We start from the raw sequence: 57517 nt of genomic DNA, 5'->3' as shown, positions 1-57517 counted from the left end.
TGGTCCTGGTCGTCCTGCGGAAGGTCGTCGGCAGGATCGTGCTGCCCGGTGGCGACCGGTGGACGCCCGTGCTCGAGTCCGACGCGGACTCCGTCCGGCTGCCGATCACCGACGACACCGTGCGGCCGGGGGAGTACGGGCTGTGGCACGACGGCCCGGGGCACACCACCGTCGGGCCGGTGCTCGAGGTCGACGAAGCCGCCGGGTTCGTGCGCCGGGCCGTGGTCCGGACGACCGGCGCGGTGTCGTCGCGGGTGCGGTGGAGCGGGCACGTGCACCCGGACCCGGCGGCGATGGAGGTCGACTGGTCCGAGGTGTCGCTGCCGACGCCGGTGGGGCCGGCGCCCGCGTGGGTGGTGCGGCCGGGGCCCGGCGGCGCTGGGCGCCCCGACCCCGCGGCCGCCCGCACCTGGGCCGTCCACGTCCACGGGATCCGGACGACCCGGGTCACCGCGCTCCGGACCGTCCCCGCGGCGCTCGAACTCGGCTGGACCTCGATCGTCCCGTCGTTCCGCGGCGACGGCGAGGCGCCGTGGGAGGGCCGGGCCTCACACCTCGGAGCCCGCGAGTGGGCGGACGTCGAAGTGGCGCTCGACCACGCCGTCGCGAACGGCGCCGAACGGCTCGTCATCGTGGGGTGGTCGATGGGCGCGACGATCACGCACGAGCTCCTCGCCCGCTCGGCGCACCGCGACCGCCTGGCCGGGATCGTGCTCGTCGCCCCGGCACTGGACTGGGCCGTCACCGTCCGGTCCCAGGCTCGCCGGGCGGGGCTGCCGGGCTTGGTGGTGACTGCTGCCCTCGGGGCGATGGCGACGCCGGTCCTCTGCCGGACGGTGGGGCTGCGGTCGCCGGTCGACGTGCGCGCGCTGTCCTGGTTGCGCGCACCCCGGCCGCTGCCACCGACTCTGCTCATCCACTCCACCGGCGACACCACGGTGCCGTTCTCGGCCAGTCAGGAGTTCGCCGATGCCCACCCCGGCACGGTGACCCTGGCGGTCAGCGAGCCGGCCGAGCACGCCTGGGAGCGCAACGTCGACGCGGTCTGGTTCGACCGCACCATCACGAACTGGGCGTCCGGCCTCGCGCACACCGGAGCGCAGGAGTAGAAGGAGCCATGGGGCAGCTCATCTACGACGGCCGACCGCTCGACCTGCGGATCGACGACCGCGCGCTCACGCACCTGCAGATCGTCATCGTCAACATGCTCCGGCGTGACCACCGCTTCGCGTTCTCGTGGAAGGACGACGTCGTCCACGGCAACGGTCGCAGCACGATCTGGCTGCACCCCAACGTGAGCCTGCACTTCAAGTTCACCGGCAGCCGGGTGCCGTCGATCAACCGCAGCTGGCTCGAGGACCTCTACGCCTCGGCCACCTCGGGGTCGGGGCTCGTGCTGACGCCGGAGCCGGCGGACACCAGCACGGCGGCCGACTCGGCGTGGTCGCGGGCGGTGGCACCCGGCGACGCGGACGACGCCTCGGGGACACCGAGCGGGAGCACCGCGCGCTGAGCCCGGCGCGGTAGCACAGCGGGCTGATCCGGGTCAACGGGTTCCGCCCGAACTCCACACCTCGTACGGTTTCCGTACCGCGGTTCGCTGTCGTCCCCCCGCACCAGCCTGCTAGGGCGCCGGTGCTGGCAGTGTCCGCGGCAGGAGGGGAACCCGAACAGCCCGTGACGCACAGCGAGTCCGGTGCCGACCAACCACCGGTGACCGAGACGAGCGAGGGACGTGAGTCCCGGATCAGGGGACTCCCTGCTCGGGTCACCGACGCCACGCGTCGGTGATGCGTGCGTCACGCTGCAGGGCCCGCCGGTCCGCCCCCATCGACCGGCGCTCCTCCGGGACCGCCCCGGCCATCGGATTCGGGTTCCGTGGCCGGGGCGGACTCATCAGATCTGCACGCGGCTCAGTAGACGTCGCGCACGTACCGCTTCGTGCGACGCATGTCGGCCAGGTACGCCTGCGCGTCGTCCTCGCCGCGCGCGCGTCCGGTCCGGATGACCTGGAGCAGCGCGGCCTCGACGTCCTTCGCCATGCGTGAGGCGTCCCCGCACACGTACACGTGGCCGCCGTCCTCGAGCCAGGCGAACAGCTCCGCCGATCGCTCGAGCATCCGCGTCTGCACGTAGACCTTCTCGGCCTGGTCGCGCGAGAACGCCAGGTCGAGGCGGTCGAGCACGCCCTGTTCCTGCAGCTCGGTGAGCTCGTCCTGGTACACGAAGTCGGTGTCCCGGTGCTGGTCGCCGAAGAACAGCCAGTTGCGCCCCGTCGCCCCGGACACCGCGCGCTCGTGCAGGAACCCGCGGAACGGCGCGACTCCGGTGCCCGGTCCGATCATGATCATCGGGGCCGACTCGTCCGCCGGTACCCCGAACGACGCGTTCGGCTGCAGGTAGACGTCGACGGTGCCGTCCGGGTCGACCCGGTCGGCCAGGAACGTCGACGCGACTCCCGCGTACATCCGGTGCGGGTCGCCGTAGCGCACCGACGCGATGGTCAGGTGGATGCGGTCCGGGTGCGCCAGCGGGCTCGAGGAGATCGAGTACTGCCGCGCCTGCAGCGGCCGCAGGTTCGGCAGCAGCTCGTCGAGTCCCGGGGCGGCCGGTCCGGCGTCGCGGAGCAGGTCGAGGACGTCGCGTCCCCAGAGCCAGCGGTCCAGCTCGTGCTTGTCGCCGTGCGCCACGACGGCCGCGAGCTCGCTCGACGGAGCGCGCTGCACCAGGTCGGCGATGAGGTCCTTCGAGGGCGTCCGGATCTCACGGTCGGTCCGCAGGACCTCGGTGATCGGCCGGCCGTCGAACGACTCGCCGCCGTTCGCGCCGACCTGCTCGAGCAGGTCCGCCACGAAGACCTCGTCGTTCACGGGAACGACCGCCAGGGCGTCGCCGGCCGCGTACTCGATGCCCGAGTCGCCGAGGTCGAACTCGTAGTGCCGGATCTCCTTCGCGCTGCGCGGCGAGGAGAGCAGCCGGTTCTCGACCAGGCGTGACGGGTACGGGTTGCGCTTGTTCCACTGCGACCCCGGCCGGGAGGCACGGCTCGCGCCCGCCCCGCCGGTCGCGGCGGCACCGTCGCCGGCACCACCGCCCGTGGTCGCGCCGGGTGCAGCCGTCGCGCCGGCCTCGGCGGCGAGGCGGTCGAGGACCGCCGCGGTCCACAGCGCGGCCGGGTCCTCGAAGTCGACGTCGCAGTCGACGCGGTCGTGGATCCGGGTCGCGCCGAGCTGCTCGAACCGGGTGTCGAGGAGCTTGCCGGCCTGGCAGAACTCGTCGTAGCTCGTGTCGCCGAGGCCCAGGACGGCGTACTGCAGCCCCTCGAGCCGTGGCACCGTGCTCGCCTGGATCGCGTCCCAGAACAGCCCGGCGTTGTCGGGCATCTCGCCCTCGCCGTAGGTCGAGGTGACGACGAGCACGTGCGACATCTCGGCGAGCTGCTCGGGGGTGACGGCGTCGAGCGCACTGGCACGACCGCCGAGTCCGCGGGCCTTCGCGCCGGCGACGAGCTCGTCGGCCAGGAACTCGGCGTTGCCGGTCTGGGTGCCGAAGAGCACGTCGATCGTCGTCGTGGGCGCGCTGGCCGCGACCTTCTTGCCGGCGGCGGCGATGCCCGCGATGAACCCGGCGAGCCAGGACTCCTGGGCGGCCGAGAACGGTGCGTCGACGGGGATCAGCGAACCGGTCGGGGGGAGCAGGCTCACGCGGTCACCGCCTCGGTCGGCGCCTGCGGTGCACGGCGGGCGATGTCCTCGAGCGCCGCGGTGGCGAGCAGCTCGTCGAAGCGGGCCTCGCGGACGCGGCCGTCGTTCTTGGCGTTCTGGTGCATGATCCACCCCGTGGTGACCGGCGCGTCCATGCTGCGGTTGTTCCGCTGCGTGAGCGCGCGCTTGTAGTCGTCGAGCCGCTTGATCGCGATGAGCGTGGCGAGCTGGTCGTCGGCGAACCGGTCGAGCGTGCCGCGCAGGTACTTCACGACGCGCTGCTTGACGGAGAAGTCCTCGGTGAGCACGAGGTTCTTGACGGCCTCGCCGACCCGCGGGTCGGCGCTGCCGAGCGCACCCGGGACGCGCTCGAGGGCGACGTCCTGGGCGACCCCGAGCACCGTGTACGACGACAGCAGCGAGAACATGTCCTCGCCCTGGTCGCCGAGTGCCGGGGCACGGCCGTCGAGCACCGTGCGCTGGTCGCGGTAGTCGAGCTTGAACGCGCGGAGCTTGTCGGTGGCGATCGAGGTCGCGAGCTCGTCGAGGAGCTCGGGCCGGGTCGCCGCCGCGAGGATCTCGCCGGCGTCCTGCGTGAGCAGCAGGGCACGCGGCATGCCGACGTACACGTGCGCGCGGGCGGTGTCCCACTCGGCGAGCAGCCGCTCGGCCAGGGCCGAACCCGTCGCCTCGAGGTGCCACTCGAGCAGCAGGCGGGCGGCGGCCTCGTGGAACGCACCGCGCTCGGTGTCGGTGATCGGGAACACCAGCAGCGAGTCCGTGCTGGCACGCTCGGCGACCTGGCCGGAGGGGTCGTACTGGTACAGGAACCCGCCGGACATGCCGTTGCCGAGGCCCTTGCCGAACGCGCCGAGGTTGAACACGGCGCCGCCGGTCATGTACTCGCAGCCGAAGTCGCCCACGCCCTCGACGACGGCGGTCGCGCCGGAGTTGCGGACGGCGAACCGGTCGCCGGCCTCGCCCTCGACGAAGGTGCGGCCGCCGGTGGCCCCGAACAGCGCGAAGTTGCCGACCAGCACGTTGCCGCCCTGTTCGGCGCTGCCGCCACCGGGGGCGCGGACGATGATCCGTCCGCCGCTCTGGCTCTTGCCGACGCCGTCGTTCGCGGTGCCGGTGTGCTCGAGCACGACACCGTCGTTGTTGAAGACGCCGTAGGACTGCCCGGCCGAGCCTTGCGTGCGGATCGTGACCGCGCCGTCCACCAGCCGGCGGCGTCCGCGGTCGTCCGTCGTCACGGCGGGCAGGCCCTGCACGTCCTCGGCGCGGAGCTCGTGGTTGAGCAGACGCTCGAGGTCGATGCCGAGCTGGCCGCCGACCGACTTGTCGGCGTTGCCGAGCAGCACGCCGTGCACGAGCACGTGCTCCTGCGCGTGGTCGACGAGGGCGGTGCGGACGCGCTCGAGCAGGGCGTCGTCGGTGTGGAAGTCCTTCTCCAGGTACTCCGGGTCCGCCACGACCTTCTCGGGCACCTGGGCGAGCAGGGCGCGGGCGTCGAGCCGGCCCACGCTCGCCGGGTGGTCCAGGAGCTGCAGCAGGTCGGTCCGGCCGCGGGCCTCGCGCAGGGAGCGCAGGCCGAGCCGGGCCAGGATCTGCCGCACGTCGTGGGCGATGTTGAGCAGGTACTGCGCGAGCGCGCGGGGGTCGCCCTCGAACGCCTCGGCGTTCGTGGTCAGGCCCGCCGGGCACTTCACGTTGCAGTTCTTCGCCATCACGCAGCCGAGCATCATGAGCGCGGTCGTGCCGAACTCGAAGCTGTCGCCGCCGAGCAGGGCGCTCGTGACGACGTCGCTGCCGGTCTGGTGCGCACCCGAGCAGCGGAGCGTGACCTTCTGGCGCAGGCCGTTCGCGACCAGGGCCTGGTGCACCTCGGCGACGCCGATCTCCGCGGAGCGGCCGGCGTACTTCAGGCTGGTGACGGCCGCGGCGCCGGTGCCGCCGGTGTTGCCCGCGACGTTGATCACGTCGGCACCGGCCTTCGCGACGCCGACCGCGATGGTGCCGATGCCCTCGGACGAGACGAGCTTCACGATCACCCGGACGCGGGCGGCCTTGCAGTCGTGGATGAGCTGCGCGAGGTCCTCGATCGAGTACGTGTCGTGGTGCGGCGGCGGCGAGATCAGCTCGACGCCGGGCGTGCCACCACGGGCCGCGGCGATGTCCACCGTGACCTTGGGGGCGGGCAGCTGGCCACCCTCGCCGGGCTTCGCCCCCTGGCCGATCTTGATCTCGAGCTCCTCGAGCATGGGGTCGGCGAGGTAGCCGGCCCAGATGCCGAACCGGCCCGAGGCGAACTGCTTGATGCGGGAGCCGCGGATGGTGCCGTAGCGGGAGTGGTGCTCGCCGCCCTCACCGCTGTTCGACATGCCGCCGACCATGTTCGTGCCGTGTGCGACGGCCTCGTGGGCGGTGGCGACGAGCGCGCCGTGGCTCATCGCACCGGACGCCAGGGTCCGGGTGATCTCGTGGGCCGGCTGCACCTCGTCGAGCTCGACGCTCGCCGGGGCGCTCTGCAGCAGCGCGAGCAGGGCGACGGCCGCACCGGTGGCGCGGAGCGTCACCCCGGTGTCGTCGACGGCGTCGACGTCGATCTGTCCGGGGTGGAGCAGCGCGAGGCCGTCCGCCAGGGCCGCGTGGCGCAGTGCACCCGTGGTCCCCGTCGACGTGAGCTCCAGGCGGAACCGCTCAGTGCCTCCCGGCAGGTCCTGGTCGTCCGACGGACGCGAGCCGGAGAGCCCGCGCACGGTGACGCTGGCGTTGCCGCTCGTCGAGAAGCGGCCGAGCTCGCGGGCGAAGTCCTCGGCCGTGTCGATGCCGGTGACGTCGGCGGGCAGCGCGAGCACGTCGCGGAGCGCGGCGGGGCGGCGGGATCGCTCGTCGTGGGTCGTCTGCAGGAACGTGACGTAGCCCGGCGTGATGCGGTGCGCGTCGATCTCGGCGTCGCTCAGCCGGTCGTACCCGGTGTTCCGGTACGCGGCGTCGGTGATGCCGAACGAGTCGTCGAGCTGGCCGAGCGTGAGCAGGCGCAGCGCGTCGGAGTCGCCGGAGCGTTCGAAGGCCGGGCGCTCCTCGGTCATGCCGCCGAACCCGCGGACGCTCGCGACGCCGAAGGAGTGGCCGGCACCGTCGGAGCGTTCCTTGAACAGCCCGAGCAGCGGGACCTGGCCCTCGGACGCCACCGAGCGGGCACGCTCGTGCCAGTCCGTCGCCGCCTGTGCGATGCGCGCGAAGCCGACGCCGCCGACCGGTGCCTGCATGTGCGGGAAGATCCGCGCGAGCACGTCATCGCCGGTGTCGAGGTAGTTCGGCTCGAAGAACTCGCCACCGATGTAGCTCTCGGCGGTGCACAGGCCGACGCGGCCCATGGTCTTCGCCAGGGCCTTCTCGGCGGCCTTGCGGAACTGCTTGAGCGCCAGGTCGGTCGCGGTCAGCTCACCGGCGGGTGCGGGTGCGGCGGGGTACTTCTCCTCCGCACGCAGTCGCGCGCTCAAGCTGTACACAGCGGCGGCACCGAAGCCCAGCGCGGTCGCGACGTGGTGTGACGATGGCAGCTGACCGCTCTCCGCGACGACGGACACCCGCAGGCGCAGACCGGTCTCGATGAGCCGCTGGTTGACGGCGGCAACGGCCAGGATCACGGGGAGGGGCGCATGGGTCGACGACACCTCGCGGTCGGTCACGACCGCGATCCCGCCACCGCGCGCCGCGAACGCCTCGATCGCGTCGCACAGGGCGTCCAGCGCGCCGCGCATCGCGTCGGCGTTGGCCTGCTCGTCGGCGGGCACCGGCACGTAGAGCATGTCGAAGCGCTCGAGCGGCACGATGTCCTGCTCGCGCAGGCGCACCATGTCGAGGTGCCCCAGGATCGGGGACTGCACGACGAGCTGACGGCCCGTGGTGCCCGTGCCGTCCGGCTTCGCGCCGAGTGCCACGCGCATCGACATCCCGTCGGCCTCGCGGATCGAGTCGAGCGGCGGGTTCGTCACCTGGGCGAAGCGCTGCGAGAAGTACTTCGCCATGCCGCCCTCGGTGTCGCTCAGGGCGTTGATCGCGTTGCCGTAGCCCATCGCCGAGATGCGCTCCGACCCGTTCTGCAGCATCGGGTCGAGCATGAACCGGAAACTCTCCTGGTTCAGCGAGTACGCCACGTACCGGCCCGCGAGCGACAGGTCGCCGTCGTAGCCCAGGGTGGATGTCGTGCGCTCGTAGTCCGGAGCGGGCACGTCGTCCAGGTTCACGCGGGCGGCGTCGAGCAGGGAGCCGTAGTCACGGCGGGCCGCGAGCATGTGCAGCACCTCGCCCGTGCGCATGCGGGTGCCGGTGCGGTGGTCGACGACGAGCATGCCGCCGGCCTCGATGCGGCCGCGGTGCACGACCTCGTCGGCGTCGAACTCGACCTGGCCGGCCTCGGACGACACCATCAGGTACTCGGCCGTCTCGACGGTGCGCAGCGGGCGCAGGCCCAGGCGGTCCAGGCGGGCGCCGACGACGTCGCCGTCGCTGAAGATCACGGCGGCGGGACCGTCGTTCTTCTCCTCGTACAGCGAGAAGTACTCGAGCATGTCCCGGACGTCCGCAGTCAGGGTGCGGTCGTTCTCCCACGCCGGCGGCATGAGCGAGACCACGGCCTCGACGATCTCGAGCCCGTCGTCGAACACGCGGCTCTGCAGTGTCTGGTCGAGTCGGCTCGAGTCCGACTGCCCGGGCGGACGCACGATGCTCCGGGTGCGGGCCCGCGCGAGCGCCTCGTCCGACAGCCGGTTCTTGCGGTCGGTGTTCAGCTCACCGTTGTGCGCCATCAGGCGGAACGGCTGCGCCATCGTCGGGTGCGGCTCGGTGTTCGTGGAGAACCGGGTGTGGAAGTACAGCGTCCGCACCGAGTGCCGGGGGTCGCGCAGGTCGGTGAAGTACCCGATCACCTCGCCGGAGTTCAGCCGGCCCTTCAGGATCTGGGTCCGGGCGCTGAGCGACAGCGGGTACAGGGCGGCGTGCTCGGCGCGCTCGGCGGCTGCCTGGGCGTAGGAGACCGCCTCGATGGCGAGCAGGGCGCGGTTCGCGGCGGCGTCGACCTCGGTGCGGTCCCAGTCGGACGGAGCACGGAAGACCCACTGCACGATCGGCAGCTGGTACTGCTCGGCCTCGGGGCGCGCGACGGAGTGGTCCACCGGGACGTCACGGACCAGCAGCAGCTCGAAGCCCTCGGCCGTGATGGCGTCCGTGACGGTCTGCTCGGCGCGGGCGCGCTCGTCGGTGCCGTCCGCTCCGTCGCTGCTCGGCACGAAGCAGTTCGCGACGCCGAAGTGCCCGGCGCGCAGCTCCTCGCCGGTGATGGCGCTGAAGAACTCCACCGACAGGTCGATGCTGACGCCTGCGCCGTCACCGACACCCTCGGCGGACTTGCCGCCGCGGTGCGGGATGGAGCACAGCGCTTCGTCGCCCTTGCGGATGACGTCGTGGCTCGGCGTCCCGTCGAGACGGGTCATGAAACCGACGCCGCAATCGCTCGATTCGCGGGCAGGGTCGTAGAGACCGAAAGAGGTGGGGTTCACGTGCGGGTCCAGTGGGGCGTTGCCGGCAGCGGACGGCGCGGGCTGCATCGATGGAGCGCTCGCCGCGGGCAGACCGATGGTGGCAGTCGGGCCCTGTGGGGTGGTGGTGCGGTAGGGCGATGCTACGGCTTGGTATACCGACCGTGCAACACGGGTGGCGTGGGGTGTGTCGGTGTCGCACAGTGCGGGTCTGTTCGGCTGGTGCGAGGTTGGTCACCCAGTGCGAGGTTGCACGCTCGGTGCGAGTTCGTAGCGCTGCACGGAGCGTGCAACCTCGCACGGGATGGCCGACGCCACACGGTGCGGCGTGCCGCGGGCGCCGTGCAACCCCGCACCGGGTGTGTGACCCGGCACAGTGTCAGGCTGCTCGCTCGCCGGTGCGCTCGCCGGTGCGCTCGGGGGTCGCGATCGGTTCGGTGACCGCCGTGCTGGCGTCGGACGCCGGGGTGGTGCCGGGGCGGATGAGCTCCGGGCGTCGGCGGCCTCGGAACACCCACGCCTTGAACAACACGAACCGCACGCCGGTCGCAACCAGGTTGGCTGCCGTCAGCACCGCGATCTCCGCACCGTGCGAGGCTCCCGGCACCGACGCGTGCAGCACCACGAGCGACCCCGACGTGATGGCCCAGGCGATGCCGAACACGACCAGGCCCTGCACGTGGTGACGACCCGCTCCCGCACGGCCCCGCACCCCGAACGTGAACCGCCGGTTCAGTGCGGTGTTGCCGATCGCCGTGACCAGCAGCGCGAGGAAGTCCGCGGTCTGGGCGCCGATCGCCGGCCGGAACAGGGCGTACAGGGCAGCGAACGCCAGGGTCGAGAGCACCCCGATCGCCCCGAACCGCAGGACCTGCCCCAGGAACCCCACGCTCGGTGGGGTGAACGGCTGCCGACCGATCGCCGCGTAGACCGTGCTGATCGGCACCCGCCCGGTGGCGATGTTCCTCGACACCCGCCACATGCCCTTCAGGTCCTCGGTCGCGGTCGACGCGATGTGCACCGAGGAGTTGACGTCGTCGATCCAGTCGACGGGGACCTCGTGGATGCGGAGTCCCGCGTGCTCGGCCAGCACGAGCAGCTCGGTGTCGAAGAACCAGGCATCGTCCTCGCACAACGGCAGCAGGTGGTCGGCGGCGGCCTTCGTGACCGCCTTGAACCCGCACTGCGCGTCCGAGAACGACACCCCCATCGTCGTGCGGAGCAGCAGGTTGTACGAGCGTGAGATGAACTCTCGCTTGCTGCCGCGCACCACGCGCGACGAAGCGGCCAGCCGGGTGCCGATCGCCAGGTCCGAGTGCCCCGACAGCAGGGGTGCCACGAGGGGTTCGAGCGCGGCGAGGTCGGTGGACAGGTCCTCGTCCACGTAGACGAGCACGGCCGCCGGCGATGCCGCCCAGACCTCCTTGAGCGCGCGGCCCCGGCCCTTCTCGCGCAGGTGCACCGCATGCACGCCGGGGAGCATCGCAGCGAGGTCGTCGGCGATCCGGGCGGTGTCGTCGCTCGAGGCGTTGTCCGCGATCGTGATGCGCCACGAGTGGTGCAACGTCCGGCAGAAGGCGTGGAGCCGTCGCACGTGGGCGGCGAGCGTGTCCTGCTCGTCGTAGCAGGGAACGACGATGTCGATGTCGAGGGGCTGGTTCGTCTCCGTCATGGCGCTCATGCTCGGCAGCGGGGCTACGGGGCCCGAGGCAGGGCGCTGTGGCCCGGGTAAGAACGAACACCACGTGAACGCAGCGGACACGACACCTGTTGTCCGGATACGTTCGACGCACGATGACGACCGAGCGCGACGACGCACGACGGACGGCCGTGCTGCTCCCCGGGGAGCGGCTGGGGCTGGCGCTCGACGAGCGGTGCCCGGAGTTCACGGAGCTGCTGCTCGCGCCACCGTTGCACGGCATCCGACCCGACGGGCACGACTGGCTCCGGCGTCGGTACGAGCAGATCGTCCCGCTCGTGCTCCCCGCGGCGCTGCGCGCGGTCGAGCGCGGGGAGCCACTCGACCCCGAGTGCCTGGTCCGACTCCGCCAGGTCGCAGCCGCCAGTGCCGGCGACCCGCAGGTCGACGTCTCGGTCGTGCTCCGCGGCGCCCTGCCCGCGATCCGTGTCTTCGCCCTCGTCATGCACACGGCCACCCGCGAGCACGCGACGACGATCGACCACGCCGGCCGGACGATGCTCGCGATGAGCCGGGCATCGCTCGTGGCACACGAACTCGGCTCGTGCTGGGCGGAAGCCTGGGCGCAGCACCGGGGAGGGGCGTCGGCGGACGCGACGACAGCGCTCGGCACCGACGACATCGACCTGGTGGCATCGGCGCCCGGATTGGACGAGACCGAGGAGCGGATGCTGGCGCTCGCCGCCCGTGGGCTGTCGAACGACGCCATCGCCAAGGAGACCGCCTACAGCCGGCAGGCCGTCGCCTGGCACCTCGGCCGGTTGATGAAGTCCTGGAACGCGCCGAACCGGACGGCGCTGGTGTCGGTCGCCTTCGTCCGGGGCTGGATCCGGTCTCGGCGGGACTTCATGCTGGCTGCACGCAACCGGCCGTCGGCGATCGAAGCGGCGCGGTCGGACGGCGACGCCCCCTGAGACCGAGGTCCCAGGGGGCGTCGCCGACGAACGGAGGAGTCAGCCGCCGTTGACGTGGATCACGTTGTCGATGCGCTCGATGTTGCCGAACACACCCCAGTTCAGCCAGCCGCCGTCACCGTTGTTGGTGACCTTGCCGGGGCCCTTGAACCAGTAGATGACGTAGTTGCCACCCTTGATGTCGATCGACTGGGCGTCCGCGACGTCGCCCTCGACGGTGATGTCCTGGTTCTTGTTGACCACCGCGACGGTGAGGCGGTCGGGGTTGCCGGCGTTCCAGTAGCCGACGTCGAGCGCCGCCTGCACGGCACCGCCGCGGTCGCTCTGGTCGTTGACCGCGTCCTTGATCGCGTTGACGATCGCGACCGGGTCGAGGTTGACGTTGACGCTGCCGCCGACGGACGACGAGGAGCTGGGCGGCGCGGGCTCGGCGGCCTGCGCGGGGGCTGCGACGAACGCCCCCGCGATGACGGCGCCACCGAGGGCGGTGCCGGCGAGGAGCTTCACGGACTTGCGCTTGAACGAGTTCATGATCGTGTTTCCCATCTCTGCAGTGGTGACCCGTTCGGGTCGTCTTGCTCGGACAGGACCCAGCCTGCGTGCGCTCCGACGCGGATGCACGCGACGGGGCTCGACGTTGGTCGATCGTCTGACGATCCGGACGACGCTCGGGTTTCGTGCTCAGAGACACCTCACGCCGTCGTCTGTGCGTGAGGTGTCGCTGAGCGCGTGAGAACGCGTCCGAGCGGCCCACACAGCCGCGCTCTCGGTCAGTGGGGCAGCAGGATCTGCACGATCGCGACGACCACGAGCGCCGCGATCGGGACGCCCGCGATCCAGGCACCCGCCCGCATCTGTGTCCGGCGGATCGTGGGCGGTGCGTGCGAGGAGCGCGCGAACTCGGTCGCGGCCACGAGCTCCGGCGCCGCGGCCGGCGGAGCGGGTTCGGGCTGGGGGCGGTCGTCCTCGAACGCCGGGACCTCGACCACCAGGTCGGCGGGTTCCGGGCGGCCCGGGAGCTTGTCGTACGCGTTCGTCACGGGGCCTCCTCGTCCGGCGTTCTCCGACCAGTATGCGACCCGGACGGCACTCGGTGAGCAGGAGATGTCGAGTGCGGTCGCGGCACCCGACGTCTTCTGCTCACGAAGCGCCCGAGGCCGGCAGGTCCACGGTGAACGCGGTCCGGCCGGGCTCGGACGCGACCCGCACGCTGCCGCCGTGCGCCATGACGACGGCCCGCACGATCGCGAGCCCGAGGCCGCTCGTGCCGTGCTCCCGTGAGCGCGAGGCCTCACCCCGGGTGAACCGGTCGAACAGCGTCGGCAGGGACTCGGCGGGGATCGGCGGCCCGTCGTTCGCCACGACGAAGCGGACGACGGCACCGTCCGACGCAGACGCAGACGCAGACCCCGACCCGGGCACCGACTGCAACGACACCACGACGGCAGTCCCCGGCGGCGTGTGCGTCCGGGCGTTGGTCAACAGGTTCGTGACTACCCGTCGGAGCTGCACCTCGTCACCGGCCACGAGCACCGGCTGGTCGTCCACGATCTGCAGCGTCCACCGGTGGTCCGGCGCCGTCGCGCGGGCGTCCATGGTGGCCTCGACCACCAGCGACGTCAGGTCGACCGGCTCGCGGACGATCTGCGACGCCGGCGCCCCCGACACCAGGGCCGAGGCGTCGAGCCGTGCGAGCAGCAGCAGCTCGTCGACGAGGTCGCCCATCCGGACGGCCTCGCGTCCGATCCGTTCGACGTTGCGGTGCACGGCGTCCAGTTCGGAGGTCCGCTCCGACAGCTCGGCGTACGCCCGGACGGTGGCGATCGGGGTCCGCAGCTCGTGCGAGGCATCGGCGACGAACGTCCGCATGCCGGCCTCGGCGTCACGACGGACGGTGAGCGCCCGGGCGACGTGACCGAGCAGCCGGTTCAGCGCACCGCCGACCTGCTCGACCTCGCGGTTGGCGCGCAGGTCGGCGTCGGAGACGCGCACGGGGATGTCCGGGTCGCCGCGTTCCAGGTCGAGTGCGGTCACGCCGGACGCCACCGCGGCGACGCGTTCGAGTGGACGGAGCGATCGACGGACGAGCACGGTGAGGGCCCACGCGGCGACGGCGAGTCCGAGCACCGTGACGACCCCGATGACGAGCAGCAGTCGAGCGATCGCGGCGTCGAGGTCGCCGAGGGGGAGCGCGGTGACGAACACGTCGCCGTCGTCGCTGACCGCCTGCACCCGGTAGTCGCCGAGTGCGCCGAGTTCGACCGTCACGGGGCCACGGCCGGTCTGGACCGCTGCGAGCGTCCGCTGCTGCGCCGCGGTCAGGCGGCGCTGGTCACCGTCCCCGTCGGTGTAGCCGCCGAGCACCACGTCGCCGTCGCGGACGATGGCGATGACCGTGCCCGCAGACTGCCCCGGCGCACCGATGAAGGCGTTGTCGGGATCCGGCAGATCATCCGAGTCCGACGACGACGACGAGGACGACGACGACGACGACGAGGACGACGACGACGACCCCGGCGGCGGCCCGGACGCCCCCGGCGGCGGTTCGGCCCCGTCCCGTCCGCCGACGGTCCGCATCGCCGCCGTCGACAGCTCCGCGTCGAGCCGGTCGACCAGGTACCCCCGGAACGCGACGACGGTCACCGCCCCCACGACGACGTTCGTCGCGACGAGCAGCAGGGCCACGGCCGCCACGATCCGCCAGCGCAACGACGGCACACGCCCGGTGCGCCCGGAACGGCTCACGTGGCCGGCCGGAGCACGTACCCCGCCCCACGGACGGTCTGCAGCATCGGCTCACGTCCGGCGTCGAGCTTCTTCCGCAGGTACGACACGTACATGTCCACCAGGTTCGACGACGTGCCGAAGTCCATGCCCCAGACGCTCGCCAGCAGCTGCTCGCGGGACAGGACCCGGTTGGCGTTGCGGGCCAGGTGTCGCAGCAGCTCGTACTCGGTCGGGGTGAGCTCGATCGGGTCACCGGCACGGCTGACCGAGCGGGCGTCCTCGTCGAACCGGAGGTCCCCGACCACGACCTCGGCGCTCGCCCCGGCCGCGGCGACCCGGGCCGAGGTGCGCGCCAGGATCCGCGCACGGACGAGCAGCTCCTCGATGCCGAAGGGCTTGGTCAGGTAGTCGTCGCCGCCGCCGGTCAGCCCGGCGAGCCGGTCCTCGGGGGCGTCGCGTGCGGTGAGGAACAGCACCCGGACGCCGTCGCGGGCGTCGCGGAGCCGTTCGAGCACCTCGAACCCGTCGATGTCCGGCAGCATCACGTCGAGCACGATCACGTCGGGCTGGAACTCCCGGGCCGCGAACAGCACGTCGCGCCCGCGGTGCACCGACCGCACGGCCCATCCGTCGCCCGCGAACGCCAGGGCGACGGCCTCGGCCAGCGCGTGCTCGTCGTCGACGACGAGGGCGCGGACGGGGGAGCCGTCGGTGCGCTGCAGCGGGGTGCCGGGCATGTCCCGGAGCCTATCCACCGCGCCCTCGTCGCCGGTCACTCCGTGCTGCTCAGGTCGTAGACGGTCTGGCCGCCGACGGTCGTCGACTCGTAGTTCGCTGCGACCCACTCCTGGATCGCCGACGCGGTCGACGAGCCGCCGCCCATGCCGCCGCCGGAGCCGGACGACACGTAGTACCCGATGTCGCCGTCGGCGACGTACGCCTTGAACTGCGCGAGCGTCGGTGCCGGGTCGCTCGACCAGCCGCCGATCGCCATCACGGCGGTGTCGGTGTCGAGTTCGAGCTGCGCGGCCGACTGCGATCCGTTGACCGCGGCCGCCCACTTCGCGTCGGATGCCTCGAGCAGCTCCTGCAGGGCGGACGAGGTCGACGCACCCTCGCCACCACCCCCGGCCTGGAGGCTCGTCCCCGACCCACCCTCGGAGGTCGCGTCGTCCGTGCCGTCCTGCCCACTGCCCGGTGCCGTGCCGGACGTGCCGTCCGGCATCTCCGGCGCCTCGCCGGAGGCGCCCTCCGGCGGGGTCCCGCCGGGACCCTGCTGGGAGTCCGACGTGCTGTCGGAGCCGCCGTCGTCGGAGCCGGAGGTCGACCCACCCGGTCCGCCCGTGCCTCCCGGGAAGCCGCCGGTGCCGCCGCCCATCCCACCGGAGCTGCTGCCCGCCGGACCGACGCTCGGGATCGAACCGGAGTGCGCGACGGTCGTCGTGGCGAGGGCGTAGGCGGTGGTGCCGGACAGGCCGAACAGGGTGCCGGCGAGGACGCCGATCGTGACGAGCCGGCGCAGCGACGGCACGCTGCCGATGACGATCAGTGCTGCGGACAGCAGCCCACCGGCGAGCATCACCCAGCGCAGCCAGGGCAGCCAGGTCGGGTTCTCGTTGAGCAGGCACCAGCCCCAGAACGCCGTGACACCGATCATCGCAGCGAGGCCGAGGCGGCCGACGAAGCGGGCTCGTGCGTGCCAGAGCAGGGCGCCGCCGGTGCCGACGAGTCCGGCGATCGCCGGAGCGAGGGCGACCGTGTAGTACGGGTGGATCGTGCCCGACATGTACGAGAACACGAGTCCGGTGACCAGGAGCCAGCCACCCCACAGGACCAGCCCGGCGCGTGCGGGATCGGCCAGGTGCCGACGGCCGACGACGACCAGCCCGACGACCAGGGCGATGAGCGCCGCGGGCAGGAGCCACGAGATCTCGAGCCCCATCTCGGACGAGAACAGGCGGTTCAGGCCCGTCGAGCCGCCGAACGAGCCTCCGGCGGTGCCGCCGGTCGTGCCGCCGCCTCCGCCGCCGTTGCCCGAGCCGCCGAAGATCCGGCCGAGGCCGTTGTAGCCGAACACCAGGTCGAGGACGGTGTTGTTCGTCGAGCCGCCGATGTAGGGGCGGGACTCGGCGGGCCAGAGCCACACGGCGACGACCCACCAGCCCGCGGCCACCACGAGGGAACCGGCGGCGACGAGCAGACCGATCACCCGTCGGCCCCAGCCGGTGCGGGCGGCGAACAGGTAGACGAGGCCGAAGGCGGGAAGGACGAGCAGGCCCTGCAGCATCTTCGTCAGGAACGCGAACCCGAGGGCGACCCCGGCGAGCGCGATCCACTTCCAGCTGCCCTTCGGCAGCGCCCGCACCGTGCAGTACGCCCCGGCGGTCATCAGCAGGACGAGCAGGGCGTCCGGGTTGTCGAAGCGGAACATCAGCGCCGCCGCCGGGGTCGCTGCCACGACGAAGCCCGCGAGCAGCGCGCCGACGTTCGCGGTGGTGGCGCCGAGTCGGGCCAGGGTGCGGCGGACCGTGCCCCAGACCAGGGCGACGGAACCGACGGCCATCAGCGCCTGGGGGAGCAGCAGGCTGGTGCTCGAGAAGCCGAACAGCCGGGCCGACAGCACCATCACCCACAGCGAGGCGGGTGGTTTGTCGACCGTGATGAAGTTCGACGAGTCAAGGGAGCCGAAGAAGAACGCCTCCCACGACTTCGTGCCGGCCTGCACGGCGGCGGCGTAGAAGCTGTTGGCGTACCCGGAGACGCTGAGGTCCCACAGGTACACCACGGCGGTCACGGCCAGGAGCGCCCAGAACGCCGGCCGGAGCCAGCGGGCGTCTTCGCGCTCGCCGAGGAACAGCCGGGCGAGGGGCGGGCGGCGCCGATCCCGGGCGGCACTGCGCGCGGGGTCGCGTCGGTCGGTCACGGGTATCGGGTACGTGGTCATGTCGATGAGCATCCGGGGCGTTCCCCGACTGCTGCACTGCGCCGGCTATGTGCGGGCTAAGGACGCACGGTGCGCGGTTGGCCGGCGGGCGGTGGCGCGGCGCACGGTGCGCTGTTGTTCGGTCCGTGCGGGGTCGCCTGCTCGGTGCGCGGTTGTAGCGCTGCACGGGGCGGGCAACCCCGCACGGGTTGAGCGAGGCCGCACGGTGCGGCGTCGGCACCGGGGTGGGCAACCTCGCACGTGGTGAGCGAAGCCGCACGGTGCGAGGGGTCAGGCGTACCGCTGCGCTGCCCGGAGTGCTGCCCCGGTGTACGAGCCGCCGAACAGGAACACGTGCAGCAGCAGCGGCGCGAGCTGGTGGAGTTCGACGCGCTCCTGCCAGCCGTCGGCCAGCCGTGACTCCCGGTCGTAGGCGGCGAGCACCGTCTCGAGCCGGGGCAGCCCGAACAGTCCGAGCAGTGCCAGGTCGGTCTCCGCGTGCCCGCCGTGGGCGATCGGGTCGATGAGCACGGCGCCGGTCGGTTCGGACGAGTCCGTCGGCCAGAGGACGTTGCCGGCCCACAGGTCGCCGTGCAGGCGTGCGGGTCGGTCCCCGACGAGCGCGGGCTGGGGCGACCCGAGCGTGCCGTCCTGCACGCGTGCGGCGACCCGCTCGAACACGGCCGCCTCGGCGTGGTCGAACCCGCCGGCGTCGACGATGCGGCGGACGAAGTCGCGGATGCGGTACTCGGCGAAGAACTCACCCCAGGTCGCCGGCGCCCGATGGGCCGCGACGAACGGCGTGCGCGAGCGGCCCATCCGCAGCGCCGCACCGCGGGTCCAGCCGGCGGGCGGTGCACCCCAGTGGTCGGCGCCGGCGGCGTGCGTGTGCGCGAGGGAGCGGCCGAACCGCTCCGCCTGGGCGGCGGTGGGGGAGCCGTCGGAGATCAGCTCGAGGTTGAGCACGGTCGGGCCCGGACGCCCGAGCACGCGGGCGATGCGGGTGCCGCCGGTGTCCTCGGCCTCGGCGAGCCAGGCGAGCCCGGCGGCTTCGGCTGCCGCTTCGTCCGCGGTGGTGAACGTCTTCACGTGCGTCTCGGCCATCGGTCCATCCTGCCGAGGGGGGCACCGTCGACCGTTCAGCCGACGATCACCCGGCGACCCGGCGACCCGGCGACCCGGCGACCCGGCGACCCGGCGACCCGGCGACCCGGCGACCCGGCGACCCGGCGACCCGGTCACCCGGTCACGCGGTCGGCTCTCCCCGCCGGGCCGCGTGCACGACGAGTGCGAGCTGCACCCGGTTCTCGACGCCGAACTTCTCGTACACGTGCCCGACGTGCGTCTTCACGGTGGCCAGTCCCACGTACAGGTCGGCCGCGATCTGCGCGTTGGACGCCCCGTTCGCCACGGCGAGCGCGACCTCCCGCTCCCGCTCGGTCAGCAGGGCGAGCATCCGGCGCGCCTCGGTGTCGTCCGCAGCGGCATCGACCGGTGGCCCGGCCGGTGCGCCGCCCGGGCCACCGGCCGCCTGGCCCGAGCGGGATCCGGCCGCGAACGCGATGACCCGGTCGAGCACGGACGGGGACAGGATCGAGCGTCCGGCCGCCACGGTCCGCACGGCCTGCACGAGTTCGTGCGGTGGGGTGTCCTTGAGCAGGAACCCGCGGGCGCCGGCCTGCAGCGCCCCGAGCACGAGGTCGTCGCCCTCGAAGGTCGTCAGCACCAGGACGGCCAGGTCGGGTCGGCGGCGCAGTTCGCGTTCGGTGGCGACGAGTCCGTCGCACCGGGGCATCCGGATGTCCATAAGCACGACGTCGGGAGAGGTCGACGCGATGACGCCCTCGGCTTCGAGCCCGTCGCCCGCCTCGCCCACGACCACTACGTCGTCGTCGCCGCTGAGCAGCATCCGGAGCCCGACGCGCACGAGCTGGTCGTCGTCGACCAGGACGACGCGGACGGGAGCGGTCACGGAGTCCACGGCAGCACCGCCTCGACCACGTGCACACGTCCGTCGTCGCTGCCGGCGCGGAAGCTCCCGCCGACGAGCCGGGCGCGTTCGGCGAGCCCGCGCAGGCCGTGCCCGGCGGTCTTCCCGGACGCGTCCGCGTGCGCAGGTCCGTCGGTCAGCGTGTTCGACACCACCACCCGGACCCCGGGACCGGGGACGGTCTCGACCACCACGTCGACGGGTTGTCCGGGGGCGTGCCGACGGGCGTTCGTCAGCGACTCCTGCACGATCCGGTAGGCGTGCCGGCCGACTGCCGTCGGCACTGCTGCGCCGTCGGTGTCGACCCGCGCCCGGACGGTCGCACCGCCGGCACGCGCCTGGTCGAGCAGGTCGGGCAGGTCGACGAGCGTCGGCTGCGGAGGCGCGGTGCCGGTCACCTCGTCGCCGCCGGTCGCCGCGGGGTCGCGCAACACCCCGAGGACGTCGCGCAGGTCGGTCAGTGCGGAGTGCGCCTCGCCCCGTACGACCCCGGCCGCCGCGGCGGTCTCGTCGGGGGTGAGCCCCGGGCCGCGGTACTCGAGCGCACCGGCGTGCAGCGCGACCAGGGACAGCCGGTGGCCCAGGACGTCGTGCATCTCGCGGGCGATGTGGGCGCGCTCCTGCTCGCGGGCACGGTCCTCGCGCAGCTGCTGGTCGCGTTCGAGCAGGGCCGCGCGCTCGCGCAGGGACAGCAGGAGCGCCCGGCGCTGCCCGATCGCGATGCCGATGACCACGAGCAAGGCGATGCCGACGATGCCCGCGACCAAGATCTGCCAGAGCGGCATGTCGTCGGCCGCGGGCGCCAGGACGACGTCGTAGAGCACCGTGGCACCGAGCAGCACCGCACCGGCGGCGGCGAGCTCGACAGCCCGGCGCCCGGTGGCGAGCGACACCGTGGCGATCGCGGCCGCCCCGACCGCCAGGGTCGAGACCGAGCTGAGGGCAGCGATGACGACCGTGATCAACAGCGGTGCCCGGTGCCGGAACGGCAGGAGGACGAGGGCGGCCAGACCGGCAGCCACATCGCCGAGGATCAGTGCGCCGACGTGCAGGTCGCTCCACCCACGGGTGTCCATCGTCGGCCACACGAGCCCCGCGGTGAGCAGCCCGGTCAGGGCCGCGACGGCGACACGCCAGGTCTGGGACCACACACGCTGCCCGAGCGGCACGGCGGGGAGCGTGGTCGAGGTCATGCCCCGAGCCTAGGGAGCCGGGTCGACGAGCGGATCCGCCGAAGGTCGGAGGTCGGCGGTCGGAGGTGCCCCGTGTCTCAGACCGCGTCCACCAGGGCCCGCGCCAACGGGTGCCACGCACGGGACGACGGCCCGCTCAGCACCAGGGTCCGTTCGAGCCGCCGGGCCATCGGGATCATCACGAGGTCGGGCGGCAGCATCCCGCGGCCCAGGGTCGGCACGATCGACACGCCCTCGCCCCGCTGGATCATCCCGAACATCGTGCTCATCTCCCGCACCCGGTGGGCGTACCGGAACGGCCGGCCGTCGAGTTCGTGGAGCTTCTGGATCTGGTACTCGCAGCCACCGCCGCCCGCCACCAGGCCGTCCTCGTGCAGGTCGTCGAGGGTGAGCGCGGGCAGTTCGGCGAGGGGGTGGTCGCGGCGGATCACGGCGGCCATCTCGTCCCGCGCCACGACCACACCACCGTCGGGCACCGGCGACGGGTCGACGAGCACGGCGGCGTCGACGGTGCCGGCCTCGAGCCACTCCGGCATCTCGTCGTCGTCCCCCTCGTAGACCTGCACGTCGACATCGGGCAGGGTCACCGCCCACAGCTCGCGGAGCCGCGGCAGCAGGCCCTGGCAGACGGTGGGGACGGCGGCGAGGCGCACGGTGCCGCGCGCCGTGGCGGGCCGGACCACCGCCTCCAGGGCTTCGACCGAGGCGAGCACGCTGCGGGCGTGGGCCAGCAGGCGGTCGCCCAGCGGTGTGGCGGCGGCGACCGCGCCGCGGCGCACCACGGGGCCGCCGACCTCGCGTTCGAGCCCGGCGACGGCGTGGGACACCGCGGACTGCCCGACGCCCAGCGCTGCGGCCGCTGCGGTGAAGGACCCGGCGTCGAGCGTGGCGACGAACGCGCGCAGTTGCTGGACCGAGACGGTCATGCGTCCTCCTCATGGCGGCATGAGTGACATGCGTTTGCCGCATGTCACCCGGTGGTCCGACACTAGGCCACGTGAACGCCCTCCTCTACGCCCTCGTCGCACTGACCTGGGGATCGAGCTTCCTCTTCGCGAAGATCGGCCTCGACGGTCTCGCCCCGCAGCAGGTCGCCACCGTGCGGACCGTGCTCGGTGGGGTCACGCTGGTCGTGGTGCTCCTGGCCACCCGTCGCCGGTGGCCCCGGGAGCCGCGGACCTGGGCGCACCTGGCGGTCGTCGCGGTGTTCCTCAACGCGGTGCCGTCGTCACTGATGGCGTGGGCCGAGCAGACGGTGCCGTCCGGGCTCGCGAGCATCTACAACGCGACGACGCCGATCATGACGCTGGCCGCGCTCGCGGTGCTCGTGCCGTCCGAACGGCTGCGCGGACGGCAGGTGCTCGGGATCGTGCTCGGCATCGTCGGGGTGCTCGTGCTGGTCGGCCCGTGGGACGTGCTGACCGACCCGGAGGTCCTGGCGAGCGTGCCGGGGCAGGTCGCGCTGCTCGGCATGACCGCGTCCTACGGCATCGGGCTCGCCTACCTGCGCCGGGTGGCCGTGGCGAGCGCGTACGACCCGGTCACGCTGGCGACGGTCCAGCTGACGCTGGCCTCCGGGATGCTCCTGCTGGTCGCGCCCGTCATCGCGACCGGTCCGGTGCAGCTGGACGGGAGGATCGTGGCCGCGATGATCGCGCTCGGTTGCGTCGGCACGGGGCTGGCCTACGCCTGGAACACCCGGCTCGTGCAGGCGTGGGGCGCCGGTCGCGCCTCCACCGTCACGTACCTGACGCCGGTGGTCGGGGTGGCGCTCGGTGTGCTCGTGCTGGGGGAGCGGGTGCGGTGGAACGAGCCCGTCGGCGGACTCGTCGTCCTGCTCGGGATCGCCCTGGCGTCCGGGGTGCTCCTCCGTCGGCGGGAACCTGCGGCGTCCGCCGCCTGACCGGTCCGCCGGGTCGAGCCGTAGGATCGGCGGTGACGACGACGAGGTCGTCGACGAAGACGGAGACCGGCATGCACGACACCCACACCACCCGCGCGACCGCGTCGGTCGCAGCGATCCTCGCCGAGTCGGCGGCACGCTACCCGGACGACGTCGCCGTCATCGTGGGCGACGTCCGCACCACCTACGCCGAGCTGTGGGCGCAGACCCTGGCCTACGCCGGGGCACTCCGCGCGCGGGGCGTGACCGAGGGGTCGAAGGTGGCGATGCTCGTGCCGAACGTCGCGGACTTCCCCCGCGTCTACTACGCCACGCTGGCCCTCGGCGCGGTGGCCGTGCCCGTGCACGCGCTGCTGAAGCGCCGCGAGATCGAGTACGTCCTGCGCGACAGCGGCGCGACGCTGCTCGTCTGTGCTGCACCCTTGCTCGGCGAGGGCGCCGCCGGTGCCGAGCTCGCCGGGGTCGACGTCGTGACCGTGCTCGCGCCCGCGACGACCGACGACGGGTCCGCGGCCGGCCCCGACCGGCTCGAGGCCCTGGCCGCGCAGAGCGAACCGCTCGACACCTACGTGCCGCGGCACCCGTTCGACACCGCCACGATCCTGTACACGAGCGGCACCACCGGCCAGCCCAAGGGTGCGGAGGGCTCGCACTTCGCGCTGCTCGAACAGGTCAACACCAACCTGATGACGACGTTCGACATGCACCGCGGGGACGTCCTGCTCGGCGCCCTGCCGCTGTTCCACACGTTCGGGCAGACCTGCACGATGAACACCGGGTTCCGGACCGGCGCGACGCTCGTCATGCTGCCGAAGTTCGACGGTGACACGGCGCTCGCCGCGATGGTCGAGCACGGCTGCGGCATCTTCATGGGCGTCCCGACGATGTACATGGCGCTGCTCGACGCCGCGACCCGGTCCGAGGCCCGTCCGACGCTCCGGTACGCGATCTCCGGCGGGGCCTCGCTCCCGCTGGCGGTGCTCGAGCGGTTCCAGCAGGTCTTCGACGCGCCGATCCACGAGGGGTACGGGCTGACCGAGACCTCGCCGGTCGCCACCTTCAACCACGTCGGGCAACCGCCGCGGCCCGGCACCATCGGCACGGCGGTGTGGGGCATCGACGTGGAGATCGCCGACCCCGAGGTCCGCGACGCGATCGTCATGCTGCCGCACGGCGAGATCGGGGAACTCGTGATCCGCGGCCACAACCTGATGAACGGGTACCTCGACCGGCCCGAGGACACCGCCGAGGCCATCGTCGACGGGTGGTTCCGCACCGGTGACCTGGGCACGAAGGACGACGACGGGTACCTGACGATCGTCGACCGCACGAAGGACATGATCATCCGCAACGGCTACAACGTGTACCCGCGGCAGGTCGAGGAGGTCCTCGCCACCCACCCCGACGTCGCGATGGCCGCGGTGTTCGGGGTGCCGCACGCGGTGCACGGGCAGGAGGTCGAGGCCGCGGTGGTCCTGCACGCCGGCGCGTCCGTCGAGCCGCAGGTCCTGGTCGACTTCGTCGCCGCCGAGATCGCCGCGTACAAGTACCCGCGGGTGGTGCACGTCCTCGAGGCGCTGCCGCTCGGCCCGAGCGGCAAGGTGCTCAAGCGTGAGCTCGTCGACCGGTTCAGCGTCGAGGTGACGGCGGTTCCGTGATCCGCCCCACGACCGCGCAGGGGCGATCCGTACGCTGACCGGGTGACCGCCAGCCGCACCCCGTCGACCGCGCGTCTGCTGTTCGCGTCGTCGCACCCCGGACCCACGGTCACCGTGACCGTCCTCGCCGCGGTGATCACCGCCGCCGTGGGGCACCCCGTGTGGCTCGTGGTGCTGGTGGCGCTGACGGTCGTCGCGGGGCAGCTGTCCATCGGGCTGGCGAACGACTGGATCGACGCGGACCGCGACCGGGCCGTCGGGCGGAGCGACAAGCCCGTCGCCCGCGGCCTCATCGCCGTCGGTACCGTCCGCACCGCCGCCTACGTCACGGCCGGGATCGCCGTGGTGCTCTCGCTGTTCCTCGGGCCGGTCGCCGCGGTCGCGCACCTCGTGCTGGTCGCCGCCGGGTGGGCCTACGACGCCGGGCTGAAGCGTTCGGTGTGGTCGGTGGCGCCGTTCGTGGTCGCCTTCGGGCTGCTGCCCGTCGTGGCCGTCGCTGCCGGGCCCGAGGGACAGTGGCCGGCATGGTGGGCGATCGCCACGGGGGCCGTCTTCGGGATCGCGATCCACTGCACCAACGTGCTGCCCGACCTGGTCGACGACGCCGCCACCGGGGTGCGGGGCTTCCCGCATCGCCTCGGGCTCCGCGGCGCGGGGATCGTCGCGTTCGCCTCGCTCGTCGTCGCTGCAGCGCTGGTGCTCGGCGGACAGATCCTCGGCGACGACCCGGTGCGGGGCCTCGGCGTCGTGCTCGCGGTCCTCGGTGCCCTCGTGGTGGCCGTGCTCGCCGTCGTCGGCGTCCGGTTGGTGCTCGCGGGGCGCGCATCACGCACCCTGTTCCGGCTGGTCATCGCGTCGTCGCTCGTGCTCGTCGTCGAGCTCGGCTTCGCGGGCGCGCGACTCGTCGCCTGACGACGCGGAACAGACTGCGCGACTGCGCGACTGCGCGACTGCGCCGGTGCGCCGGACGCGAGCCGTCAGGCCCAGCGCATCGCGTAGAGCCGGGCCAGGCCGTGCGCGGTCGGCAGGGACAGGGCGGTTCGGAGCAGCGCCTCCCGGCCGGTTGCCGTGACGGGGCCGAGCGGACGGCCCAGTGCCATGTTCGCCTCGGCCTGCCGAGCCGCGCGGCGGGCGGCTGCCTGGCGGCGGGCGGCGTAGCCCGGCCACGGCCCGGCCGTGCCGGTGCGGACCGCTCCGGCGAGCAGCGGCGCGAGCTCGGCGGCGTCGAGCCACCCCAGGTTCATGCCCTGCCCGCCGATCGGACTGATCTCGTGGGCGGCGTCCCCGACGAGCACGGCTCGGCCGACGCCCACGCGGTCGGCGGTGCGGCGGCGCACCCGGAAGCCGCTGGTCATCGAGCAGGTCGCGGGGTCGGGGACGACACCGGTGCGCTCGGCGACGAGTGCGGCCAGGCGTGCGACGACCGCGGGGTCCGGCGTGCCCGTCCAGCTGCCCTCGGCCGAGGCGAAGGCGTCGTCGTCCGGCACCAGGGCGACGTACCGGCGACGCGCACCCGGCAGCGGGAAGGACTCGACGACGCCGTCCGGGCCGACGTCGACCAGCGCGGCCGAGCGGGCCGACGGCGCCTCGGGATCGGCGAAGTCGCCCATCACGTAGCGGTCGGGGTACTCGCGCCCGGTCGTGCCGATGCCGAGCAGGTCGCGGACGGCGCTCCGGGCACCGTCGGCCCCGACGACGAAGGCCGCACGGATCGTCACGGTGTCGCCGTCCGGTCCGGTCCCGGTGGCGTCGACGTGGTCGGTGTGCCGGGACAGTGCGGTCAGGGTGGTGCCGGTCCGCAGAGCGCTCGGTGCGCTGGCCCGGAGCTGGTCGCGGAGCAGGGACTCGGTGCGGTGCTGGTCGAGGGTGGCCACGTACGGGTGGGTCGGCGACGCGCGGTCGAAGCGCAGGGTGCCGAGGGTCCGATCGCGGCTGCGGGCCACGCCGGCGTGCACCAGCGACGCCTCGGCGAGCACCGCGGTGTCCAGGCCGATCGCGGCGAACGCGTCGAGGGACGGCGGGTGGATGCCGATGGCCCGCGAACCGGTCGGCGGCTCGGCCCGTCGTTCCCACACCCGGACGTCGACGCCCCGCGCCGCGAGGAGTGCCGCCAGGAACAGTCCGACGGGGCCGCCGCCGACGACGAGGACGTCGACGCGTTCGATGGGCACGGGGCGAGCCTACGGTGACCGATCGCCGCGGCGTTCAGTGAGCAGAAGACGTCGGGTCAGCGGGCCGTACTCGACGTGTTCTGCTCACTCGATGCGCTGCGCGGGCGCGGGCGCGGGCGCGGGCGCGTGCGCGGCGTGCGCTGCGGTACTGCGGCATCGCGACCCGCGCGGACCCGTGCGCGGAACCGCTCGACGGGCACCTCGACGGCGTAGGCGGCGCCGATCGACACGATCACCACCGCGCCGACCAGGCAGACCGTGCCCCAGGGGCCGATCGCGAAGGTGCCGAGCAGCGCGATCACCAGCGGGTGCCAGAGGTACGCCGAGTACGACACCCGGCGGCCGAACCACGACACCGGCGTCCAGGCCAGGGCGGCGGACACGGGGGAGCGGACCGAGACCAGCCCGCCGATCGTCACCGCCGCGATCAGCCCGGTCAGCGGGAGCACGATGCCGAACGTCGACGCGTGCTGCGTCCAGTCATCGTCGATCCAGAGCAGCACCCCGACCAGGAGCACGAGACCGAGCCAGGTCGCCACGTGTCCGAGGACCCCGGCGGCCCGCACCCGCACCCGTTCGTCGTCGAGCACCAGGGCCAGCGCGCAGCCGATCGCCAGCGGCACGACCCCGAGCACGGGCGAGAAGTAGACGTCGGGCGTGGCACCGCCGCTCGGGCTGCGGTAGCTCGCCCACGAGGCCGCCGAAGCCCCGACGACCAGGACACCGAGCCCCGCCAGGAGCCAGCGACGGCGGACCCGGAGTGCGGCGAGCAGGACCAGCACCGGCGGCCACACCAGGTAGAACTGCTCCTCCATCGACAGGCTCCACGTGTGCGCGAACACGCCCTGCGAGGTGTCCCAGAAGGCGCGGAACAGGTTGCCCGTGTAGGTCAGCGCGATGAACGCCGCTTCGCCGGACTGCAGCGAAGCGCCCTTGTAGTCACCGACCCAGTTCCAGAGCAGCAGCCCGACGACGACGAACGCGAGCAGTGCCGGGTAGAGGCGGAGCAGCCGCTTCACCCAGAACGTTCCGAGGCGCACCCGCCCGGTACGACGCCGTTCGCCGAGCAGCAGCGTCGTGATGAGGAAGCCGGACAGCACGAAGAACACCGTCACGCCGATGAAGCCGCCCTCGAACTGCGGCACGTGCAGGTGGTACAGGACGACGACCAGGATGGCGAGGGTCCGGAGTCCGTCGAGCGCGGGTGCGCGGTGCGTCAGCGGGGGTGGCGGAGCCTGCTGCGTCCCCGCTCCGGAGCGCTCCGGGGCGGCCGTGCGGTGCTGTGGCTGCGCCTGCGTCGGCGCGTGTGTCAGCGTGGTCGTCGCCATGGTCCCTCCCCGCGCTGCTCGGTTGCGTGTCGCCGACCAGGGTCCTCCTCGCGGGTAAGAGGAGTCTCAACGAGCGGGGGCGTCAGGCTCGTCGGCCGGCCCCGCGATCCCGGAGTCCGCACCACGCGTCGGCGCCAGCCCCGCGCACCACGCGCCGGCCGGGAGGCCCGTGGCCGGCCCGCGCCGCGCCTCCAGGCCGTCGCGCCCCGCGTCCACCGCACACACATCGTGAGCAGGAACGGTCGGGTCCGACGTGCGGACCCGACCGTTCCTGCTCACCAAGCGAGCGTGCGAGCGAACGCGCGCGGCTACTCGGCCTTCTGCAGCTGCCAGGGGTCCGGCTCGCGGTCGCCGTTCGGGCGCACCGGGCGGACGTCGCCGACGATCGGGATCGAGCGCTTCCGCATGAACCACACGTAGCGGACGAAGAAGTGCGTCAGGGTCGACATCCGGTTGCCGGCACCGAGCAGGCTCGTGATGTGCACGAACACCCAGGCCAGCCAGGCGACCGGGCCGACCATCGTGATCCCGCCGCGCAGCTGGGCGACCGCGGCGTTCGTGCCGATCGTCGCCATGGTGCCCTTGTCGAAGTACTTGAAGCGCTCGGTGGCCTTGCCCTCGAGCAGGCGCACGATCTGCCGCGCCGAGTGCCGTCCGCCCTGCAGCGCGGGCTGGGCGAGCTGGGCGAGGGCGTCGTCCTGGGCCGCGATGTCACCGGCGGAGAAGATCCGCTCGGCCCCCTTCACGCTCAGGTCGTCGTTCACCTGGATGCGGCCACCGTGGGTCTGCGGCAGGCCCCAGCCGGAGACCTCCTTGTGTGCGGCGACACCGGTCGCCCAGATCACCTGCGACGCGGGGATGAACTCGCCGTCCGCGGTCATCACGCCGTCGCGCTTGACCTCGGAGACGCCGGTGTTCAGCCGCAGCACGACACCGCGCTTGCGGAGCACCTTGGCGGCGTAGCGGCGCAGGCGCGGGGCGAACGGCTTGAGGAGCTCGCCGCTGCGGTGCACGAGGGTGATCGAGATGTTGCCGCGTTCGATCTCCGGGTACGCGCCGACGAGCGCCTGGTCGCGGAGCTCGGCGAGCGCGCCGGCCATCTCGACACCGGTCGCACCGCCACCGACGATCACGATGCGGATCTCGTCGGGGCCCTGGTTGGCCGCCGCTTCTTCGAGCCGGGTGAACAGCTCGTCGCGGATGCGGAGTGCCTGCGAGCGGGAGTACATCGAGTACGCGTACTCGTACGCACCGGGGGTGCCGAAGTAGCTCGTGTTCACGCCGTTGGCGAGGATCAGGTAGTCGTAGTGCAGGTGCTCACCGTCGGACATCTCGGCGATGCGCTCGTCGGTGCGGATGCCGGTGAGCAGGCCGTGACGGAACTCGGCGTTCGACTGGCGGGCCCGGAGCGAGCGCAGGAAGTACGTCACGTCGCCGGCGTTCAGGCCGCCCGTCGCCACCTGGTACATCAGGGGCTGGAACATGTTGTAGACGTGACGGTCGACCAGGGTCACCCGGACCGGCGCGTCGGCGAGCTCCCGCATGGCGGCCACACCGGCGAATCCACCGCCGACGATGACGACGTGCGGGCGGGTGTCCTGGGTCATGCTTGCTCCGGTGTTCCTCGGGTGCGGATGGTCACCCACGAGGGTACGCGCGGTTTGCCGGGGCGCATGACGGGCAGAGGCCGGGAGGCCCGTGGTGCGTCCGTCAGGCGTCGAACCGCCCGTAGGTGTTCAGCACGTTCCCCTTGCTCGTCACGGTGCTGTCGACCAGACGCAGGCGCATGGGCGGATCGGTCGGTTCGAACAGTCGCCGGCCACGGCCGGCGATCGCCGGGTGGATCATGAGCTGCAGTTCGTCGAGGACCCCGGCGAACAGCAGGCTGCGGACGAGCGTGACACTGCCGCACACGGCGATGTCCGCCCCGTCGCGCTGCTGCAGGTCGCGCACGAACGCGGGGACGTCACCCGGGATCCGCGTGCTGTTCTGCCAGGTCAGGTCGTCGCCGAGCGTGGTGGAGGCCACGTGCTTCTCGATCGGGTTGATCCACTGCCCGAAGGGGTCCTCCGGGTGGGCGGGCCACCACTCGGACCACTCGAGGTAGCTGTTCCGGCCGAGCAGCACGGTGTCGGTGCGGGCCATGAAGGCACCCATCGCCGTGCCGAGCTCGTCGTCGAAGCTGTCGTACTGGAACTCGTAGGGGTCCTGCACGACGCCGTCGACCGACGTGAACAGACCGGCAGTGGTCTTCCGCATGGTCCGGATCGTACCCGCCGGTCAGCTCCCGGTGCCGTCGGTGCTGCCGGGGGCCTGGCCGGTGCCGTTGCCCGGGAACCGGTTCGTGCCGGGCACCTGCGTGGTCGACTGCGTCCGGTCCGCACCGATCGCGTCGCCGATGGCGAACCCGACGCCTCCGCCGACGAGCAGCGCGGCGAGCCCGACGATCGCGGCGAGGAGCGGCCAGAACCACGGGGGCTTCGGGCCGGTGCTGCGGCGGTTGGTCGGGCTCGCGGCGCCGGCTGCGGCTCCGTACCAGGGGGTGGTGCCGTTCGGGGCGGTGGAGTCCCAGCCGCCCGGGGCGCCGGCGCCGGCGTCCGCACGGTACGGCTGCTGCTGTTGTTGTTGCGGCCCGGGGGCGTCGAGCGTGGAGGTCGACGTCGGGGTCGGGGCGGCGCCCCAGCCGGTCGGAGCCGTTGCCCGGTTCGCCCGGTCGGAGCCGCCCGGTCCGTGGCCGTTGGTGGGAGTGGTGTCGCTCATGCCAGGAGTGCACACGGCCCGGCTATGTGCGGCCGATGACGAGGCTGACCCGGTGCTGCGAACCGCCGCGTAGCCTCGGCTCGTGCGCGCTGCTGTGGAGACCGTCCGGATCGACGGGTTGCCCGTGCGCCTGCACACCATGGCGGCGCGAGAGCCGGTCCGCGACGACACCGACCCCACCGTCGTGTTCGTCCACGGCATCGGGATGTCGCACCGGTCCTTCGCTCGGTCGCAGCGCGCCGTCGCAGCCGAGCACCGCACGATCAGCGTCGACCTGCCGGGGTTCGGCTGGCTGCCCGCGGCCGGTCGGCGGCTGCCCATCGAGGAACTCGGCGATGTCGTCGTGCGGGCGGTCCGTCACCTGGTCGACGGCGACCTGGTGCTCGTCGGGCAGTCGATGGGTGCCCAGGTCGTGGTCGAGTCCGCCCGGCGCCACCCGGAGACCGTCGCGGCGATCGTGCTCGTCGGTCCGGTGATCAACGCGGAACGGCGGTCGCTCCCGCTGCAGGCACTCGACCTGGGCCGCGACGGGTTCGTCGAGGGGGTCCGGATGAACGGCGTCCTGGTCACCGACTACCTGCGGAGCATGCGGCAGTACACGCGTGAGCTCGGGCCGATGCTCCGCTACCCGACCGAGCAGACGATCACTGAGGTGACGCAGCCCGTCCTCGTCGTCCGCGGCGCCCAGGACCCGATCGCGCGGCACGACTGGTCCGCTCGGGTCGCGGCCGCTGCGCCGAACGGCACCTTCGTGGAACTGGCCGGCCCGCACCACGTGCAGGAACGGCAGCCGGACGCCTTCGCACGCCTCCTCGAGACGTTCCGCAGCGCCGAGCGCCTGGAGGGGCTGCGATGACCCGGCCGACCACGTCCGGGACGGAGGCGGCGCGGACGGCGCGATCCGGGCCTCCAGGCCGTGTCCCGCTGGTGCGACGCGCGTGGTGGGCCGCACTCGACTGGGGGTACGCCGCCAGGTGGCAGGTCCGGAGCATCGGGCCGACCACCGCGGACGACTACCGGACCGGCGCCGGGCAGCCCGTCGTCGTGGTCCCCGGCGTCTACGAGACCTGGCACTTCATGCGGCCACTGATGGACGCACTGCACGACCGGGGGCACCCGGTGTACGTGCTGCCGGTCCTGCGGCACAACCTGCGGCCCGTGCCGGACTCGGCGCGCGAGGTGATCGCGACCCTCGAGGAACAGGACCTGCGGAACGTGCTCGTGCTCGCGCACAGCAAGGGCGGGCTCATCGGCAAGTACGCGATGACGCAGCTCGACCAGCACGAGCGGATCGACCGGATGGTCGCGGTCTCGACGCCCTTCGCGGGGTCGGTCTACGCGCGGCTCGCGCCGGTGCCGCACCTGCGGGCGTTCCGGGCGGCCGACCCGGTGCTGGCGGGGCTGGCGCGGGAACTCGACGCGAACGCGCGGATCACCTCGGTGTACGGAGTGTTCGACACGCTCATCCCCGAGGGCAGCGAGCTCCAGGGGGCGACGAACGTGCGGCTGCCGGTGGGTGGGCACTTCCGGATCCTCGGTGATGCGCGGACGCGGTCGGCGGTGCTGGCGGCGGCGGATCCGGGCGGGGGCGGCTCCGGGTCTGGCGGCGCTGGCGGCGGCTCCGGCGGCGGCGCTGGCGGTCTTTCGCGCTGACCGACACTTCGTGGGCGCGCGGCCGCGTGAGCTGTCGGTCAGCGCGAAACGGCGCGGCGGCCGCAGCGGTAACGGCGCGGCAGCAGCGTCAGCGCGGGCGGTCGCCGACGCTCGCGCGCTCGACGATCCGGTGCGGCACGACGACGGTCTCCGGCGCTGCCGCGCGGTCCGCGATCCGTCGGGTCAGCAGGTCGAGCGCCGCCGTCGCGAAGGCCCGACGGTCGAACGACACCGTGCTGAGCGACGGGATCGCGTAGGCGGCCGCGTCGACGTCGTCGAACCCGATGACGCTGACCTGCTCGGGAACCCGGACCCCGCGGGCGGCCAGGACGTGCAGCACCCCGAACGCGATCGAGTCGGTGAAGGCGAAGACGGCGTCGGGCAGGGGGTGCTCGTCGAGCCAGGCCGCGAAGGTCGTCGCCGCGGAACTCGTGGTCCACGACGGCAGCGGGACACGGAGCGAGGGGTCGGGCGTGATGCCGGCGGCGGCGAGCGCGGCGGTGTAGCCGCGTTCGCGGAGCTCGCTCGTCGCCGTCGCGGCGCCCTCGGGTGACGCCCCGACGATCGCGATGCGCCGGTGCCCGTGGGCGATGAGGTGTTCGGTGACCTGCTCGGCTGCCGCGCGGCTGTCGACGTGCACCTGGTCGACGTGCTCGGGCTCGACCTCGCCGATGACGACGGTCGGCGGCAGCCCCTCGGTCGAGGCCAGGACGCTCGCGCTGAGCGACACCGGGTTCAGGATCAGCCCGTCCACCAGGTGTGCCCGGGCACGGGAGACCAGTTCGCGTTCGCGGGCCGGGTCGTTGCCCGTCTGCTCGAGCTGCACGACCCAGCCGCGTTCGCGGGCGAGTTCCACGAAGGACTGCGCGAGTTCGGCGGAGTAGGCGCTGCCCATCTCCGGCAGCGTCAACGCGATGGCTCCGGAGCGGCCGTTCCGGAGCCCGCGGGCGGACAGGTTCGGCACGTAGTCGAGCTCGGCGACCGCCCGCTCGACGCGTTCGCGGGTCTCCGGGCGCACGACCACGCCGCCGTTGACGACGTTGGAGACGGTCTTCGGGGACACCCCGGCGAGGGCGGCCACGTCCCGCACGGTTGCGCGCATCGGGACGAGCGTAGCGCGGGGCGGTGCTCAGTCCGCGACCGGCACCGGCACCGTCCTGCCCGTCCGCACCGACTCCTGCGCCGCCAGCACGATCGACAGCGTCCGGAGTCCGACCCCGACGTCCGGCTGCGGCTGCTCCCCGGACCGCACCGCCGCCAGGAACGTCCGGAGCATCGGCACGTCGTGGTCGGGTCCGTACCGGAGTTCGATCGGCCGGCCCCCGACCGCCTCGAGCCCCCGAGCAGCCGCCCCGAAGAAGTCCACCGACACCGTGCCACCGGTCCCGGCGACGTCGAGCGTCAGCCCACCCCACACCGGCGACGTGTCCGGTCGGCTCCACGAGCAGTCGATCGCCGCGATCGTGCCGTCGTCGTACGTGATGGTCACCAGCCCCGCGGTCTCGGCGTTCGCGCGGTCCGCGTGCAGCACCCGGTTGGCGACGGCGGTGACCGACACCGGCGCCGCTCCGGTCAGCCCGTCGATCAGGTCGGCGACGTGCACGACGTGGTCGACGAGGGCGCCGCCTCCGCTCAGCCGGACGTCGGTGAACCAGTCCCGGGCGAGCGGGAGCATGCCGTTGTTCGCGCCCCGCACCGAGAACACCGTGCCGAGTGCGCCCGAGTCCCGCGTCGCGCGCAGCCGGTCGAACGCCGAGGCGAAGCGCACCGGGAACGCCATCATGAGCAGCACCCCGGCGCGGTCCACGGCATCGCGGATGGCGAGGCCGTCCTGCCACGAGGTCGCGAGCGGCTTCTCGCAGAGCACGTGTGCCCCCGCTGCCGCCGCGAGCTCGACGAACTCTCGGTGCCGCGCGTTCTCGCTCGTGACGATCACCGCGTCCGGACCCCAGGCGAGCAGCTCGTCGACGGAGTCCGCGTACCCGGCGCCGAGCGCGCGTGCCAGTTCGGCGCCGCGCAGGTCGCCGAGTTCCGTCCCCGTCGAGGTGCCGCCCGGGTCCGTGCCGCGCACCTCCACGTCGGGCATCGCCGCCAGGGCGCCGAGGTAGCTGATGGCGTGCGTGTGGGCGAAGGAGAGCACCCCGACCCGGAGCGTCACCGCGCGACCTCGACCGGCTGGCCGGACTCGATCGAGGCGATCGCCGCGTTCGCGATCCGCACCGCAGCGACGCCGTCGTCCACGGTCACCCGGGGCGGTGCACCGCCGTCGAACGCGGCGAGGAAGTCGGCGAGCTCCAGCGCGTACGGGTCGTCCGCCGGGTCGACCGTCGGCAGGAAACCGTCCACGGAAGCCGGTGCCGCCAGGTCACTCCGGGTGTCCTCCTCGGCCCGGGACGAGTACGACAGGCTGCCCAGCGTCCCCGTCACCGAGTACTCGGTCGTGAAGGCGAGGTGCTGCGGCCCCCACAGCCCGGCGACGTGGCTGATCGCGCCAGACTCGTGCGTGAGCAGGACGTGCGCCGCCTCGACCGGCTCGGCCTCGGAACCCGCGCGGACGCTCACCGCCGACACGCGGCTCACCTCTCCTGCGACCCAGCGCGCGATGTCCAGGTCGTGGATCATCTGGTCCATCACGATCCCGCCCGACAGGGCGCGGTCGCCGAACCAGGGGACGTGGGTGGGGAAGGCGCCGGACCGGGAGAACCGCAACACCGCCAGGTCGCCCAGGAGGCCCGTGGTCGCGGCCTCGTGCAGGCGCGCGTACGCGGGGAACCAGCGCACCACCTGGGCCGGGTAGAGCTGCACGCCCGCGTCCGCAGCGCGCGCCGCCAGGTCCGCCGCGTCCGCGTCGGTCCGGGCCAGGGGTTTCTCGGAGACGACGTCCTTGCCGGCCGCGATCGCCGCACGCACGACCTCGGCGTGAGCGTGCGTCGGGACCACGACGTCGACGACGTCGACCGTGGCGAGGAGCTCGTCGAGGCTGTCGGCGACGGTGATCGTGCCGCCCTCGGCCCGGGCGGTGTCGGTGAACGCGGCGACGAGTTCGTGGGCGCCCTCGCGAGCGTGCACCACCACGTCGCCCAGGCGGAGCAGCCCGGGCAGGTGGGCGACGGAGATGCCGCCCGCGCCGACGAGCCCGATGCGTTTGCGGGCGGGGGAGTCCGACTGCGACGTCATGGGGTCAGCGTAGGAGATGCGGTGGGACGGCGGGGTGCGCCAGCGGGGACCGGTTGCCAGTGGTGTCCTACGCTCGGGGTGTGGGCAACCGGGGCATCTACGTCGAGACGATCATCGACGCGGACGTCGAGCGGGTCTGGGAAGCGACGCAGACCCCGGGACAGCACGTGCGGTGGGACGTCCGGTTCTCCGAGATCGTCCCGGAACCGGCCGACGCCGACGGAGCAGCCCGCTTCACGTACGTCCGACGGTCCGCCGTGCACGACGTCCACGGCACGGGCGTGAGCCTCGGCGAGCGACTCCGGTCGGACGGCACACGGACGTCGGCTCTGCGCTTCTCCACCCGGGACCGCCTGTCGCCGATCCGACACGGTCGTGGGTACTGGAAGTACGTCCCGACCGAGGACGGCCGCACCCGTTTCATCACGGGGTACGACTACGACCCGGGATGGGGGCCACTCGACGTGGTCGTCCGGCCGCTGCTCGGTTGGGCGACTGCATGGAGCTTCGACCGGCTCCGCGTCTGGTTGGAAGGCGGCGGCGACCCCGAGACCTGGCAGTTGGCGAGTGTGCTGCAGGTGTGGCGCCGGGGCCGGCCACGGGCCTCCCGGTCGTCACGAGCACCGCGTGGGGGCAGCCGACGAGGCGACCACCTGCGCGACGCGCCCGCGACCCTCGCCGTCCTGCCGGACCCGGCGGAGCAGCGATGACCTCGGTGTTCCGAGCGGCGCTCGGCGCAGACTTCCACCGACTGCACCCGATGATGCAACGGCGCTTCGACGTCGGCTTGGATGCCGCCGAAGCGTGCATCGGGCGCGGGGTGATGACCTCCATCCGCCGGGGTCCGTGGTGGACCGTTCCGTTCCTGCAGATCGGGCGGCTCCGGAACATCCTGGTCCCCGACGTCGGCGACGACGTGCCCTTCACCATCGAGAACTACCCCTACCGGGATGCTCACGGACGCGAGACCGTCACCTTCGTCCGCACCTACACGACCCGCCCGGGGCGCACCGCGCGCTTCGACGCCACGATGGTCCTCGTCGGTGGGCGGGTGCTGGACTACCTCGGTTCGCACCAGCACCTGGCGGTGGACCTCGACCTCGTCGTCGACGACCGGGGTGGGCTGGTGCTCACCTCGGATGCCCAGCGCTTCTACGAGGGGCCGATCGCCTTCCGGTTCCCGATGCTCTTCAGCGGCCGGGCGACGTTGCACGAGTACTGGTCCGACGAGGACGAGTCGTTCCACGTCGACCTCGAGGTGCGCAACGCGCTGTTCGGGTTCTTGTTCGGCTACCGCGGGACCTTCACGTGCGAGTGGGTACCGGCAACGGACGCACCCGACCGCCTGAAGCCCCGCCGGACCGAACTCAGGACCTGAGCCACGAGGGATCGGCGAAGAGCTCCTCGAGCTCGCGCAGCAGTCGGGTCGTGTGGAAGCCGTCGGCAGCGGCGTGGTTGACCTGCAGCGCCAGCGGTAGCAGCGTCCGGTCACCAGCGGTCCGGTACCCGCCGAGCGTGATGATCGGCAGCAGGTGGTCCCAGCCATCGCGCACCTGCAAGGAGAAGCCGGTGAACGATGCTCCCGGCAGGGTCGAGACGTCGAACACGTTGCTGGGCCGGTCGTCCTGCGGGAACATCCGGGTGTCGTCCCGGTACTCCGTCATCGTCGACACCGCAGCGTCGTGGAAGGTGTCGAAGTCGTCGTCGTACGGCACGACGAGGGCGGAGAACGTCTCGGTGTCCGCGTGGAACACGGTGAACATCGGGTGGACGCAGTCCCACACGGCGGGGGAGCCGTCGTCCAGCAGCTGCATCCGGAACTCGTCGTGCCGGTTCACCACGGTCGCGATCGCCCAGAGCTGCGACGCGTAGGTCCGACGGCCGGTCGCTCGGACGCGCTCGACGAAGGCGGTGACGTCGAGTTCGACGGTCACCTCGTACGCGCACGGCACCCGGTGCCGGTAGTGCTCGAAGTGCTCCCGGCGGGGCCACTGGTCGACGTCGATCGCCCGGAGTTCGGTCATGGCTCCACCCTCGTGCGGGATCGCTTCCCTACGGTGGAGCCATGCCGACGCTCGAACGTGTTCCCGCCCTGGTCGCCACCGGATTCCTCGCGATCCCCGTCGCCGAAGCCCTGGTCGCGTTGCCGACCGAGGTCGTCATGAAGATCGAGGGGGCCCCGATCGACGCCGACCTCGCCGACACCGCCGCGTTCTCGGAGGCGTACGGCTACCCGCTGGCCGGCGGCGCGAACTGCATCGTCGTCGCAGGGAAGCGCGGCGACGAGGTCCGCTACGCCGCCTGCGTCGTCCTCGCATCGACGAAGCTCGACGTGAACCGGGTCGTGAAGCAACTGCTCGACGTCCGCAAGGCGAGCTTCGCCCCGATGGACGAAGCGGTCGAGCTGACCGGCATGGAGTACGGCGGCATCTCCCCGATCGGGCTGCCGTCGTCGTGGCCGCTCTACATCGACGCGCGCGTCCTCGACGCCCCCGAGGTCGTCATCGGCGCCGGGCGCCGCGCCGCGAAGCTGTTCCTGCCCGGCGCAGCACTCACCGCACTGCCGAACGTCACCGTGGTCGAGGGCCTGGCGACCGAACCGGTCAGTCCGACGGCCGGATGAGGCAGAACGGGTGCCCCGCGGGGTCGAGGTAGACGCGGAACGTCTCCGTGCCCGACCCCGTGGCCGTCGCACCGATCGCGAGCACCGCGGCCTCGCCGTCATCGAGGTCGTCGACCTTCACGTCGAGGTGGCTCTGCTGCGGCACCGCCTGCCCGGGCCACTCCGGCGCCCGGTAGTCGTCGACCTGCTGGAACGCGAGGATCGGACGGTGGTCGGTGAACGGGAGGGCGAGCTCCGCCCAGTCCTCGTCGAAGCCGACGATCTCCCCGCCGAGCAGCTCGGCGTAGAAGCGGGCGAGGGCGCGGGTGTCCGGGCAGTCCAGGACGACGACGTCGAGTGTGCCGATCATGGCCGACACGGTAGACCCATCAGCGCGCGGCGGTCAGGGCTTTCGTGATCCGCTGCAACGAGACGGTCTCGGCGGTCCCGAGTTCCTGCGCGAAGAGGCTGAGCCGGAACTCCTCGAGCATCCACCGAGCGTGCACGAGCTCCGGGTGCGCCCCGACCGCGGGCGGGAAGGTGCCGCCGGCATCGGTGTAGCGGTCGGTCGCCACAGTGACCTCGCGCATCCAGGTCGCGTCGCGTCCGGGGTTCTGCAGCAGTTTCTGCACGCGCGCCTCGATGCCCTGCAGGTACACGCGGATGCGTCGCAGCCGGTCGAGCCCCGCGACGGCGACGAACCCGGGGAACACCAGGCGCTCCATCTGCTGCCGCATGTCGCTGAGGGCGGCGAGCAGCGACATCGAGTTCGCCTGCTTGAGTGCCCGTTCGGCGGAGCGCTGCGCCGCCAGGACGGCCGCGACCTCGGACACGGCGGTGAACATGGTGTCGACGACGGTGGCCGACACCGCATCGCGGACCGACTCGAACTCGGCCTTCGTGAAGACCAGGCCGTCCGGGTGGGCCCGACGGATGCCGGAATCGACCACGGCGGCCAGGACGTCGTCGAACAGCGCGGCGGTCGACGGGTAGGGGCTGGCCGCGAGCGCGAGCTTCTCCTGCGCGGTCAGGTGCGACTGGATGTACGACACGGGCGACGGCACCGCGTGCATCACCAGACGGCGGACCCCGGCAGGCATCCGGACGACGCGGTCGGACGGGGTGGCGAGCAGTTGCACGCCGACGGTCGCCTTCGGACCCGTGCCTTCCTCGACCAGGGACGGGTACGCGCGGATGACGCCGCCGGCCTGCTTGGTGTCGAGGGTCTGCGGGAGGTCCTGGTCGGGCCAGGCGGTGAGTCCGGACTGTTCCAGCGGACGACCGGCGCCGGCGGACGCGACGCGAGCCGCGCCTCCGGTCCGTCCCGCGCCCTTCGCCGTGGCGGAGGCGACGCTCTGCTGGGTCCGGTCCTTGAGCTTCGTCTGCAGGGCCGACAGGTCCTTGCCGGTTTCGACCCGGCGACCACGCTCGTCGACCACGGCCCACGTCGGCAGCAGGTGCGCGGGGACGCGGGACAGGTCGAAGTCGGACTCGGAGACCGGGACGTAGGTCATGCGCTGGATCGCCTTGGCGAGGGTGGCGCGGAACGACTCGGTCGGCTCGGTCGGGGCGTCGTCGGGCAGCTCGGCGACGATCTTCTCGGCCCAGTCGGCAGCGGGCACGACGTTCTTGCGGATCTGCTTCGGCAGCGACTTGATGAGCGCGGTGACGAGTTCCTTGCGGAGGCCGCGCACCTGCCAGTCGAAGCCCTCTTCACGCATCCGGGGCAGGAGCGCGAGGGGGACCTGCACGCTGACGCCGTCGTCCTGTGCGCCGGGCTCGAAGCGGTACTGGATGGCGAGACGCTGGTCGCCGCTCCGCCACTGGGTCGGGTACTCGACGTCGTCCTCGGCGGCTTCGGCCGCTGATTCGTCCAGCAGGTCCGACCGGCGCATCGTGAGCAGGTCCGGCTGCTCACGGCGGGTGGTGCGCCACCACCCCTCGAAGTCGCGGGTCGTGGCGACGTCGGTCGGGATGCGGGCGTCGTAGAACTCGTAGACGTTCTCGTCGTCGAGCAGGATGTCCCGGCGGCGGGTGCGTTCCTCGAGCTGCTCGAGTTCCTTGCGGAGCTTCCGGTTGGCGCGGTCGAAGGCCTGCTGGGATTCCCACTCGCCCTCGACCAGGGCGTGCCGGATGAAGAGCTCGCGGGAGTGTTCCGGGTCGATCCGCGAGTACTGCACGCGGCGGCGCTGCACGATCGGGACGCCGAACAGGGTCACGCGCTCGTAGGCGACGACCGCCCCCTGCTTCTTCTCCCAGTGCGGTTCGCCGTAGGTGCGCTTGAGCAGGTCACCGGCGAGCGGCTCCACCCAGGCGGGGTCGATCCGGCCGACGGTCCGGGCGAACAACCGGCTCGTCTCGACGAGCTCGGCGGCCATCACGGCGTCCGGCTGCTTCTTCGCGAGCACGCTGCCCGGGAACACCACGAACCGGGTGTTCCGCGAGCCCAGGTAGTCGCGCTTCTCGCGGTCGCGCAGCCCGATCTGGCTGAGGAGTCCGGAGAGCAGCGCGCGGTGCACGGCGTCGCCGTCGTCGGAGCGGGCCTGCCCGACTCGGACGTCGACCTGCTTCGCGGCACGGGAGAGCTGCCGGTACAGGTCCTGCCACTCGCGGATGCGCAGGTAGTTCAGGAACTCGGCCTTGCACAGCCGGCGGAACGCGCTCGACGACAGTTCCTCCTGCTGCTCCTCGATGTGGTTCCAGAGGTTCAGCAGGGTCAGGAAGTCGCTCGTCGGGTCGGCGAAGCGGGCGTGCAGCTGATCGGCGTGCGCACGCTTCTCGAGGGGCCGCTCGCGGGGGTCCTGGATGCTCAGGGCGCTGACGATGGCGATGACCTCGCGCCCGACGCCCTGCCGCCCGGCCTCGAGCACCATCCGACCGAGCCGGGGGTCGATCGGCAGCCGGGTCAGCTGTCGCCCGGACTTGGTGATGCGGCCGTCCTTGTCGACGGCGCGGAGCTCGCGGAGCAGGTCGAGGCCGTCCTTCACGCCCCGGCTGTCCGGCGGTTGCAGGAACGGGAACGACTCGATGTCCCCGAAGCCGAGCGAGATCATCTGCAGGATCACCGCGGCGAGGTTCGTGCGGAGGATCTCGGGGTCGGTGTACTCGGGGCGCCGGCCGAAGTCGTCTTCGGAGTAGAGCCGGATCGCGATGCCGGCACTCGTGCGGCCCGCTCGACCGGAGCGCTGACTGGCGCTGGCCTGCGAGATCGCCTCGATCGGCAGCCGCTGCACCTTGGCCCGCGGGGAGTACCGCGAGATGCGTGCCGTCCCCGTGTCGATCACGTACTTGATGCCGGGCACGGTCAGCGAGGTCTCGGCGACGTTCGTGGCGAGGACGACACGACGGCGGATGCCCGGGGTGTGGCGGCGCTCGAAGACCCGGTGCTGGTCGGCGGCAGACAGGCGGCCGTACAACGGCAGGACCTCGGTGCCCGGGTAGCGCTTGCCCTCGATCGCGTCCTGCGCGTCGCGGATCTCGTTCTCGCCGGACAGGAACACGAGCACGTCGCCCGGGTCCTCCTGCGCCAGCTCGTCGAGGGCGTCGGTGATGCCCTGCAGGGTGTCGCGGTCGTCGGCTGCGTTGCCGCTGTCGCCGGTGCGGGAGTCCGACTCGTCGTCGGCGTCGTCGTCCTGGTCTTCGGCGACGAGGGGGCGGTACCGGATCTCGACCGGGTAGGTGCGGCCGGACACCTCGATGATGGGGGCGTCGTCGAAGTGCTTCGAGAACGACTCCGGGTCGATCGTCGCACTCGTGATGATGAGCTTCAGGTCGGGGCGACGGGGGAGCAGCCGCTTCAGGTAGCCCAGCAGGAAGTCGATCGTCAGGGACCGCTCGTGCGCCTCGTCGATGATGATCGTGTCGTACCGCTTCAGGTCGCGGTCGAAGTGGATCTCGTTCAGCAGGATGCCGTCGGTCATCAGCTTCACGCGGGTCTCGGAGCTCACCTTGTCGGTGAAGCGGACCTGGTAGCCGACGAGTCCGCCGAGCTCCCCGCCGCCGAGTTCTTCCGCCACACGCTCGGCGATGGTCCGCGCCGCGATCCGGCGGGGCTGGGTGTGCCCGATGTGCTCACGACCGAGCTCGAGGCAGATCTTCGGCAGCTGCGTCGTCTTGCCCGAGCCGGTGGCCCCGGCGACGATGACCACCTGGTTGTCACGGATGGCAGCCGCGATGTCGTCCCGCCGCTGCGAGACCGGCAGTTCGGGCGGGTACGTGATGACGGGCAGCGGAGAAGACATGAGCATTCCAGGATACAGGCGCGCCGGGCGGGAGGCGCGTCAGGCGATCTGCCGGGACAGGGCGTCCGCCGACCGGGACGGCAGTTCGCACACCCGGTCGTGGCAGACGTACGCGGCAGGGTCGAGCACGTCGCGTCCCTCGAACACCGAGAACCCCGCCTCGGCCCAGTCGCGTGCCTGCTCCGGCGTCGTGGTGGCGACGACCGTACCGGGGCGCCGACCACGGTGTGCCACGGCCCGCATCGGGTCGTCGGTGCCGCTCGTGACGACGACGATCTCGCGCGACGGCCGTTGCAGGGCGAGGGCGACACCGAGGGCATCCGCGTGACCGAGGGGTCGCTCGGTCCCGGTGCGGGCGCGGTCGGCGATGAGTCGCGCCGCGGCGACCCGCAGTGCCTCGTCGCCCGTCAGTGCCCCGAGCGTCGCGGCGGCCGACGCCAGCGCCACGGTGCCGGACCGCATCGCCGTCTGCGGCTGTTCCCCTGTGGCCGTCCCCGCTGCGGCCAGCACCGGGTCGACGTCGAAGCGCTCGGCCAGGCCGTCGTCGACGAGCGAGCGTGCGACAGTCGCGTAGGAGACCTCGCCCGTCACCAGGGCCAGTTCGAGCAGCCCTTCGGCGAGCAGTCCGACGTCCTCGACGGTGGCCGGTGCGGAGGACGCCCCGCGCGGTGTGCTGGACCGCACCGTCACGTGGCCGTCCTGCACGTGGGCGGCGAGGACCGCGTCGGCCGCTCCCCGCGATAGCGCGACGAGTTCCGGGTCGCCGTGCCGTGCGCCGGCGATCGCGAGCCCCCGGATCGCCAGGCCGTTCCAGCCCGTGAGCACCTGGTCGTCCAGTGGTGGCGGGTCGAGCTGGGCGCGCTCGGCGATCGGTCGGCGGTACCACTCGCCCTCGACCCGACGGCCGTCGATGGTCGACTCGCTGTCCTGCGCGGCGACGAAGGCCCCGTCGGCACGGCGCAGGGTGTCCCGGAGGAAGTCGGCGATGCCTCGGGCCTGCTCGGCACCCGCGACCGCGAGCAGCCCCGCGTTGTCGTAGAGCATCCGTTCGTAGTGCGGCACGCTCCAGTCGCGCTTGGTGGCGTACCGGAAGACGCCGCCGTCGGCGTCGGTCAGCTCGGACGCGCGGATCGCGTGCAACGACCGGTCGAGCAACCCGTCGGCCTCGGCGTCGCCGTCGGCCGCCGCGTCGGCGAGGAACTCGAGCAGCGGTGTGCTCGGGAACTTCGGCGCGCCGCCGAAACCACCGTAGGTGGTGTCCTCTGCCTGGGACAGCTGGTCCGTGACGGCCCGGATGGCATCGACGGACGGGAGGCCCGGGTCGGCTCCGATACCGCCCTCGCCCGAGGGGGTGGCAGCGTCCGCCACGGCGCCTTGCCGGATCGCCGTCGCGATGGCCGACGCGTTCGCGTCGACCTCGTGCCGACGCTCGGTCCAGGCGTCGAGCACCGCGGCCAGGATCTGCCGGAACGCCGGGACCTGCCCGACGGGAGTGGGTGGGAAGTACGTCCCCGCGAAGAAGACGTGGCCGTCGGGCGTCAGGAACGTCGTCAGCGGCCAGCCGAGCTGCTGCGTGAACGCACTCGCAGAGGCCATCAGGCTCGCGTCGACGTCCGGCCGTTCTTCGCGGTCGACCTTCACCGACACGAAGTCCCGCCGGAGCAGCTCGCCGATCTCCGGGTCGTCGAAGCTCTCGCGCGCCATCACGTGGCACCAGTGGCACGTGGCGTACCCGACCGACACCAGCACCGGGACCCCGCGCTCGCGCGCTTCGGCGAACGCCTCGGGACCCCACTCGCGCCAGTCGACAGGGTTGTCGGCGTGCAGACGCAGGTAGGGGCTGACCGAGGTGCCGAGGCGGTTGTCGTTCATGGCTCCAGCGTGCCCGCAGCCGACTGGGCGGACCACCGCCCGGGGACAACTGTGGACGGAACGCCCACTCTGCACAGGTCGTGCGGGGAGATCAGCGCTCGAGCCAGCCCGTGATCGACGCGAGCCGTGCGGCCACCTGGGCGGGGCTCTGGCCGTCGGTGTCCACCCGGGTGACCGTGTCCGTGGTGGCCGAGTCGAGCCTCCCGGCCGTCCGCGTGCTGTGCGCGAGCTGCGCCTGCGGGACCGGGCCACCCGCTCGTCGTGCGAGCCGGTCGGCAGCCGCGCCGTCGGATGCGCGGAGCAGGACGACGCGCACCAGCGGATCGTCGCCCATCGCCGCAGCGAGGCGCTCGTGCTCGAGCACGGACACGGTGTTCGTGTAGACGAGCCGGTGGTGCCCGATCGCCCGGTAGCCGGCCCAGATCGCGTCGAGGTTCCGCTCGGCCAGGTGGGCCTCGGGGTGTTCGACGTGCGGTGCCGGGTGCGCGAGGTCGAGCAGGTCGCCCTCGATCACCGCGTGCCGGACGTCCGCCGCGACGAGCAGGTCGTGCAGTGCCTCGGCGGCGGTGGACTTGCCCACGCCGGAACGTCCGCCGATGAACAGGACCTCGGACCGGGGCACCGTGTCAGCCCAGGTTGAGGGAGAGGAGTGCGAGTGCGGCGTCCTCGGGACCGTAGTCGAACATGTGCTCCCAGAACGGGTCGTCGGCCCACGGGACATCGCCGTCGGCGGGCGTCGCGTGGGCGGTCTCGACCAGCCAATCGAGTTCGGGGGCGACGGCGGTCGCGAACTCCGGTGGTTCCCATCCGAGGGCGCGTGCCGCCGTGGTGTCGAGGACGAACGGCGGTCGTGACGACCACGGCGTGCCACCCACGAACGCGGGTGCGTCCTCGTCGAGCAGGACCTCGTCGAACCGGTGGTCCAGGTGTCCGCCGATCGTGCGGACGATCTCGAGCGCGGTCGGGGCCGAGGCATCCGCGACGTTGAGGATCCGGCGGTCCGGCGCGTCCGCGACGAGTCGGACGAGCGAACCGATGCCGCTCGCCGCCGTCGTGTGGTCCACACCGCGGCCGTGGTCGGCGAGCAGGATGCACTCCCGGCCGTCGAGCACACGGCGGACGACGAACCACTCCCGCGGGCGGCCGATGCCGACGCCGTACACCTTCGACGGGCGGAGCACCGTGACCGGGGCACCGTGGTCGAGCAGGACCTGCTCGGCCGCCACCTTCGCGGCGCCGTAGCCGTCACGGCTCGTCGGGTCGCCGTCCCCGGCGGTGACGGTGGGCTGGATCTCGGTGACCGCGCCGCCGAACACCGGCTTGTCGAGCGAGTTCGCGTGCCGCCCCTGCTCGTCGGCGTACACCGACCTGGACGAGACGAAGACCGTCGAGCCGACGTCGTCGAGGAACGGCAGGAGCTGCTGGGCGTCGTCGCGGGTCAGGCCGACGGTGTCGACGAGCAGGTCGGCTCCGGGGCGGAGCAGGTCGCGCAGGACGGACCGGTCGCGGCGGTCACCGGGCGTGAACGTGGCGCCGGAAGCGGTCAGCGCGTCCGCTGCGGGGCCGCCTCGGCGTGCGAGGACGTCCACCTGCCAGTCGTCGCCGCCCCTGCCCGAGGCGTCGAGGAGCTCACGAGCGACGGCCGAGCCGATGCCGCCGGTGCCGCCGAGGATGACCGCGCGTCTGGTGCTCATGGTGCAACGGTAGTGCGGCGCGGCACGGCCGACGGTCCTCGGCTGTCGGTGCTCGGCCGTCGGCCGGGCGCGGCCGTCGTTCCGCGATCGGTTCCGTCAGGAGGCGAGCTGCTCGTGCCGCCACCAGTCGGCCAGCGAACCGTCGTAGACCTTCACCCGGTCGTGTCCGAGCACCGTCAGGGCGAGGGCGTCGACGCACGCGGCGCTGCCCACCCCGCAGTACGTGACGATCTCGTCGGCACCGATCACCGCGGCGAAGGCCCGCTCGAGTTCGGCACCGCGCAGGTACGCGTTCGTCTCGGGGTCCACCAGGGTGTCCGCCGTGATCGGGGTGCTGCCCGGCACGATCGGCGGGTGGTCGTCACCGAGGGCCGCCCAGGGCGCGGCGAACACCAGGGATGCCGGCTCTTCGCCGGAGACCGCACGGGTGACCCGATCGTGGTCGGCCCAGAGCGCACGTTCTTCGCCGGCCAGGAACGCACCGGCATCGGGGTCGGACGGCGTCGCGCGAGTGTGGAGCGCGCCCACGCGGACCGGGCGGCCCTCGTCGCGCCACTTCGTGAAGCCACCGTCGAGCACCGCGACCGAGTCGAAGCCGAACGAACGGAAGATCCACCACAGGCGTGCCGACCACTCGCCGACGCTGTCGTCGTAGACCACCACGGTCGAGGTGTTCGTCACGCCGAGCTGTGCCGCGGCGACCTCGAAGCGCTCGGCGCCGGGGCGGGTGAACGGGACGTCGGCGTCGGCGGCGGAGAAGTCGTCGATCAGGTCGGCGAAGCGGGCGCCGGGCACGTGGCCGCGCTGCTCGTGGGCGTCCCGCCCGGGGAGCCAGCTCGTGTCGAACCCGGCCCCGACGGTGTGCACCGAGGCGTCGAGCACGACGAGCTCGTCAGCACCGAGGTGGTCTGCGAGCCACTGCGTCGACACGAGTGGTGAGGTCAGGACGGGGGCCATGTCGCACACCATAATCCGCACCCCTGACGTGGGCCAGGGACGTGGACACACGGCGCAACCGCAGGCACCGAGTGCGTGCGCATCGATCGACGATGCACGCGTCGTTCGACAGGTGGATCGTCGTGGAACGGGTGTCGCCGCCCCCCCCACGCACGACGGCCCGCCCCGGCAGAACCGGAACGGGCCGAAGACGCGCAGCGAACCGCCAGCGTCAGTGCGCCGCGGCGGGGATGCTCCCGGTCGTGGCGGACCCGGCACGCGCGAGCCGCTCGACCCGCACCGATTGCCGGTTGATGAGCAGTCCGCCGGCCAGGGCGACGAGCACGAGCACGCCGGCCGAGATGCCGAACGCCACGTGGTACCCGTCGAGCGTCGCCTGGGCCTGCTGCAGCTTGGTCGGGGCGGCGGTCAGCCCGGACAGGCTGTTCGACACGACGTCCGCGAAGATCGTCGACAGCAGCGCCGTACCGATCGAGCCACCGATCTGCTGCATGGTGTTGACCGTCGCCGAGGCGACACCGGCATCGGCCCGGGCGACCCCGGTCGTGGCGGTGTTCATCGCGGACGAGAAGATCGTGCCCATGCCGAGACCGATGACGATCAGCGCCGGCAGGACGGTGCCCGCGTAGGAGCTGTCCAGGTCGGTGCGGAGCAGCAGGAGGAGCCCGGTCGCTGCGACCAGGCCGCCGGCGAAGATGAGCACCTTCGGCCCGACGCGCGGCAGCAGCCGGCCACCGATCTGCGTCGCCGAGATCATGATCGACAGCGGCATCGGCAGGAACGCGAGACCGGTCTGCAGCGAGCTGAACCCGAGGGTCTGCTCCAGGTAGTAGGTCAGGAACAAGAAGATGCCGAACATGCCGATCGCGACGAGGCCGATCGCGATGAACGAGCCGCCGCGGTCACGGTCGAGGACGACGCGCAGGGGCAGCAGTGGGTGGGCGACGCGGGTCTCGATGAACACGAACGCGGCGATCAGCACGACACCGCCGGCGAGCATGGCGATCGTGACGGGGGAGTCCCAACCGTTCGTCTCGGCGTTCGAGAAGCCGTAGACGACGCCGACCAGCCCGAGCGTGATGGTGATGACGCCGAGCACGTCGATGCGCGGACGCTCGACCTTCGGCGGCTTCTCCATGAAGACGAGGGCACCGATCACGCCGAGCACGGCGAAGACGACGTTGACGTAGAGGCACCAGCGCCACGAGGCGTACTCGGTCAGCACGCCGCCGAGCAGCAGGCCGATGGCCGCACCCGAGCCGGCGATGGACCCGAAGATGCCGAACGCGCGACCGCGTTCCTTGGGATCGCGGAACGTGGTGGTCAGCATGCCGAGCGCGGACGGGGCGAGCAGCGCGCCGAAGACACCCTGCAGTGCGCGGGCCGCGACGAGCAGGCCGAACGAGTCGGCGAGGCCACCGAGCACCGAGGCGACGGCGAATCCGACGAGCCCGATGATGAAGGTGTTCTTGCGCCCGAACAGGTCGCCGAGGCGACCGCCGAGCAGCAGCAGCGAACCGAAGGCCAGCGAGTACGCGGTGACGATCCACTGTCGCTGGTCGGTGCCGAAGTCCAGGTCGGCCTGGGCCGAGGGCAGGGCGATGTTCACGATGGTCGCGTCGAGCACGACCATCAGCTGTGCGAGGGCGATGACCGCCAGGGCGATCCAACGGTGGTTGCTCTTGGCGGGGGTGGTGCCCGGAGTCGTGGGTGCTGTCCCGGTGGGGGTCGGCACGGTGTGTTCTGCCGTCACGGCAGCCTCCTTCGAGAAGGTTGGAGGGTGGGGTGGAGGTGCGCGCCGTCGGGCACTCCCGAGATGTGGTGGTGACGAAACCGGATGCGAGGCATCCGTTTGTGGCCAGTGTAGACCGAAACGGAAGGAGGGCATCCACTTGTTCCCAGAAAGTGCAACTACGGTCGGATCGTGAGCACCACCGACTCCGTGTCCGACCTCGAGCGACCGCTGCGCGCCGACGCTGCGCGCAACCGCGAGCTGATCCTGCAGACGGCGCGCAAGTGCTTCGCCGAGCGCGGGCTCTCCGTCACGTTGAACGACATCGCGCACGAGGCCGGCGTCGGGGTCGGCACCGTCTACCGACGGTTCGCCGACAAGGACTCCCTGATCGAGGCGCTGCTCGCCACCAAGTTCGAGGCCATGAACGACGCCGCAGCGCGCGCCGCGGACGTGTCCGACCCGCGCGAGGCGCTCCGGGTGTACCTGATGGGCGTCTTCGCGTTCCGTGCACGCGACCGAGCCCTCGCCGACGCCATCGTCCGTGCCGGCAAGGCCCGTCCGTCCATCGTGCAGGAGCGCGACCGGCTCGAACGCCAGGTTGCCGCGATCATCGGCCGTGCCGAGACCGCCGGCGTCGTCCGCCCCGGCTTCGACTACCGGGACCTGCCGATGCTCACCGCGATGGTCGGTGCGGTCGCCGACGCCACCCGCGAGCACGACCCGGACGCCTGGCGCCGCTACGCGGAACTCCTGATCCAGGGCGTCCTGCCGGGCACGGACGACACCGCGCCGATGCTCGGCGACCCGCTGGACCGCGAGTCGATCGAGCGCGCGCTGCACGCGCAGTCCTGACCACGGACGCAGGGGAGGCCCGTGGCGGCGCCGCCACGGGCCTCCAGTCCGGCTGTGGTCGCCACCAGAGCGCCCAGCGCGACGAGCGCGGCGAGCGCGGCGAGCCCGGCCGGCCCTGCCGGACCGGCTACAGCCAGCTGGGGATCCAGTAGTGCGACCGGACGAAGTCCCACGGCACCTGCATCGCCGTCCACATCGGGTACCAGTAGACCGAGGCCAGCACGACGACGCCCAGGTACACGCCGACCCACAGGATCGCCCGTGACCGGCGTGACCGTTCGTCGCTCCGCCTGCCGAGCACCAACCCGATCGCGGCGGCCAGTGCCATCACCATGTAGGGCTCGAAGGCGATCGTGTAGAACTGGAACACCGTCCGGTCGACGTACATCAGCCAGGGCAGGTACCCCGCCGCGACGCCGAGCAGGACGAAGCCGTACTCCCACTTCCGGCGCAGGATCCAGAGCACGAGCAGCGCCACCGTGGCGATGACCGAGGCGTACCAGATGAACGGGTTCGCGATGCCGGTGATCGCCTCGCCGCAGCGGTTCGCCCAGCAGCCGTCCTGTCCGGCGTCCGTGCCGACGTAGAACATCGACGTGGGGCGCTGCATCACGAGCCAGAGCAGCGGGTTCGCCTGGTACGAGTGCGGGGTGTGCAGCCCGATGTTGAAGGCGTAGATCTCCGACTGGTAGTGCCACCAGTTCTGCAGGCTGTCCGGCACCCAGGCGAGCAGCCCGGTCCAGCGGTCGCCGCCCGAGGACAGCCAGTTGCGGTCCCATCCGTCCTTCGAGACGAACCAGCCGGTCCACGACGCCACGTAGGTCACCGCGGCGATCGGCACGGTCAGCAGGAACGACACCGGTGCCTGCTGCAGCAGCGCGCTCGACGACCAGAACTCCACCCCGGCGCGGCGGCGCATCATCATGTCGCTCAGCACGGAGTACACCGCGAAGAACGCCAGGAAGTACATCCCCGACCACTTCGTCGCCGCCGCCAGCCCGAGTGCCAGGCCCATCGCGAACAACCACGGTCGCCACCAGAACACCGGCCCCCACAGGGTGGTCCGGCCCGCGGCGGCGCGGGCGGCGACCCACTCGTCGAGCCGCCGTTGGCTCTGCCGGCGGTCGAGCAGCAGCGCCCCGAAGCCGAGGATGACGAAGAAGGTCAGGATGCCGTCGAGGAGCGTCACCCGCGACATCACGATCGCCTGCCCGTCGATCGCGAGCAGGAAGCCGGCGAGCGTGCCGATCATCGTCGAACGGAACAGCGACCGGGCGATCACGGCGGTGAGGAACACCGTCGCGATGCCGAGCACGGCCACCGTGAAGCGCCAGCCGAACGAGTTGTCCGCCCCGAACAGCAGCATCCCGAGGCCGATGAGGTACTTGCCGAGCGGCGGGTGCGCGATGAACTCCGCGGCGCTCGTGAAGACGTCCGTCTCACCGCGGACGAACCGGTCGTCGGTCGTCGGGGCGCCGTCCCCGCTCGGGTTCGCGGGCCAGGTGCCCTCGTACCCGAGGTGCACGATCGACCAGCCGTCCTTGACGTAGTACGTCTCGTCGAACACGAGCGAGTGCGGGGTGCCGAGGTTCACCAGCCGCAGCACGGCGGCGAGGAGCGTCACCGCGAGCGGACCCGTCCACCGCCACACGGCGACGCGCTGCGACGTGGAGAGCACCCGGCCCCACCAGTCGTCCAGGCGCGAGCCGACCGGCCCGTCGGGCACGGCCGTGCGGTCGTCCTTCAGCTCGCTGGTCATCGCTGAGCATCCTACGGATCGACCACATGTCCCCGCTGCGACGGGCGTGCACGCGCCGCGGGGCGCGCCGGTCGACCCGGGTGTCGCCGTGGCGCGGCCGCTCCGGGCCACGCCGGCGTCGCGGTGCGGGGACAATGGGTGCGTGATCGTCCTCGCAGCAACGCCCATCGGCAACCTCGGGGACGCCTCGCGCCGTCTCGTCGAGACCCTCTCCAACGCCACGGTCGTCGCGGCGGAGGACACCAGGACCGCCATCCACCTGATGCGCGCTCTCGGCATCGAGAACCGTCCGCGGCTCATCGCCCTGCACGAGCACAACGAGCGGGCGAAGGCGTCCGAGGTCGTCGAGCTCGCCCGCGACGAGGACGTCGTGGTCCTGACCGACGCCGGCATGCCCGCGATCAGCGACCCCGGCTTCCCCCTCGTCGAGGCCGCCGCGGCCGCCGGGGTCACCGTCACCGCCCTGCCCGGGCCGTCGGCCGTGCTCATGGCGCTCGCCGTGTCCGGGCTGCCCACCGACCGCTTCACGTTCGAGGGGTTCCCGACCCGCAAGGCCGGGGAGCGCCGTCGGGCGTTCCAGGCGCTGGCGGGGGAGCAGCGGACGATGGTGTTCTTCGAGTCGCCGCACCGGCTGGCCGAGACCCTGGCGGACATGGCCGTCGGGTTCGGCGGCGACCGACGCGCCGCGGTCTGCCGTGAGCTCACGAAGCTGTACGAAGAGGTCCGCCGTGGGCCGCTGGACGAACTCGTCGCGTGGGCGTCCGAGGGTGTCCGGGGTGAGATCTGCATCGTCGTCGCCGGCGCCGCGGAGGCCACCGAAGAAGCCACGCTCGACGACGGCGTGCGCCTGGTGCTCGAGCGGGTGGCCGCCGGCATGCGCATGAAGGAGGCCGCCGCGGCGGTCGCGGACGCGACCGGGCTGTCGAAGCGGGACCTCTACGAAGGGGCGCTCGCGGCGCGCTGAGCGGGGCTCGTCACGTTCGCATCCGCCGGTCTGGAGGCGCGGGGCGGGCCCGTCACGGGCCTCCAGGACCCGGTTCTCCACAGTCCACCGCCGCACGCGTCATCAGGGTTCGGTGCGCCCGTAGGATGGTCCGCATGTCCGCCGGGTCCTCGTTCAGCATCACCACGCCGATCTTCTACGTGAACGACGTGCCCCACATCGGGCACGCCTACACCGAGGTCGCCGCGGACTTCCTAGCGCGCTGGCACCGGCAGCGCGGTGACGACACCTGGCTGCTCACCGGCACCGACGAGCACGGGCAGAAGATCCTGCGCACCGCCTCGGCGAACGACGTCTCGCCCAAGGAATGGGCCGACCGGCTGGTCAACGACGCCTGGAAGCCACTGCTCGACACGGTCGACGTCGCGAACGACGACTTCATCCGCACCACCGACGAGCGGCACGAGCGCGGCGTGACGGCGTTCCTGCAGAAGCTCTACGACGACGGCTTCATCTACGCCGGCGAGTTCGAGGGCTTCTACTGCGTGGGCTGCGAGGAGTACAAGCAGCCGAGCGACCTGGTCGCCGGCACCGGTGCGTACGAGGGTCAGCAGGTCTGCGCGATCCACTCGATCCCGGTCGAGGTGCTGGCCGAGCGCAACTACTTCTTCCGGATGTCCGACTTCGAGCAGCGCCTGCTCGACCTGTACGAGTCGAACCCGCTGTTCATCCAGCCCGAGAGCGTCCGCAACGAGATCATCTCGTTCGTCAAGCAGGGGCTCCGCGACCTGTCGATCTCGCGCTCCAGCTTCGACTGGGGCATCAAGATCCCCTGGGACAGCGACCACGTGCTGTACGTGTGGTTCGACGCCCTGCTCAACTACGTCACGGCGCTCGGCTACGGCACCGACGACGACGAGGCCTTCAAGCGCCTCTGGCCGAGCGTCCACATCGTCGGCAAGGACATCGCCCGCTTCCACGCCGTCATCTGGCCGGCGATGCTCATGGCCGCCGGGCTGCCGGTGCCGGAGCGCGTCTTCGGCCACGGCTGGCTGCTCGTCGGCGGCGAGAAGATGTCCAAGTCGAAGCTGACCGGCATCGCGCCGTCGGAGATCACCGACACGTTCGGGTCCGACGCCTTCCGCTACTACTTCCTGCGCGCCATCACCTTCGGGCAGGACGGCAACTTCAGCTGGGAAGACATCTCGGCGCGCTACCAGGCCGAGCTCGCGAACGGCTACGGCAACCTGGCGTCGCGCCTGGTCGCCATGCTGCAGAAGTACTGCGACGGCGAGGTCCCGGAGCGCGGTGCGCTGACCGAGTCCGACCAGGCGATCGACGCCCTGGCCGTCTCGGTCACCGAGCGTGCCGACGCCGCCATCGCCGCCTTCGCCCCGCACGAGGCGATCGCGAGCGTGTGGGAGCTCGTCGACGCCCTGAACGGCTACATCACCGAGCAGGCGCCCTGGGCCCTGGCGAAGGACGACGCCAACCGCGAGCGCCTCGGCACGGTCCTGACCACCGCGCTCCGCGGCCTCGGCACCGTCACCGTCCTGCTGTCCCCGGTCATGCCGAAGGCGACCGAGAAGCTCTGGGCCTCGATCGGTGCCGGCGGGTCCGTCGCCGAGCAGCGGGTCGACCGCGCGTTCGAGTGGCAGGGTGCGTCGCACGTGGTGCCGCTCGAGAGCGGGCTGTTCCCCCGGATCGAGCAGGTCTCCGCGTGACCGACGCCGAGTCGCACGTCCGGTCCCGCGGTGACGGGGCGTCCGGTGGCTCGAAGCGCGACCTGACGTACCCGCCGCTGCCGCAGGCGCTCGTCGTGCCGGTGTACGACAACCACACCCACATGGAGATCGCCGACGGTGTCGGCGACGGGGGTGACGGTCCGCTCGAGTACCGCGAGCACCTCGACCGTGCCTCGAGCGTCGGCGTGCGCGGTGTCGTGCAGGTCGGCACCGACCTCGCCACCTCGGAGTGGTCCGCGTCGATCGCCGCCCGGGAGCCCCGGGTCCTCGCGGCCGTCGCGCTGCACCCGAACGAAGCGCCCGTGCTGCAGGAACAGGGGCTGCTCGACGAGCACCTCGCCGGCATCGAACGGCTCGCCGCGCTGCCGCGGGTCCGGGCGATCGGTGAGACCGGCCTCGACTTCTTCCGCACCGGCGAGGACGGCCGTGACGCCCAGGTCCGTTCGTTCGAGGAGCACATCCGCATCGCGAAGGAGCACGACCTCGCGCTGACGATCCACGACCGCGACGCGCACGACGCCGTGGTCGAGGTCCTCGACCGCGTGGGCGCGCCGGAGCGCACCGTCTTCCACTGCTTCTCCGGCGGGCCGGACCTCGCCCGGCTCTGCGCCGAGCGCGGCTGGTACATGTCGTTCGCCGGCACCGTGACGTTCAAGAACGCCGCCGTGCTGCGTGAGGCCCTGGTCGTCGCCCCGCGGCACCTGATCATGATCGAGACCGACGCACCGTTCCTGACGCCCACCCCGTTCCGTGGCCGCCCGAACGCGCCGTACCTCATCCCGCTCACCCTGCGGTCGATGGCGGAGACGCTCGGCACGGACGCCTCGATGCTCGCGGCCCAGATCGCCTCGAACACCGAGCTCGTCTACGGCGCGTGGGACGCCGAGCCCGTGACGGTGGACGAGTAGTCGTGGGCGCACTGCTCGGCCCGGCGGAGATCCGGGAGCTCGCGGCCGAACTCGACGTCACCCCGACGAAGAAGCTCGGCCAGAACTTCGTGCACGACGCCAACACCGTGCGGCGGATCGTGTCGGTCGCCGGTGTGACCCCGTCGGCACGGGTGCTCGAGATCGGGCCGGGGCTCGGGTCGTTGACGCTCGGGCTCACCGAGACCGGCGCCCCCGTCACCGCGGTCGAGATCGACAAGCGCCTGGCCGCCAAGCTCCCGTCGACGGTGTCGTCGATGCAGCCGGACGCCAGGCTGACGGTCGTGCAGCAGGACGCCATGACCGTCGCCGCCACGGACCTCGACGTCGAGCCGACGCACCTCGTCGCGAACCTGCCGTACAACATCTCCGTGCCGGTGCTGCTGCACCTGCTCGCGACCTTCCCGTCGATCGAGCGGTCGCTCGTCATGGTGCAGGCCGAGGTCGGGTACCGGCTCGCCGCGGGCCCCGGCAGCAAGGTCTACGGTTCGCCGAGCGTCAAGGCCGCCTGGTACGGGTCGTGGAGCACCGCCGGGTTGGTGAGCCGTCAGGTCTTCTGGCCGGTGCCGAACGTCGACAGTGTCCTGGTGGCGTTCGACCGGCACGAGCCCCCGGGTGACGAACTCCTGCGGTCGCGGGTGTTCACGCTGGTGGACGCGGCGTTCCAGCAGCGGCGCAAGATGCTGCGGCAGAGCCTGTCCGGGGTGCTCGGTGGCAGTGCGCACGCGTCCGAGGTCCTGACGGCGGCGGGCATCGACCCGACCGCCCGCGGTGAGGCGATCGGTGTGGACGACTTCGTGCGGCTCGGGCGGACGGTCCTGGCGGCCGCGGAGTAGCTCGTTCCTCGCCCGGCGAAGGGTGCGCAGCTGGCGCGTCGCCTGCGGGCCAGCTGACCGCGATGGTGCGAGGTTCCGTGTTCCGTGCGAGCCGAAGTGCCTCGCACGGAACACGGAACCTCGCACCGTGCGAACGCCGGCCGTCGCCCGGGTCAGTGCTCGCGGGACGCCATCATCTCGAGGATCTGCTGGTGGTTGCCGTTCCGCTCGGCGAAGCGCAGCGGGTGCACGTTCTGCACCAGGATCTCCGGGGCAGCGCCGGACTCGATGAGCGCCATGACCTCGTCGGCGAAGGCGTCGAGCGGCATCCCACCGAAGTCGGCGCCGCCCATCAGGTCGGTCATGACGGCCGGCGGGGCGAGCTCGAGCACCTCGAGCGACGACCCCACGAGCTGCTGACGGAGGGCCTGCGTGTAGGCGTGCACACCGGCCTTCGTCGCGCTGTACGTCGGTGATGCGGTGAGCGGGACGAACGCGAGACCGGAGGTGACGGTCATCAGGGTGGCCGAGGGCTGGGCGAGCAGGTGCGGCAGGAACGCGTCGATGAGGCGGATCGTGCCGACCAGGTTCGTCTGGACGAGCTCGAGGGCGTCGTGGATGTGCTCGGGGTCGCGGAGGTCCTCGTCGCGCATGATCCCGGACATGGTGATCAGGGCATCGAGCGACGGGTACGCCTCGAGCACCGAGGTGGCGGCGGCTTCGATGGACGCCGCGTCGGCGACGTCGATCTGCACGGTGCCGAAGCCGTGCTCGGTAGCGAGGGAGTCGAGGAGCGCCTGGCGACGGCCGCCGATGACGACGGTGCTGCCGGCGGCCTGCAGGCGCTGGGCGAGCGCGAGACCGATGCCCGAGGTCGCGCCGGGGATGAAGACGGTGGAGTTCGTGATGTCCATGACCACCACGATGCTCCGTGGACAGGGACGCAACCAGAGCGCGGTCATCGGGGGATCGGCGATCCCTGGCACCCGGGCCGGAAGCGGACGACAATCGACCCATGGACCGTGCCGCGCTCGCCGACTTCCTCCGCCGTCGCCGTGAGCTGCTGCGCCCCGAGGACGTCGGTCTCGGGCAGGGGCCACGACGCCGGACCCCGGGGCTCCGCCGTGAAGAGGTCGCTGCCCTCGCCGGCATGTCCGTCGACTACTACACGCGACTCGAGCAGCAGCGCGGACCGCAGCCGTCCGAGCAGATGATCGCCGCGATCGCCCGGGCCCTGCGGTGCAGCCTCGACGAGCGCGACCACCTGTTCCACCTGTCCGGGCAGAACGCCCCGACCCGGATGCACCGCGCCGACCACGTCGACCCGGCGATCCTGCGGGTTCTGGACCGGCTCGAGGACACCCCGGCGATCGTCGTCAGTCACCTGGGCGAGACCCTGGTCGAGAACCGGCTCGCGGCGGCGCTCCTCACCAGCTCGGTCGGCTTGCCGGGCAACCGCCGGTACCAGGCGTGGCGGTGGTTCGTGACGGGTGAGGAGCTCACGAAGTACGCACCCGAGCAGCACGAGCGGCTGGGTCGGGTGGTGGTCGCGTCGCTCCGGGCGGCCGTCGGGCTCGCGGGTCCGGGTGACCGCCGGGCGACGGAACTCATCGCCGAGCTGCAGACGCGCAGTGGCGAGTTCCGCGACCTCTGGGCCAAGCACGAGGTGGCCACGCGCTGGTCGGACAACAAGACCATCGTGCAGCCGGAGCTCGGCCGCATCACCGTCGACTGCCAGGTGCTGCACACCGACGACCAGGCGCAGGCCCTGTTGCTCTTCACCGCGCCTCCAGGATCAGAGGACGCGCAGAAGCTCGAGCTCCTCGGCGTCGTCGGACAGCAGACCTTCGCCGGCTGACGCGGCGCACGGTGCGGGTTCGCTCGGCTCGTGCGAGGTTGGTCGACCCCGCACGGTGCGAGGTTGATGAGCCCGTGCATCGTTGACCGCTCGGTGCCGCCCTACAGTCCGTCACCGAGCGACCAACCTCGCACCGACCGGACAAGCGCGCACCGTGCGACCCGCCCGCCCC

Annotated in this window: 47 protein-coding genes (1 of these 47 cut by a window edge); 17 read left to right on the top strand and 30 right to left on the bottom strand. The window is 72.3% G+C overall.

What is annotated here, in order from left to right; all coding sequences use genetic code 11:
• Positions 1 to 1109, top strand: partial view of a S9 family peptidase gene (locus DEJ09_RS05820; protein WP_111087890.1) — the 3' portion only. It extends 67 nt beyond the left edge of the window; the window shows 1109 of its 1176 coding nt (coding positions 68-1176); its start codon lies beyond the left edge, outside the window; its stop codon occupies positions 1107 to 1109.
• A gap of 8 nt (positions 1110 to 1117) precedes the next feature.
• Positions 1118 to 1513, top strand: a complete 396-nt coding sequence (locus DEJ09_RS05815; RefSeq protein ID WP_071247046.1) for an ATP-dependent DNA ligase — start codon at positions 1118 to 1120, stop codon at positions 1511 to 1513.
• A gap of 400 nt (positions 1514 to 1913) precedes the next feature.
• On the opposite strand, the gene DEJ09_RS05810 is transcribed toward DEJ09_RS05815, so the two are convergent.
• The 3 genes from DEJ09_RS05810 to DEJ09_RS05800 all read right to left on the bottom strand — a co-directional run bounded on the left by DEJ09_RS05810 (position 1914) and on the right by DEJ09_RS05800 (position 10931).
• On the bottom strand, positions 1914 to 3704 hold the full coding sequence (locus DEJ09_RS05810) for a sulfite reductase subunit alpha (RefSeq protein WP_111087889.1): 1791 nt from the start codon (positions 3702 to 3704) through the stop codon (positions 1914 to 1916).
• Entirely contained in the window at positions 3701 to 9319 is a 5619-nt protein-coding gene (locus DEJ09_RS05805; RefSeq protein WP_258373807.1) for a glutamate synthase-related protein, read from the bottom strand. The genes DEJ09_RS05810 and DEJ09_RS05805 overlap by 4 nt, the downstream gene beginning before the upstream one ends.
• A gap of 310 nt (positions 9320 to 9629) precedes the next feature.
• Positions 9630 to 10931, bottom strand: coding sequence for a glycosyltransferase (locus tag DEJ09_RS05800; RefSeq protein ID WP_111087887.1), 1302 nt, complete (start codon positions 10929 to 10931; stop codon positions 9630 to 9632).
• 113 nt (positions 10932 to 11044) lie between these two features.
• On the opposite strand from DEJ09_RS05800, the gene DEJ09_RS05795 reads away from it, so the two are divergent.
• Positions 11045 to 11863, top strand: coding sequence for a helix-turn-helix transcriptional regulator (locus tag DEJ09_RS05795; RefSeq protein ID WP_111087886.1), 819 nt, complete (start codon positions 11045 to 11047; stop codon positions 11861 to 11863).
• Between the two features lie 39 nt (positions 11864 to 11902).
• Here DEJ09_RS05795 and DEJ09_RS05790 read toward each other — a convergent pair whose 3' ends face one another.
• The 9 genes from DEJ09_RS05790 to DEJ09_RS05750 form a co-directional block, all read right to left on the bottom strand.
• Positions 11903 to 12409, bottom strand: a complete 507-nt coding sequence (locus DEJ09_RS05790) for a hypothetical protein (RefSeq protein ID WP_258373806.1) — start codon at positions 12407 to 12409, stop codon at positions 11903 to 11905.
• A gap of 224 nt (positions 12410 to 12633) precedes the next feature.
• Positions 12634 to 12903, bottom strand: coding sequence for a hypothetical protein (locus DEJ09_RS05785; protein ID WP_111087885.1), 270 nt, complete (start codon positions 12901 to 12903; stop codon positions 12634 to 12636).
• 100 nt (positions 12904 to 13003) lie between these two features.
• Positions 13004 to 14548, bottom strand: coding sequence for a cell wall metabolism sensor histidine kinase WalK (locus tag DEJ09_RS05780; protein ID WP_220034913.1), 1545 nt, complete (start codon positions 14546 to 14548; stop codon positions 13004 to 13006).
• A 56-nt stretch (positions 14549 to 14604) separates the two neighbouring features.
• The gene (locus tag DEJ09_RS05775; protein WP_111087883.1) at positions 14605 to 15327 is read right to left on the bottom strand and encodes a response regulator transcription factor; all 723 of its coding nucleotides are present in this window, start codon (positions 15325 to 15327) and stop codon (positions 14605 to 14607) included.
• 35 nt (positions 15328 to 15362) lie between these two features.
• Positions 15363 to 17534, bottom strand: a complete 2172-nt coding sequence (locus DEJ09_RS05770; protein ID WP_258373805.1) for a glycosyltransferase family 39 protein — start codon at positions 17532 to 17534, stop codon at positions 15363 to 15365.
• 270 nt (positions 17535 to 17804) lie between these two features.
• The gene (locus tag DEJ09_RS05765) at positions 17805 to 18617 is read right to left on the bottom strand and encodes a fructosamine kinase family protein (protein WP_111087882.1); all 813 of its coding nucleotides are present in this window, start codon (positions 18615 to 18617) and stop codon (positions 17805 to 17807) included.
• A 142-nt stretch (positions 18618 to 18759) separates the two neighbouring features.
• On the bottom strand, positions 18760 to 19494 hold the full coding sequence (locus DEJ09_RS05760) for a response regulator transcription factor (RefSeq protein ID WP_111087881.1): 735 nt from the start codon (positions 19492 to 19494) through the stop codon (positions 18760 to 18762).
• The gene (locus DEJ09_RS05755) at positions 19482 to 20696 is read right to left on the bottom strand and encodes a sensor histidine kinase (RefSeq protein WP_111087880.1); all 1215 of its coding nucleotides are present in this window, start codon (positions 20694 to 20696) and stop codon (positions 19482 to 19484) included. The genes DEJ09_RS05760 and DEJ09_RS05755 overlap by 13 nt, the downstream gene beginning before the upstream one ends.
• A gap of 77 nt (positions 20697 to 20773) precedes the next feature.
• Entirely contained in the window at positions 20774 to 21622 is an 849-nt protein-coding gene (locus DEJ09_RS05750) for a LysR family transcriptional regulator (RefSeq protein WP_111030751.1), read from the bottom strand.
• A gap of 71 nt (positions 21623 to 21693) precedes the next feature.
• Between DEJ09_RS05750 and DEJ09_RS05745 the strand changes: the two genes are divergently transcribed.
• The 3 genes from DEJ09_RS05745 to DEJ09_RS05735 all read left to right on the top strand — a co-directional run bounded on the left by DEJ09_RS05745 (position 21694) and on the right by DEJ09_RS05735 (position 25169).
• Positions 21694 to 22599 carry a DMT family transporter gene (locus DEJ09_RS05745; protein WP_083404362.1) on the top strand — a complete coding sequence of 302 codons (906 nt, stop codon included), beginning with the start codon at positions 21694 to 21696 and terminating at the stop codon, positions 22597 to 22599.
• A 71-nt stretch (positions 22600 to 22670) separates the two neighbouring features.
• The gene (locus tag DEJ09_RS05740; protein ID WP_111055111.1) at positions 22671 to 24257 is read left to right on the top strand and encodes a long-chain fatty acid--CoA ligase; all 1587 of its coding nucleotides are present in this window, start codon (positions 22671 to 22673) and stop codon (positions 24255 to 24257) included.
• A 42-nt stretch (positions 24258 to 24299) separates the two neighbouring features.
• Positions 24300 to 25169, top strand: coding sequence for a UbiA family prenyltransferase (locus tag DEJ09_RS05735; RefSeq protein WP_111087879.1), 870 nt, complete (start codon positions 24300 to 24302; stop codon positions 25167 to 25169).
• Positions 25170 to 25234: 65 nt separating this feature from the next.
• Here the strand turns inward: DEJ09_RS05735 and DEJ09_RS05730 are convergent, their stop codons facing one another.
• The 5 genes from DEJ09_RS05730 to DEJ09_RS05710 all read right to left on the bottom strand — a co-directional run bounded on the left by DEJ09_RS05730 (position 25235) and on the right by DEJ09_RS05710 (position 30516).
• Positions 25235 to 26428 carry an NAD(P)/FAD-dependent oxidoreductase gene (locus DEJ09_RS05730; protein WP_258373804.1) on the bottom strand — a complete coding sequence of 398 codons (1194 nt, stop codon included), beginning with the start codon at positions 26426 to 26428 and terminating at the stop codon, positions 25235 to 25237.
• A 56-nt stretch (positions 26429 to 26484) separates the two neighbouring features.
• Positions 26485 to 27756: an acyltransferase gene (locus tag DEJ09_RS05725; protein ID WP_111087878.1), complete on the bottom strand. Its 1272-nt coding sequence runs from the start codon at positions 27754 to 27756 to the stop codon at positions 26485 to 26487.
• 308 nt (positions 27757 to 28064) lie between these two features.
• Positions 28065 to 29363 (bottom strand): NAD(P)/FAD-dependent oxidoreductase, encoded by a 1299-nt coding sequence (locus tag DEJ09_RS05720; protein ID WP_071406544.1) that lies wholly within the window; start codon positions 29361 to 29363, stop codon positions 28065 to 28067.
• Positions 29364 to 29466: 103 nt separating this feature from the next.
• Entirely contained in the window at positions 29467 to 30015 is a 549-nt protein-coding gene (locus tag DEJ09_RS05715; protein WP_111087877.1) for a dihydrofolate reductase family protein, read from the bottom strand.
• 21 nt (positions 30016 to 30036) lie between these two features.
• The gene (locus DEJ09_RS05710; protein WP_111087876.1) at positions 30037 to 30516 is read right to left on the bottom strand and encodes a hypothetical protein; all 480 of its coding nucleotides are present in this window, start codon (positions 30514 to 30516) and stop codon (positions 30037 to 30039) included.
• A gap of 82 nt (positions 30517 to 30598) precedes the next feature.
• Between DEJ09_RS05710 and DEJ09_RS05705 the strand changes: the two genes are divergently transcribed.
• Both DEJ09_RS05705 and DEJ09_RS05700 read left to right on the top strand, forming a co-directional pair.
• Entirely contained in the window at positions 30599 to 31372 is a 774-nt protein-coding gene (locus DEJ09_RS05705) for an alpha/beta fold hydrolase (RefSeq protein WP_128780784.1), read from the top strand.
• Positions 31369 to 32169, top strand: coding sequence for an alpha/beta hydrolase (locus DEJ09_RS05700; RefSeq protein ID WP_309146928.1), 801 nt, complete (start codon positions 31369 to 31371; stop codon positions 32167 to 32169). The genes DEJ09_RS05705 and DEJ09_RS05700 overlap by 4 nt, the downstream gene beginning before the upstream one ends.
• 88 nt (positions 32170 to 32257) lie before the next feature.
• Here DEJ09_RS05700 and DEJ09_RS05695 read toward each other — a convergent pair whose 3' ends face one another.
• From DEJ09_RS05695 to DEJ09_RS05685, 3 genes are read right to left on the bottom strand one after another with little or no spacing between them, the layout of a single operon-like run.
• Positions 32258 to 33271 (bottom strand): LacI family DNA-binding transcriptional regulator, encoded by a 1014-nt coding sequence (locus DEJ09_RS05695; RefSeq protein ID WP_111087875.1) that lies wholly within the window; start codon positions 33269 to 33271, stop codon positions 32258 to 32260.
• 27 nt (positions 33272 to 33298) lie between these two features.
• Positions 33299 to 34327 (bottom strand): Gfo/Idh/MocA family protein, encoded by a 1029-nt coding sequence (locus tag DEJ09_RS05690; RefSeq protein ID WP_111087874.1) that lies wholly within the window; start codon positions 34325 to 34327, stop codon positions 33299 to 33301.
• Entirely contained in the window at positions 34324 to 35346 is a 1023-nt protein-coding gene (locus DEJ09_RS05685) for a Gfo/Idh/MocA family protein (protein WP_111087873.1), read from the bottom strand. The genes DEJ09_RS05690 and DEJ09_RS05685 overlap by 4 nt, the downstream gene beginning before the upstream one ends.
• A gap of 80 nt (positions 35347 to 35426) precedes the next feature.
• On the opposite strand from DEJ09_RS05685, the gene DEJ09_RS05680 reads away from it, so the two are divergent.
• Positions 35427 to 36056: an SRPBCC family protein gene (locus DEJ09_RS05680; protein ID WP_258373803.1), complete on the top strand. Its 630-nt coding sequence runs from the start codon at positions 35427 to 35429 to the stop codon at positions 36054 to 36056.
• Entirely contained in the window at positions 36053 to 36724 is a 672-nt protein-coding gene (locus DEJ09_RS05675; protein WP_110864088.1) for a DUF4166 domain-containing protein, read from the top strand. Before DEJ09_RS05680 ends, DEJ09_RS05675 begins: the two co-directional genes overlap by 4 nt.
• Here the strand turns inward: DEJ09_RS05675 and DEJ09_RS05670 are convergent.
• Positions 36714 to 37370: a CatA-like O-acetyltransferase gene (locus DEJ09_RS05670; RefSeq protein ID WP_111087872.1), complete on the bottom strand. Its 657-nt coding sequence runs from the start codon at positions 37368 to 37370 to the stop codon at positions 36714 to 36716. The two genes, DEJ09_RS05675 and DEJ09_RS05670, sit on opposite strands and share 11 nt — an antisense overlap.
• Positions 37371 to 37411: 41 nt before the next feature.
• On the opposite strand from DEJ09_RS05670, the gene DEJ09_RS05665 reads away from it, so the two are divergent.
• A complete protein-coding gene (locus DEJ09_RS05665) occupies positions 37412 to 37969 on the top strand; it encodes a YbaK/EbsC family protein (protein ID WP_111087871.1) in 558 nt (185 codons plus the stop codon).
• On the opposite strand, the gene DEJ09_RS05660 is transcribed toward DEJ09_RS05665, so the two are convergent.
• The 7 genes from DEJ09_RS05660 to DEJ09_RS05630 all read right to left on the bottom strand — a co-directional run bounded on the left by DEJ09_RS05660 (position 37950) and on the right by DEJ09_RS05630 (position 48465).
• Positions 37950 to 38318, bottom strand: coding sequence for a VOC family protein (locus tag DEJ09_RS05660; RefSeq protein WP_110860834.1), 369 nt, complete (start codon positions 38316 to 38318; stop codon positions 37950 to 37952). The two genes, DEJ09_RS05665 and DEJ09_RS05660, sit on opposite strands and share 20 nt — an antisense overlap.
• Before the next feature lie 19 nt (positions 38319 to 38337).
• Complete coding sequence (gene hrpA, locus DEJ09_RS05655; protein ID WP_111087870.1) at positions 38338 to 42189, bottom strand: ATP-dependent RNA helicase HrpA; 3852 nt, start codon at positions 42187 to 42189, stop codon at positions 38338 to 38340.
• A 39-nt stretch (positions 42190 to 42228) separates the two neighbouring features.
• On the bottom strand, positions 42229 to 44061 hold the full coding sequence (locus DEJ09_RS05650; RefSeq protein ID WP_111087869.1) for a thioredoxin domain-containing protein: 1833 nt from the start codon (positions 44059 to 44061) through the stop codon (positions 42229 to 42231).
• 91 nt (positions 44062 to 44152) lie between these two features.
• On the bottom strand, positions 44153 to 44683 hold the full coding sequence (locus DEJ09_RS05645; protein WP_111087868.1) for an AAA family ATPase: 531 nt from the start codon (positions 44681 to 44683) through the stop codon (positions 44153 to 44155).
• A 4-nt stretch (positions 44684 to 44687) separates the two neighbouring features.
• The gene (locus tag DEJ09_RS05640; protein ID WP_111087867.1) at positions 44688 to 45755 is read right to left on the bottom strand and encodes an NAD(P)-dependent oxidoreductase; all 1068 of its coding nucleotides are present in this window, start codon (positions 45753 to 45755) and stop codon (positions 44688 to 44690) included.
• Between the two features lie 96 nt (positions 45756 to 45851).
• Positions 45852 to 46712 carry a sulfurtransferase gene (locus DEJ09_RS05635; RefSeq protein ID WP_171907880.1) on the bottom strand — a complete coding sequence of 287 codons (861 nt, stop codon included), beginning with the start codon at positions 46710 to 46712 and terminating at the stop codon, positions 45852 to 45854.
• 211 nt (positions 46713 to 46923) lie between these two features.
• Positions 46924 to 48465: an MFS transporter gene (locus DEJ09_RS05630; protein ID WP_027466052.1), complete on the bottom strand. Its 1542-nt coding sequence runs from the start codon at positions 48463 to 48465 to the stop codon at positions 46924 to 46926.
• A gap of 171 nt (positions 48466 to 48636) precedes the next feature.
• Here DEJ09_RS05630 and DEJ09_RS05625 point away from each other — a divergent pair, with 171 nt between their 5' ends.
• The gene (locus tag DEJ09_RS05625) at positions 48637 to 49299 is read left to right on the top strand and encodes a TetR/AcrR family transcriptional regulator (protein WP_035808760.1); all 663 of its coding nucleotides are present in this window, start codon (positions 48637 to 48639) and stop codon (positions 49297 to 49299) included.
• A gap of 127 nt (positions 49300 to 49426) precedes the next feature.
• Here the strand turns inward: DEJ09_RS05625 and DEJ09_RS05620 are convergent, their stop codons facing one another.
• Complete coding sequence (locus DEJ09_RS05620; protein WP_111087866.1) at positions 49427 to 51058, bottom strand: dolichyl-phosphate-mannose--protein mannosyltransferase; 1632 nt, start codon at positions 51056 to 51058, stop codon at positions 49427 to 49429.
• Positions 51059 to 51200: 142 nt separating this feature from the next.
• Between DEJ09_RS05620 and rsmI the strand changes: the two genes are divergently transcribed.
• The 4 genes from rsmI (at position 51201) to rsmA (ending at position 55508) form a co-directional block, all read left to right on the top strand.
• On the top strand, positions 51201 to 52022 hold the full coding sequence (gene rsmI, locus DEJ09_RS05615) for a 16S rRNA (cytidine(1402)-2'-O)-methyltransferase (protein ID WP_071406528.1): 822 nt from the start codon (positions 51201 to 51203) through the stop codon (positions 52020 to 52022).
• Positions 52023 to 52156: 134 nt separating this feature from the next.
• The gene (gene metG / locus DEJ09_RS05610; protein WP_111087971.1) at positions 52157 to 53725 is read left to right on the top strand and encodes a methionine--tRNA ligase; all 1569 of its coding nucleotides are present in this window, start codon (positions 52157 to 52159) and stop codon (positions 53723 to 53725) included.
• On the top strand, positions 53722 to 54654 hold the full coding sequence (locus tag DEJ09_RS05605) for a TatD family hydrolase (RefSeq protein ID WP_071406527.1): 933 nt from the start codon (positions 53722 to 53724) through the stop codon (positions 54652 to 54654). Before metG ends, DEJ09_RS05605 begins: the two co-directional genes overlap by 4 nt.
• Positions 54655 to 54656: 2 nt before the next feature.
• The gene (rsmA, locus tag DEJ09_RS05600) at positions 54657 to 55508 is read left to right on the top strand and encodes a 16S rRNA (adenine(1518)-N(6)/adenine(1519)-N(6))-dimethyltransferase RsmA (protein WP_111087865.1); all 852 of its coding nucleotides are present in this window, start codon (positions 54657 to 54659) and stop codon (positions 55506 to 55508) included.
• Positions 55509 to 55660: 152 nt separating this feature from the next.
• Here the strand turns inward: rsmA and DEJ09_RS05595 are convergent, their stop codons facing one another.
• Entirely contained in the window at positions 55661 to 56401 is a 741-nt protein-coding gene (locus DEJ09_RS05595) for an SDR family oxidoreductase (protein WP_111087864.1), read from the bottom strand.
• Between the two features lie 101 nt (positions 56402 to 56502).
• On the opposite strand from DEJ09_RS05595, the gene DEJ09_RS05590 reads away from it, so the two are divergent.
• The gene (locus DEJ09_RS05590) at positions 56503 to 57345 is read left to right on the top strand and encodes a helix-turn-helix transcriptional regulator (RefSeq protein ID WP_111087863.1); all 843 of its coding nucleotides are present in this window, start codon (positions 56503 to 56505) and stop codon (positions 57343 to 57345) included.
• Positions 57346 to 57517: the final 172 nt, after the last annotated feature.

This window comes from Curtobacterium sp. MCLR17_055, assembly GCF_003234305.1.
Taxonomy (GTDB): domain Bacteria; phylum Actinomycetota; class Actinomycetes; order Actinomycetales; family Microbacteriaceae; genus Curtobacterium; species Curtobacterium flaccumfaciens.
This window is presented reverse-complemented; position numbering and strand designations above follow the sequence as displayed.

What these genes read in the sequence shown, in the direction of transcription:
- DEJ09_RS05815 (WP_071247046.1), top strand. Translation starts at nt 1,118, where the DNA reads ATGGGGCAGCTCATCTACGACGGCCGACCGCTCGACCTGCGGATCGAC.
- DEJ09_RS05805 (WP_258373807.1), bottom strand. Translation starts at nt 9,319, where the DNA reads ATGCAGCCCGCGCCGTCCGCTGCCGGCAACGCCCCACTGGACCCGCAC.
- DEJ09_RS05800 (WP_111087887.1), bottom strand. Translation starts at nt 10,931, where the DNA reads ATGAGCGCCATGACGGAGACGAACCAGCCCCTCGACATCGACATCGTC.
- DEJ09_RS05795 (WP_111087886.1), top strand. Translation starts at nt 11,045, where the DNA reads ATGACGACCGAGCGCGACGACGCACGACGGACGGCCGTGCTGCTCCCC.
- DEJ09_RS05790 (WP_258373806.1), bottom strand. Translation starts at nt 12,409, where the DNA reads ATGGGAAACACGATCATGAACTCGTTCAAGCGCAAGTCCGTGAAGCTC.
- DEJ09_RS05775 (WP_111087883.1), bottom strand. Translation starts at nt 15,327, where the DNA reads ATGCCCGGCACCCCGCTGCAGCGCACCGACGGCTCCCCCGTCCGCGCC.
- DEJ09_RS05770 (WP_258373805.1), bottom strand. Translation starts at nt 17,534, where the DNA reads ATGACCACGTACCCGATACCCGTGACCGACCGACGCGACCCCGCGCGC.
- DEJ09_RS05765 (WP_111087882.1), bottom strand. Translation starts at nt 18,617, where the DNA reads ATGGCCGAGACGCACGTGAAGACGTTCACCACCGCGGACGAAGCGGCA.
- DEJ09_RS05755 (WP_111087880.1), bottom strand. Translation starts at nt 20,696, where the DNA reads ATGACCTCGACCACGCTCCCCGCCGTGCCGCTCGGGCAGCGTGTGTGG.
- DEJ09_RS05750 (WP_111030751.1), bottom strand. Translation starts at nt 21,622, where the DNA reads ATGACCGTCTCGGTCCAGCAACTGCGCGCGTTCGTCGCCACGCTCGAC.
- DEJ09_RS05740 (WP_111055111.1), top strand. Translation starts at nt 22,671, where the DNA reads ATGCACGACACCCACACCACCCGCGCGACCGCGTCGGTCGCAGCGATC.
- DEJ09_RS05725 (WP_111087878.1), bottom strand. Translation starts at nt 27,756, where the DNA reads ATGGCGACGACCACGCTGACACACGCGCCGACGCAGGCGCAGCCACAG.
- DEJ09_RS05720 (WP_071406544.1), bottom strand. Translation starts at nt 29,363, where the DNA reads ATGACCCAGGACACCCGCCCGCACGTCGTCATCGTCGGCGGTGGATTC.
- DEJ09_RS05715 (WP_111087877.1), bottom strand. Translation starts at nt 30,015, where the DNA reads ATGCGGAAGACCACTGCCGGTCTGTTCACGTCGGTCGACGGCGTCGTG.
- DEJ09_RS05710 (WP_111087876.1), bottom strand. Translation starts at nt 30,516, where the DNA reads ATGAGCGACACCACTCCCACCAACGGCCACGGACCGGGCGGCTCCGAC.
- DEJ09_RS05700 (WP_309146928.1), top strand. Translation starts at nt 31,369, where the DNA reads ATGACCCGGCCGACCACGTCCGGGACGGAGGCGGCGCGGACGGCGCGA.
- DEJ09_RS05695 (WP_111087875.1), bottom strand. Translation starts at nt 33,271, where the DNA reads ATGCGCGCAACCGTGCGGGACGTGGCCGCCCTCGCCGGGGTGTCCCCG.
- DEJ09_RS05685 (WP_111087873.1), bottom strand. Translation starts at nt 35,346, where the DNA reads ATGACGTCGCAGTCGGACTCCCCCGCCCGCAAACGCATCGGGCTCGTC.
- DEJ09_RS05675 (WP_110864088.1), top strand. Translation starts at nt 36,053, where the DNA reads ATGACCTCGGTGTTCCGAGCGGCGCTCGGCGCAGACTTCCACCGACTG.
- DEJ09_RS05670 (WP_111087872.1), bottom strand. Translation starts at nt 37,370, where the DNA reads ATGACCGAACTCCGGGCGATCGACGTCGACCAGTGGCCCCGCCGGGAG.
- DEJ09_RS05665 (WP_111087871.1), top strand. Translation starts at nt 37,412, where the DNA reads ATGCCGACGCTCGAACGTGTTCCCGCCCTGGTCGCCACCGGATTCCTC.
- DEJ09_RS05660 (WP_110860834.1), bottom strand. Translation starts at nt 38,318, where the DNA reads ATGATCGGCACACTCGACGTCGTCGTCCTGGACTGCCCGGACACCCGC.
- hrpA (WP_111087870.1), bottom strand. Translation starts at nt 42,189, where the DNA reads ATGTCTTCTCCGCTGCCCGTCATCACGTACCCGCCCGAACTGCCGGTC.
- DEJ09_RS05650 (WP_111087869.1), bottom strand. Translation starts at nt 44,061, where the DNA reads ATGAACGACAACCGCCTCGGCACCTCGGTCAGCCCCTACCTGCGTCTG.
- DEJ09_RS05640 (WP_111087867.1), bottom strand. Translation starts at nt 45,755, where the DNA reads ATGAGCACCAGACGCGCGGTCATCCTCGGCGGCACCGGCGGCATCGGC.
- DEJ09_RS05635 (WP_171907880.1), bottom strand. Translation starts at nt 46,712, where the DNA reads ATGGCCCCCGTCCTGACCTCACCACTCGTGTCGACGCAGTGGCTCGCA.
- DEJ09_RS05620 (WP_111087866.1), bottom strand. Translation starts at nt 51,058, where the DNA reads ATGACCAGCGAGCTGAAGGACGACCGCACGGCCGTGCCCGACGGGCCG.
- metG (WP_111087971.1), top strand. Translation starts at nt 52,157, where the DNA reads ATGTCCGCCGGGTCCTCGTTCAGCATCACCACGCCGATCTTCTACGTG.
- DEJ09_RS05595 (WP_111087864.1), bottom strand. Translation starts at nt 56,401, where the DNA reads ATGGACATCACGAACTCCACCGTCTTCATCCCCGGCGCGACCTCGGGC.
- DEJ09_RS05590 (WP_111087863.1), top strand. Translation starts at nt 56,503, where the DNA reads ATGGACCGTGCCGCGCTCGCCGACTTCCTCCGCCGTCGCCGTGAGCTG.